Source organism: Macrococcus sp. PK, from assembly GCF_022501545.1.
GTDB classification, from domain to species: domain Bacteria; phylum Bacillota; class Bacilli; order Staphylococcales; family Staphylococcaceae; genus Macrococcoides; species Macrococcoides epidermidis.
Window position 1 is genome coordinate 1 of the sequence record NZ_JAEPRF010000004.1, and the last position, 57,671, is coordinate 57,671.

General features: G+C 33.6%; 59 protein-coding genes and 2 pseudogenes (1 of these 61 running past the window's edge). 11 read left to right on the forward strand and 50 right to left on the reverse strand.

The annotated features are described in order from the left end of the window. The 6 genes from JJJ02_RS03290 to JJJ02_RS03315 form a co-directional block, all read right to left on the reverse strand. The coding region (locus JJJ02_RS03290; RefSeq protein ID WP_240837340.1) for an inorganic phosphate transporter at positions 1-561 on the reverse strand (561 nt) is incomplete at its 3' end. 11 nt (positions 562-572) lie between these two features. Further along, positions 573-1,190 (reverse strand): DUF47 domain-containing protein, encoded by a 618-nt coding sequence (locus JJJ02_RS03295; protein ID WP_111714190.1) that lies wholly within the window; start codon positions 1,188-1,190, stop codon positions 573-575. Positions 1,191-1,414: 224 nt separating this feature from the next. Beyond that, the gene (locus JJJ02_RS03300) at positions 1,415-2,332 is read right to left on the reverse strand and encodes an NAD-dependent epimerase/dehydratase family protein (RefSeq protein ID WP_239242406.1); all 918 of its coding nucleotides are present in this window, start codon (positions 2,330-2,332) and stop codon (positions 1,415-1,417) included. 66 nt (positions 2,333-2,398) lie between these two features. Next, a complete protein-coding gene (locus JJJ02_RS03305) occupies positions 2,399-3,382 on the reverse strand; it encodes an alpha/beta hydrolase (protein ID WP_443673992.1) in 984 nt (327 codons plus the stop codon). A 134-nt stretch (positions 3,383-3,516) separates the two neighbouring features. Then, complete coding sequence (locus JJJ02_RS03310) at positions 3,517-4,617, reverse strand: YkvI family membrane protein (protein ID WP_239242408.1); 1,101 nt, start codon at positions 4,615-4,617, stop codon at positions 3,517-3,519. An 83-nt stretch (positions 4,618-4,700) separates the two neighbouring features. After that, positions 4,701-6,140: a DHA2 family efflux MFS transporter permease subunit gene (locus JJJ02_RS03315; protein ID WP_239242409.1), complete on the reverse strand. Its 1,440-nt coding sequence runs from the start codon at positions 6,138-6,140 to the stop codon at positions 4,701-4,703. Between the two features lie 228 nt (positions 6,141-6,368). On the opposite strand from JJJ02_RS03315, the gene JJJ02_RS03320 reads away from it, so the two are divergent. Beyond that, on the forward strand, positions 6,369-6,746 hold the full coding sequence (locus JJJ02_RS03320; protein WP_239242410.1) for a hypothetical protein: 378 nt from the start codon (positions 6,369-6,371) through the stop codon (positions 6,744-6,746). Positions 6,747-6,891: 145 nt separating this feature from the next. Here JJJ02_RS03320 and JJJ02_RS03325 read toward each other — a convergent pair whose 3' ends face one another. The 11 genes from JJJ02_RS03325 to JJJ02_RS03375 form a co-directional block, all read right to left on the reverse strand. Beyond that, positions 6,892-7,395: a hypothetical protein gene (locus JJJ02_RS03325; RefSeq protein WP_099581194.1), complete on the reverse strand. Its 504-nt coding sequence runs from the start codon at positions 7,393-7,395 to the stop codon at positions 6,892-6,894. A gap of 90 nt (positions 7,396-7,485) precedes the next feature. Beyond that, positions 7,486-8,628, reverse strand: a complete 1,143-nt coding sequence (locus JJJ02_RS03330) for a DUF418 domain-containing protein (protein WP_239242411.1) — start codon at positions 8,626-8,628, stop codon at positions 7,486-7,488. Continuing rightward, positions 8,621-8,965, reverse strand: a complete 345-nt coding sequence (locus tag JJJ02_RS03335) for a zinc ribbon domain-containing protein YjdM (RefSeq protein WP_146608854.1) — start codon at positions 8,963-8,965, stop codon at positions 8,621-8,623. The genes JJJ02_RS03330 and JJJ02_RS03335 overlap by 8 nt, the downstream gene beginning before the upstream one ends. Positions 8,966-8,976: 11 nt before the next feature. Beyond that, positions 8,977-9,492 (reverse strand): methylated-DNA--[protein]-cysteine S-methyltransferase, encoded by a 516-nt coding sequence (locus tag JJJ02_RS03340; RefSeq protein WP_111714184.1) that lies wholly within the window; start codon positions 9,490-9,492, stop codon positions 8,977-8,979. 1 nt (position 9,493) lies between these two features. Then, a complete protein-coding gene (locus JJJ02_RS03345) occupies positions 9,494-9,955 on the reverse strand; it encodes a GNAT family N-acetyltransferase (RefSeq protein WP_239242412.1) in 462 nt (153 codons plus the stop codon). A 352-nt stretch (positions 9,956-10,307) separates the two neighbouring features. Next, positions 10,308-10,730, reverse strand: coding sequence for a hypothetical protein (locus tag JJJ02_RS03350; protein ID WP_240837342.1), 423 nt, complete (start codon positions 10,728-10,730; stop codon positions 10,308-10,310). Positions 10,731-10,747: 17 nt separating this feature from the next. Continuing rightward, positions 10,748-11,173 (reverse strand): hypothetical protein, encoded by a 426-nt coding sequence (locus JJJ02_RS03355; protein WP_239242414.1) that lies wholly within the window; start codon positions 11,171-11,173, stop codon positions 10,748-10,750. Position 11,174: 1 nt separating this feature from the next. Beyond that, on the reverse strand, positions 11,175-11,384 hold the full coding sequence (locus tag JJJ02_RS03360) for a helix-turn-helix transcriptional regulator (protein WP_232508185.1): 210 nt from the start codon (positions 11,382-11,384) through the stop codon (positions 11,175-11,177). A 100-nt stretch (positions 11,385-11,484) separates the two neighbouring features. Next, positions 11,485-12,129, reverse strand: coding sequence for a C40 family peptidase (locus JJJ02_RS03365; RefSeq protein WP_239242415.1), 645 nt, complete (start codon positions 12,127-12,129; stop codon positions 11,485-11,487). Positions 12,130-12,540: 411 nt separating this feature from the next. Then, positions 12,541-13,044 carry a GNAT family N-acetyltransferase gene (locus tag JJJ02_RS03370; RefSeq protein WP_239242416.1) on the reverse strand — a complete coding sequence of 168 codons (504 nt, stop codon included), beginning with the start codon at positions 13,042-13,044 and terminating at the stop codon, positions 12,541-12,543. Between the two features lie 363 nt (positions 13,045-13,407). Further along, on the reverse strand, positions 13,408-13,863 hold the full coding sequence (locus JJJ02_RS03375) for a C40 family peptidase (protein WP_239242417.1): 456 nt from the start codon (positions 13,861-13,863) through the stop codon (positions 13,408-13,410). 382 nt (positions 13,864-14,245) lie between these two features. Between JJJ02_RS03375 and JJJ02_RS03380 the strand changes: the two genes are divergently transcribed. Next, positions 14,246-15,724 carry an aldehyde dehydrogenase family protein gene (locus JJJ02_RS03380; protein WP_239242418.1) on the forward strand — a complete coding sequence of 493 codons (1,479 nt, stop codon included), beginning with the start codon at positions 14,246-14,248 and terminating at the stop codon, positions 15,722-15,724. A 55-nt stretch (positions 15,725-15,779) separates the two neighbouring features. On the opposite strand, the gene JJJ02_RS03385 is transcribed toward JJJ02_RS03380, so the two are convergent. The 3 genes and pseudogenes from JJJ02_RS03385 to adhP form a co-directional block, all read right to left on the reverse strand. Further along, positions 15,780-16,337, reverse strand: coding sequence for a CAP domain-containing protein (locus JJJ02_RS03385; protein WP_240837344.1), 558 nt, complete (start codon positions 16,335-16,337; stop codon positions 15,780-15,782). A gap of 474 nt (positions 16,338-16,811) precedes the next feature. Further along, on the reverse strand, positions 16,812-17,714 hold the full coding sequence (locus tag JJJ02_RS03390) for a nuclease-related domain-containing protein (RefSeq protein ID WP_240837346.1): 903 nt from the start codon (positions 17,712-17,714) through the stop codon (positions 16,812-16,814). A 171-nt stretch (positions 17,715-17,885) separates the two neighbouring features. Next, positions 17,886-18,053, reverse strand: a pseudogene (gene adhP, locus JJJ02_RS13410) (alcohol dehydrogenase AdhP); the annotation flags it as partial. Positions 18,054-18,205: 152 nt separating this feature from the next. Between adhP and JJJ02_RS03395 the strand changes: the two are divergent. Further along, positions 18,206-18,670 (forward strand): GNAT family N-acetyltransferase, encoded by a 465-nt coding sequence (locus tag JJJ02_RS03395; RefSeq protein WP_111714173.1) that lies wholly within the window; start codon positions 18,206-18,208, stop codon positions 18,668-18,670. Here the strand turns inward: JJJ02_RS03395 and JJJ02_RS03400 are convergent. The 3 genes from JJJ02_RS03400 to JJJ02_RS03410 form a co-directional block, all read right to left on the reverse strand. Next, a complete protein-coding gene (locus JJJ02_RS03400) occupies positions 18,656-19,603 on the reverse strand; it encodes a bile acid:sodium symporter family protein (protein ID WP_240837348.1) in 948 nt (315 codons plus the stop codon). The two genes, JJJ02_RS03395 and JJJ02_RS03400, sit on opposite strands and share 15 nt — an antisense overlap. 376 nt (positions 19,604-19,979) lie before the next feature. Next, positions 19,980-21,470, reverse strand: a complete 1,491-nt coding sequence (mqo, locus tag JJJ02_RS03405) for a malate dehydrogenase (quinone) (RefSeq protein WP_240837357.1) — start codon at positions 21,468-21,470, stop codon at positions 19,980-19,982. 180 nt (positions 21,471-21,650) lie between these two features. Beyond that, positions 21,651-23,030 (reverse strand): MFS transporter, encoded by a 1,380-nt coding sequence (locus tag JJJ02_RS03410; protein ID WP_240837359.1) that lies wholly within the window; start codon positions 23,028-23,030, stop codon positions 21,651-21,653. A gap of 223 nt (positions 23,031-23,253) precedes the next feature. Here JJJ02_RS03410 and JJJ02_RS03415 point away from each other — a divergent pair, with 223 nt between their 5' ends. Further along, positions 23,254-23,670: a 6-pyruvoyl trahydropterin synthase family protein gene (locus tag JJJ02_RS03415; RefSeq protein ID WP_240837361.1), complete on the forward strand. Its 417-nt coding sequence runs from the start codon at positions 23,254-23,256 to the stop codon at positions 23,668-23,670. Between the two features lie 16 nt (positions 23,671-23,686). On the opposite strand, the gene JJJ02_RS03420 is transcribed toward JJJ02_RS03415, so the two are convergent. From JJJ02_RS03420 to JJJ02_RS03435, 4 genes and pseudogenes are all read right to left on the reverse strand, one after another. Further along, complete coding sequence (locus tag JJJ02_RS03420) at positions 23,687-24,148, reverse strand: DUF805 domain-containing protein (protein ID WP_111714168.1); 462 nt, start codon at positions 24,146-24,148, stop codon at positions 23,687-23,689. 650 nt (positions 24,149-24,798) lie between these two features. Continuing rightward, positions 24,799-25,614: a Cof-type HAD-IIB family hydrolase gene (locus JJJ02_RS03425; protein ID WP_240837364.1), complete on the reverse strand. Its 816-nt coding sequence runs from the start codon at positions 25,612-25,614 to the stop codon at positions 24,799-24,801. A 62-nt stretch (positions 25,615-25,676) separates the two neighbouring features. After that, the gene (locus JJJ02_RS03430; protein WP_240837366.1) at positions 25,677-27,116 is read right to left on the reverse strand and encodes a 6-phospho-beta-glucosidase; all 1,440 of its coding nucleotides are present in this window, start codon (positions 27,114-27,116) and stop codon (positions 25,677-25,679) included. A gap of 12 nt (positions 27,117-27,128) precedes the next feature. Further along, a pseudogene (locus JJJ02_RS03435) lies at positions 27,129-29,033 on the reverse strand (beta-glucoside-specific PTS transporter subunit IIABC). A 133-nt stretch (positions 29,034-29,166) separates the two neighbouring features. Here JJJ02_RS03435 and JJJ02_RS03440 point away from each other — a divergent pair. The 3 genes from JJJ02_RS03440 to JJJ02_RS03450 all read left to right on the forward strand — a co-directional run bounded on the left by JJJ02_RS03440 (position 29,167) and on the right by JJJ02_RS03450 (position 30,459). Then, entirely contained in the window at positions 29,167-29,871 is a 705-nt protein-coding gene (locus JJJ02_RS03440; protein ID WP_240837368.1) for a GntR family transcriptional regulator, read from the forward strand. Positions 29,872-29,921: 50 nt separating this feature from the next. Further along, a complete protein-coding gene (locus JJJ02_RS03445; protein ID WP_240837370.1) occupies positions 29,922-30,101 on the forward strand; it encodes a hypothetical protein in 180 nt (59 codons plus the stop codon). A gap of 169 nt (positions 30,102-30,270) precedes the next feature. Next, positions 30,271-30,459, forward strand: a complete 189-nt coding sequence (locus tag JJJ02_RS03450; protein ID WP_111714162.1) for a hypothetical protein — start codon at positions 30,271-30,273, stop codon at positions 30,457-30,459. 34 nt (positions 30,460-30,493) lie between these two features. Here JJJ02_RS03450 and JJJ02_RS03455 read toward each other — a convergent pair whose 3' ends face one another. The 3 genes from JJJ02_RS03455 to JJJ02_RS03465 form a co-directional block, all read right to left on the reverse strand. Further along, positions 30,494-31,375: an Ig-like domain-containing protein gene (locus JJJ02_RS03455; RefSeq protein ID WP_240837373.1), complete on the reverse strand. Its 882-nt coding sequence runs from the start codon at positions 31,373-31,375 to the stop codon at positions 30,494-30,496. A gap of 113 nt (positions 31,376-31,488) precedes the next feature. Beyond that, positions 31,489-31,968, reverse strand: a complete 480-nt coding sequence (locus JJJ02_RS03460; protein ID WP_240837375.1) for a DUF805 domain-containing protein — start codon at positions 31,966-31,968, stop codon at positions 31,489-31,491. Positions 31,969-32,109: 141 nt separating this feature from the next. Continuing rightward, entirely contained in the window at positions 32,110-32,502 is a 393-nt protein-coding gene (locus tag JJJ02_RS03465) for a hypothetical protein (protein ID WP_240837377.1), read from the reverse strand. A 179-nt stretch (positions 32,503-32,681) separates the two neighbouring features. Between JJJ02_RS03465 and isaB the strand changes: the two genes are divergently transcribed. Continuing rightward, a complete protein-coding gene (gene isaB / locus JJJ02_RS03470; protein WP_239242430.1) occupies positions 32,682-33,272 on the forward strand; it encodes an immunodominant staphylococcal antigen IsaB family protein in 591 nt (196 codons plus the stop codon). Positions 33,273-33,542: 270 nt separating this feature from the next. Here the strand turns inward: isaB and JJJ02_RS03475 are convergent, their stop codons facing one another. The 4 genes from JJJ02_RS03475 to JJJ02_RS03490 all read right to left on the reverse strand — a co-directional run bounded on the left by JJJ02_RS03475 (position 33,543) and on the right by JJJ02_RS03490 (position 37,774). After that, positions 33,543-34,109 (reverse strand): hypothetical protein, encoded by a 567-nt coding sequence (locus JJJ02_RS03475; protein WP_240837379.1) that lies wholly within the window; start codon positions 34,107-34,109, stop codon positions 33,543-33,545. Positions 34,110-34,215: 106 nt separating this feature from the next. Continuing rightward, complete coding sequence (locus tag JJJ02_RS03480; RefSeq protein WP_240837381.1) at positions 34,216-35,850, reverse strand: hypothetical protein; 1,635 nt, start codon at positions 35,848-35,850, stop codon at positions 34,216-34,218. A gap of 265 nt (positions 35,851-36,115) precedes the next feature. After that, the gene (locus JJJ02_RS03485; RefSeq protein WP_240837383.1) at positions 36,116-36,778 is read right to left on the reverse strand and encodes a hypothetical protein; all 663 of its coding nucleotides are present in this window, start codon (positions 36,776-36,778) and stop codon (positions 36,116-36,118) included. Positions 36,779-36,979: 201 nt separating this feature from the next. Next, complete coding sequence (locus JJJ02_RS03490) at positions 36,980-37,774, reverse strand: GNAT family N-acetyltransferase (protein ID WP_240837385.1); 795 nt, start codon at positions 37,772-37,774, stop codon at positions 36,980-36,982. 294 nt (positions 37,775-38,068) lie between these two features. Here JJJ02_RS03490 and JJJ02_RS03495 point away from each other — a divergent pair, with 294 nt between their 5' ends. Next, positions 38,069-38,497 (forward strand): hypothetical protein, encoded by a 429-nt coding sequence (locus JJJ02_RS03495; RefSeq protein ID WP_239242434.1) that lies wholly within the window; start codon positions 38,069-38,071, stop codon positions 38,495-38,497. A gap of 12 nt (positions 38,498-38,509) precedes the next feature. Here the strand turns inward: JJJ02_RS03495 and JJJ02_RS03500 are convergent, their stop codons facing one another. Together JJJ02_RS03500 and JJJ02_RS03505 are read right to left on the reverse strand one after the other, a co-directional pair. Next, entirely contained in the window at positions 38,510-39,451 is a 942-nt protein-coding gene (locus JJJ02_RS03500) for a hypothetical protein (RefSeq protein ID WP_240837388.1), read from the reverse strand. A 98-nt stretch (positions 39,452-39,549) separates the two neighbouring features. After that, complete coding sequence (locus JJJ02_RS03505) at positions 39,550-39,699, reverse strand: hypothetical protein (RefSeq protein ID WP_239242436.1); 150 nt, start codon at positions 39,697-39,699, stop codon at positions 39,550-39,552. A 220-nt stretch (positions 39,700-39,919) separates the two neighbouring features. Between JJJ02_RS03505 and JJJ02_RS03510 the strand changes: the two genes are divergently transcribed. Beyond that, positions 39,920-40,606 (forward strand): hypothetical protein, encoded by a 687-nt coding sequence (locus JJJ02_RS03510; protein ID WP_239242437.1) that lies wholly within the window; start codon positions 39,920-39,922, stop codon positions 40,604-40,606. A gap of 82 nt (positions 40,607-40,688) precedes the next feature. After that, the gene (locus tag JJJ02_RS03515; RefSeq protein WP_239242438.1) at positions 40,689-42,758 is read left to right on the forward strand and encodes a RecQ family ATP-dependent DNA helicase; all 2,070 of its coding nucleotides are present in this window, start codon (positions 40,689-40,691) and stop codon (positions 42,756-42,758) included. 615 nt (positions 42,759-43,373) lie between these two features. Here JJJ02_RS03515 and JJJ02_RS03520 read toward each other — a convergent pair. The 14 genes from JJJ02_RS03520 to JJJ02_RS03585 form a co-directional block, all read right to left on the reverse strand. Continuing rightward, the gene (locus JJJ02_RS03520; RefSeq protein WP_239242439.1) at positions 43,374-44,525 is read right to left on the reverse strand and encodes a M20 metallopeptidase family protein; all 1,152 of its coding nucleotides are present in this window, start codon (positions 44,523-44,525) and stop codon (positions 43,374-43,376) included. 1 nt (position 44,526) lies between these two features. Continuing rightward, positions 44,527-46,059, reverse strand: coding sequence for an AbgT family transporter (locus JJJ02_RS03525; protein WP_239242440.1), 1,533 nt, complete (start codon positions 46,057-46,059; stop codon positions 44,527-44,529). 172 nt (positions 46,060-46,231) lie between these two features. Next, the gene (locus JJJ02_RS03530; RefSeq protein ID WP_239242441.1) at positions 46,232-47,266 is read right to left on the reverse strand and encodes an ABC transporter ATP-binding protein; all 1,035 of its coding nucleotides are present in this window, start codon (positions 47,264-47,266) and stop codon (positions 46,232-46,234) included. Next, entirely contained in the window at positions 47,266-47,982 is a 717-nt protein-coding gene (locus tag JJJ02_RS03535) for an HAD family hydrolase (RefSeq protein ID WP_111714146.1), read from the reverse strand. Before JJJ02_RS03535 ends, JJJ02_RS03530 begins: the two co-directional genes overlap by 1 nt. Next, positions 47,972-49,294: a CehA/McbA family metallohydrolase gene (locus tag JJJ02_RS03540; RefSeq protein ID WP_239242442.1), complete on the reverse strand. Its 1,323-nt coding sequence runs from the start codon at positions 49,292-49,294 to the stop codon at positions 47,972-47,974. The genes JJJ02_RS03535 and JJJ02_RS03540 overlap by 11 nt, the downstream gene beginning before the upstream one ends. A 15-nt stretch (positions 49,295-49,309) precedes the next feature. Beyond that, positions 49,310-50,632 (reverse strand): ABC transporter substrate-binding protein, encoded by a 1,323-nt coding sequence (locus JJJ02_RS03545; RefSeq protein WP_239242443.1) that lies wholly within the window; start codon positions 50,630-50,632, stop codon positions 49,310-49,312. A 33-nt stretch (positions 50,633-50,665) separates the two neighbouring features. Continuing rightward, a complete protein-coding gene (locus tag JJJ02_RS03550; RefSeq protein ID WP_239242444.1) occupies positions 50,666-51,490 on the reverse strand; it encodes a carbohydrate ABC transporter permease in 825 nt (274 codons plus the stop codon). Further along, positions 51,487-52,377 carry a carbohydrate ABC transporter permease gene (locus JJJ02_RS03555; protein WP_111714142.1) on the reverse strand — a complete coding sequence of 297 codons (891 nt, stop codon included), beginning with the start codon at positions 52,375-52,377 and terminating at the stop codon, positions 51,487-51,489. Before JJJ02_RS03555 ends, JJJ02_RS03550 begins: the two co-directional genes overlap by 4 nt. Positions 52,378-52,496: 119 nt before the next feature. Then, complete coding sequence (locus JJJ02_RS03560; RefSeq protein ID WP_240837390.1) at positions 52,497-53,255, reverse strand: DeoR/GlpR family DNA-binding transcription regulator; 759 nt, start codon at positions 53,253-53,255, stop codon at positions 52,497-52,499. 172 nt (positions 53,256-53,427) lie between these two features. Next, positions 53,428-54,417 carry a histidinol phosphate phosphatase domain-containing protein gene (locus JJJ02_RS03565; RefSeq protein ID WP_239242447.1) on the reverse strand — a complete coding sequence of 330 codons (990 nt, stop codon included), beginning with the start codon at positions 54,415-54,417 and terminating at the stop codon, positions 53,428-53,430. Positions 54,418-54,421: 4 nt separating this feature from the next. Then, positions 54,422-55,192 (reverse strand): DeoR/GlpR family DNA-binding transcription regulator, encoded by a 771-nt coding sequence (locus JJJ02_RS03570; protein WP_239242448.1) that lies wholly within the window; start codon positions 55,190-55,192, stop codon positions 54,422-54,424. Positions 55,193-55,194: 2 nt separating this feature from the next. Next, the gene (locus tag JJJ02_RS03575; RefSeq protein WP_239242449.1) at positions 55,195-56,517 is read right to left on the reverse strand and encodes an MATE family efflux transporter; all 1,323 of its coding nucleotides are present in this window, start codon (positions 56,515-56,517) and stop codon (positions 55,195-55,197) included. Further along, positions 56,498-57,352: a metallophosphoesterase family protein gene (locus JJJ02_RS03580; protein WP_239242450.1), complete on the reverse strand. Its 855-nt coding sequence runs from the start codon at positions 57,350-57,352 to the stop codon at positions 56,498-56,500. Before JJJ02_RS03580 ends, JJJ02_RS03575 begins: the two co-directional genes overlap by 20 nt. Before the next feature lie 11 nt (positions 57,353-57,363). Then, positions 57,364-57,671, reverse strand: the end of a protein-coding gene (locus JJJ02_RS03585) for a carbohydrate ABC transporter permease (protein ID WP_239242451.1). It continues 589 nt past the right edge of the window; 308 of the gene's 897 nt are visible here — the last part of the coding sequence; its start codon lies beyond the right edge, outside the window — the gene reads right to left on this strand; its stop codon occupies positions 57,364-57,366.

Consider the following 57,671-nt stretch of genomic DNA (forward strand, 5'->3'; position numbering starts at 1 on the left):
GAAGGCTTGGGCTGCTGCTGTAAAGATTTGTACAACTCTGAAACTACGATTTGTTTTAGTCAGATTCGCATTTTTAAATAATGTTTTAATAATCGTATACATAATATATCCGACGATAAATGCAAGTAGTGGTGAAATAATTAATCCGAAAACAATTTTCGTAAATCCAGCATATTCTAATATGCCAAATCCACCAGAGGCAACTGCAGCACCTGCAATTGATCCGATTAATGTATGAGATGATGAACTTGGAATTCCATAATACCAAGTAAGTAAGTTCCAAGTGATTGCACTAATTAATGCCGCTAATATTACTACTTGACCATTTTGTAACGTAAACGGGTCAACGATATCTTTTGTTACTGTCTTAGCGACACCGTGGAAGAGAATCGCTCCGATGAAGTTCAGTACAGCTGCCATTAGAATTGCATGACGAGGCTTTAACGCCTTAGTAGAAACTGCTGTTGCTATTGCATTCGCTGTATCATGGAAACCATTGATAAAGTCAAAGGCTAACGCGAAGAACACAATCGCAAACGTAAAAATAATAATCGGTTCCATAAAAATGCTCCTTAACTATTTTTCATAATGATTGATTCAAGTATATTTGCTACTGCCTGACATTTATCAGCGATATCTTCTAAAGACTGATAGATGTCTTTAACTTTCATCACAGTTAAAGGATCTGTTTCTACAGATAAGATATGTTTAATTGATTGTCTTAAAATACCATCACAGTTTGTTTCATGCTCTTTAATATTAATAGAGTGTACACGCACGTGAGATAACTTCTTCTCAGCAACAAGTGTCACTGCTGTCTTAATTTCCTTTGTACAACCTTGAATGTTCTGAACAAATTCAGCCATATACTCATCTGAATATTCGATAGAATACATTTCAAACATCGCTGACGTCTCTTCCATGCCATCCATAACATCATCAATAGCATTGGATAAAGCAAGAATATCTTCACGTTCAATCGGTGTAATAAATGTTTGATTTAAGTCAGAAATCATCTGATGCATTAACTCATCACCATTTGTTTCGTATGCTTTAATATTGTCTGCATATTTTTTCAGATCAAACGCATTATGAAACGTCATCTCACCAAATGCAATCGCTGCACGATCCAGATTTTCTGCCATCGCTTCTAATTGCACTGCAAACTTATCTTTCTTTCTGTTAAACATCGTAAATCCTCCCATTAATAAAAAACATATTTTATGACTACAACGATATTCTATAGGAAAAAACAGTGAAAGCATAGTGTTTTGTAAAAATAAAGTAAACTATTTATAGTAAACGTTTACTATATTACATTATTGTAAATTTAGTGTTTCAGTATTGTAAACTTGTCTGAAAAGTAAAAAAACAGACACCCTGATGCATAGTACATCAGGATGCCATTTTGCCTTTATTTTGTATATTTCTTCTCAATACCTTTTTCCTTTTCTTCCTGGAAACGTTCGATACGCATCTCCACATCAAATATCTTCATCGTTAAATGATGAATGGGTGCCTGCGTAAGCATATAAACAAGCCATGGTAACGTCGGCTCATAATCATGTAGCGCAATGATTAACGTATCCGTACCTTTTAGTCGTCTGAATTCCATACGTGCCCTACTATCAACGTGTGCATGATGTAATACACCGCCTGTTATATTATAGACAATGCGATTGTCATCAGATTTCTCATCATCTTTTTCAAGCGTTAAGATATGCTTCTTAACACCATATATTTCAAAGCGACCGTCATTTTCTTTTACGTCTACAAAGTCCAGTGCCATGTCACTTAACCATGCAAAGTAATGTTTACTCACACGTTCAACCGTCCAGCTGGAAGGCATTAATGTACGCTGAATGCTACGGACATCATTCGATTTAGAGTTTTGGGTTTGCGCAACGATACCTTTTCGTTTAACGGGTGTCTTTGTGATTTGAACTGGTGTTTTATAGCTTTTCAGGATATTAATCGTTTCTTCATCCTCACCTGTACCGCTCACGTAAATGATCGCCTTTAAGTTTGTCGCTTCTGCCGCACGTGCAAAGTTATCAGCACTGATTGCATTAATATCCTGAAACGTCGCATCATTCAGCTTGTTAGAGCGTTTTGTCGGGTCTAAAAAATATACACCAAAGTCCACTTGACCGAGTGCATCTATACAGTCATTCAATGAGAACATATCTCCTGTGACCCAATGCATATCTGCTTTGCTGTCTTCAGCAGGATATTTACTCATTGCATAAATTTCAAAATCATCTTTTAAATACTCATATAAGTTTTTACCGATATAACCTGTCGCACCTGTTAGTAATAAACGTGGTTTCATCTTTTGACCTCCATACGGTTATTTCTTATATTGTACCCAATTTCTTATCTGCATAAAAATGATTTATTAATTTTTGTTCTGCTTCACCTTAATTTCAGGCATCTTCTCTTTTACAGTATTTGATGAATAAGGTGACTGACTTGTATGATTACCGAGAAACATCATGAGTTTACGATATGTCAGACGAGATTCTTTCAGCTCCATATGAAACTGATATTGATGGCGTAATCCATGCGTGTCATCAAAAAATGAATAGGCGTATGGTACATTGTTTGCTTTTAGCACTTTCACCAGTTCATGCGCCTGAGAATCAAATGGATCAGCATCGCCAACCGTTAGAAAGGTCGGTGGATATCGCTTCGTAATATTTGCTGTCGTACTGAGCTGCTCAATCGGTTTGAATTGCTTCTCCCAATGCTTTTCACCGGTATAGCTCTCCATAAACAGTTCTATACGTGGGAACTTTGTCGCACGCACAGTCTGCATATTATATAGCCCTCCAAACAATACTACTGCTTTCAGTTGATTGGCTTTAAACACAGGCTTTTGCTGCATATCATGCATCAGTTTATTATTCGTATGCATCGCTGCAAACTGACTTGCAATTTGAGCACCAGCAGAATCACCACCGATGATAATCTGAGTAAAATCAATCGGTAATTGATGATCATTTTTCTTTAAGAATTTTGCCGCTGCTAATTCCTGCAGAATAGGTGTTGGATATTGGTTTCCCGGTGCCAATGCATAATTGATATTCGCTACAATAAATCCCTTCTCTGCAATCTGTGCAAGATACGGATTTTTATGGCGTTTATCTCCAGCAATAAATCCACCACCGTGTGTCCACATAATAAGCGGTAATTTATCACCTTTTTTGATGTTTTTCGGCATAATGATATCCATCTGTGATAACGGGGCAATATCGCTATATGTAACGTTTCTTAGCATCTTTACATTTGATGCTTCTATCGCACGCTCATTCAGTAAAGCATTTTCTGATAATCTCGCATCATCACTAATATGCCATCCCATCATCACACTGATTCCCATCGTTATCAACGCAATTAAAATTATGTAAATTAAATATCTTTTCTTCAATGCAACCGCCCTTTCTCGTAGGTCATTATTATAGCATAACACCTAAAATGATAAAAAAATAAAATGGGGCAATCCCCATTTTATCTTTATGCGATATGATTTTTACCTTTTTTCTTTCGATCAAAGTATTTCTTTGCAATACCGATACATAAAATAATACCGACATAGCCTAATAATGGATAAGCAGTTTGAACTAATTTAGAAAATCCTACAAAACTTAATAAGTATGATAGTCCCATTAAACTAAATAGCATTATTTTATATTTTTTAGAATATGGTTCAGAAAATCTTGCAATAAATGAGTACATTAATCCTGCAATCGTATTATATATTACCATCAACATAATTATACTTAAAGCAATTCCAAGAATTGGATGAATCGCTTTACCTAATATTAATGTTGGTATTGCAGAATTATTAATCTTATCTAATTCACTTAATAATCCTGAGTTCACCATCAATAATAGTATTAATAACGTAATTCCACCAATTGTTGCACCTTTTCCTGCAACTTTCATACGACTAGCGTCTCCACCTATCGCTGCGAGTATACTAAATCCACTTGCAAAAGCAAGACCTCCATAATTAAGTCCTGACCACCACCACAATGAACTTTCTGGTAAGAATGAAAGTTTAAATGGTTGTTTATCAGTATTAATATGACTTTGAATCTCTCCAAATGATATCGAACCTTTAAAGAAATAATATACAGCAATCGTAGTTACTGCAATTATTAAAAAAGGTGTTACTATACCTAACGCACCAATTATTTTACTAAAATCTAATAATAAAGTAATAATAATCGCTATTACCATAATTAGTGATCCTAACCATATAGGTAGACCAAAACTTTCATGTGCTGCACTACCTGCACCAGCAACCATGATTGTAGCTAAACCATATAAGAAAAATACTAAAAGATAGTCAATCACTTTTCCAAATTTTTTACCAAATAGGTATTGAATCGTAGATTCATGATTCTCTGCATCTAAACCATAACCTAACTTTACAGTTTGGCGTCCAAAGAAAGTGAGCATCAAGCCAGCGATTAATATAGCTAGGTAACTATATATACCATAGTTCGTAAAAAATGTTAAAACTTCTTGACCTGTAGAAAAACCTGCACCTACAATAACACCTACATACGCGAAGCCAATTTTTATTGCTTCTATATTATTTTTACTCATAAAAACGCTCCTTTATCGAATTTAAAAAACATGCCTGTTAAGACAGACATGTTTGTTTACCCTGCTATTATATTAATAAAACATTATTTTGAATGTTCTTCCGGAAGTCCGAACGTTTCACCCTCAGGTGCCACAGATTTCGTAATAAATAATGCTGTGATTAGACCGATAACTGTTAAGGCAATCGCAAACCAATATGCATGATGCACCCCTGTCGTTAATGCTTCATTAACTTGGGTCATCGATGGGTTTGAAATCCCTTCTAGCGCTTTCTTTTGACCATGTGTCATAATACTTACGAACACTGAAATACCCATCGCACCAGCAATTGGCTGAATCATATTACCGATTGCCGTACCATGTGGGTATAGTTTCTTCGGTAACTGATTGATTGCATTCGTGTGACTCGGCATCATAATCATTGAAATACTCACCATTAATACCATATAGACAACGATGAAGACATAAACGCTGATACCAGGATGAATGGTTGAATAGAATAGCATGACAAGTGCCAGTACAAACATTCCAGGAATAATCATTTTTCTTGGCCCTAGTTTATCAAAGATACGTCCCATAACAGGACTCATCGCACCATTTAATAATGCCCCGGGTAATAAAATCATGCCTGCCACTTTTGCACTAAATGCCATCGGACCTTGTAAATACATCGGCATCACGATTTCTGAAGCAAACATAGCCATTACAACGACAACAAAGATGAACATCCCACGCGCATAGTTTGCATATTTAAATACAGAAAGATCAAGTAATGGATCAGCAAGTTTACGTTGTCTTAATGCAAACAATACCATCGCTACAATTCCGACAATAATAAATGTAAGAATCATCGGATTACCAAATCCACCTTTAGCTGTACTTACTGAACTGAACCCATAAATGATACCAGCTACACCAATAGTCGATAACACGACAGATAAAATATCAATCTTCGGTTTCGTTACTTCACCGACATTTTCCAGGTAACGCATAGCAAATATAATTGAGAAGATGACAAATGGCACAACCGAGAAGAATAACCAGCGCCAGCCTAAAGTATCAACGATAACGCCGGATAACGTCGGACCAATCGCTGGAGCGAACATCATCACAAGACCAAAATTCCCCATTACTTTACCACGCTCATGCGGCGGAAATAAATTCAGCATCGCATTCATGATCGTTGGAATAAGTAGTCCCGTACCTGCAGCCTGTATCATACGACCTGCAAGAATCATCGGAAAGTTGACAGCAAAACCTGCAATCAATGTTCCGATTAAAAATAAAGACATTAAACCGATAAATAACTGCCTCGTTGTAAACCATTGTATAAGTGATGCAGATAACGGCATCAATACGCCCATCACCAGCATAAATCCAGTAGCCAGCCACTGAACGGTAGGTGCATCTACATTAAATACGCGCATTATTTCCGTTAATGCGATATTCAGTAACGTTTCATTTAAGAACGTAAAGAATGCACCAATTAAAAAAGTAATCATTATAATTGTTGATTTTTTCATGTTTCCTCCAAAAAAATAATGAGCTAGCGCTCAATACTCTCCTTTTATTTGTCTATACATCTTACAACATTAAATAATACGAATCAATAACAATACATCATGTTAGTATAAAATTACATTATCACCACTAAATTTTACAAACTAAATAATAATTATACAATCAATAACTTTGTGAATCAGTAAAATAATATTATAATGAAGATAACTTATATTAAGGGAGCGATTAGAGTGGAATTAAATAAACAAGTCGTACACATGTTTTTGAAAGAAGCACATGTGAGAGATTTTGATGATATGTCAGCTGAACCGACAACAATGCACCGATTAGATTATGTACAAAGTGAACAAGATCCAAGTCTATATGAATTTAAATTAACATTTATGTTTGGACACTTTGGTACTCAAGTTGATGGCGTTATCGAAGCAGCAATCCTGATCCAAAGTGAAGATGGCAGTGAAGTTGATGTTATTTCAGAAATTAAGAAGGAAGAAGGCATGTTTGCAATTCCTTTATATGCGAAAGCGTCATCAATTATTACAAAACTATCTGAAGACCGTGGACAATTCCCGATTATCGTCCCGATTGAGTTATGGTTAGAAGAATAAAATAGGCGTTAGACAATGCGTTCAGCCTCGAGGTTGCTTTGTAGTCGCCGTAAATAGGCGTTAGACAAAGCGTTCAGCCTCGAGGTTGCTTTGTAGTCGCCGTAAATAGGCGTAAGACAAAGCAAAAGCGTAATGGCATCGGTCATTACGCTTTCTTTGATATTTGATTGAAATCAACGACCACTTTATCTAACTTTTTAGCAGCTTGCTTTAACATATTTCTTGCAACCTGATTTTTAGGATCAAGCTTTAATATTTGTTTCGCTGTATCAAATGCTTCTTTATCCGTAATCACCGGCTCTGGCACAGCATATAAAAATAAGAGTTGTAACAAACTTTTCACTTCATTGCTATCGGTCATTTCAACAGAACGCATTGCATGATAATATGCACTATTAAATGCGCCGTTTACTTCACTTAAAGGATAAACTAACAGTAAGAATGCTAAATCGTGTAGTTCCACTGTTTCTGTATCTTTCATACATTCTAATATAAACGTATAATACATCACAGATTCACTATCATGACAGGCACTTACAAATGCTTCTTCAAACATCATAAAGTCAGTCGATTGCATCAATGCTTTAGCAGATTCAAAATCTCCACTTAACACGTAATATTCTATTTTTTCCTGTAATTCTACGCGCATTTGATGCACCTCCTCATGATTGAATAGCCATGTTATTGTAACATAGAAACGCGTAAATTCCTATTTAAAAAATTAATTGCAATAATGACATTATTTCAAATAGGTAATCTTGCGCCAAATCCATTCGAGAGGGCCCTGTTTAAACTTTTTGAAATAAATACTTGTAAAAATCATCTGGAACAACACGATTGCAAGTGCAACAAGATATACTTGTGCAATTGATAATTGACCATATTGTCTAAATACATAAAATACGATGAACATTAATAAACTCTGCATAATATATAATGTAAAGCTCATCTTCCCCATACGTTGAAATGGCTCAAATAATTTCTTTACTGCTGGATAATCGCACAGTAACGTGACCCATATAATGTAGCTTATAGATAACAATACCCCACCATAATAAATAAAATCATAAGAAGCCATCACATTGATTTCGTAAGCAATCATTAAATATTTCAAAGTAATGCCTACAAATGCAAAGACAAATGAAATCACGAACATCGTCACTTTATGTTCTGTTATTTCCTTCAATAGATTCGCACGTTTCACATACATCCCTAATAATATAAAAGGCATGATCGTTAAGAAATAACTCAGCGTTGTACCTGGATTAATGATTGCAAACCCCTGATAGAAGAAATCACTATTATATTGAACAATATTGCTTAAGTTACCGCTCGACATCACTTTAATCCATTCATTTTGTGAAGTTTCAAAACTTACGAGTTCTTTACCGAAGAAATCCGGCTGCATAAATATCGCAAACATACTCGGTAATGCTCTCATCATATTCAATACAATTAATATTATCGCTGTGATGAGCGTAATAATATTTGGAAACAGTAAAAATATTATTGCAGCAAGTCCTATGACAGCATAGACATTTAAAATATCGCCATAGAACAAGAAGAAACCATGTAAAAGTCCAAATACGAGTAATGCTGCCATCCTTCTATATAACACTGGAATAAAGTTACCACCACGACCTTTAATATTTTCGGCCATTATGGCTAAACCGAAGCCAAATAAAAACGCGAATATCGGATAAAATGAATTATGAATAAAAATAATATTTAACTTATATAACCACTGATCAAGCGGCGATTTAAAATACACTAAAGGATCCGTATAAACTTCATTCATATGGAAGCCCACGATATTCATAAATAATATCCCGATAATACTCATACCTCGAAGTATATCAATGCTATCTATACGCTTATTCATTTAACTTTTTCACAACTTCACTTTTTAAGTTTAACTGACCAAAGCCATCCACTTTACCATCAATGTCATGACCATTTTCCGGTTCGATAATACGGATACTTTTTACTTTCGTACCTTTCTTAATGACGGATGAAGTCCCTTTAACCTTTAAATCTTTTATAATAGTAGCACTATCTCCATCATTTAAAATATTTCCTACACTATCCTTAATAACCGCTGTCTCTTCAACTTCAGGATTGATCGGCCATTCATGTGCGCACATTGGGCATACATAATTTAAGCCATCCTCGTATGTATATTCTGAACCACATTTCGGACAATTTGGTAAACTCATTATTTTTCCTCCTATTAATTAACGTATGGTATACCTTCTATAACTAATAATTCTATCTTCATATCTAAACCACCACTGAAACCAGTGAGCTTACCGCTCTTTCCGATTACACGATGGCATGGTACTACAATCATAACAGGATTTGCACCAATTGCACCACCGACAGCACGAATCGCTTTCGGGTTATCAATCATCTCACTGATATCACTGTAACTTCTTGATTCACCGAAAGGTATATTTAAAAGTGCTTCCCAGATTGATTTCTGAAATTCAGTACCATGCAGATCAAGCGGCCAGTTAAAGTGCTTTAACTCACCTTGAAAATAACGTTCGATATCTCTTATATACTCATTATTTTTCTCATCAGCAGGGTAACCTGTTACACGCTCTGCATCAGGAATAAATCGCTTGATATGATGATCAACATATTCTGTCGTGTCATCATTTGCAAAGAAGATAACACCTAAGTCGCTTGATGCTAATACGTAACCGCGTTCATTAATATCAAACTGACTAATATAAATATTCATATTACGCTCCTTTTAACGGTGAATTCGAACCAAAAGCAGGACGCTCCATATCAACATGTGGAATTAAATCGACAAAGTAGACGTCAGATACTGTGTGAAATCCGAAACTACCGTAAAATCTTTCTAAATGTGCCTGCCCTTGGAGATGTAAATTTAAATAATGATGATGTGTATCAATATATTGTAACGCCTGATCCATCAATTCTTTAGCAAGACCCGTACCACGGAAATCAGGATGCACGATAACACGACCAATATGCACCGTATCCGCTTCAGGAATAATTCGCGCATACGCAGCAATTACACTATCAACTTCTTTATACATATGCACGCATGATAAATCCTTCTCATCGATTTCTTCATAATAGCACTGCTGCTCTACGATAAAAGTATCTACCCTAAGTTTATATATCTTGTAAATCTCCAAAGGTTTAAGCTCTTCAAATAATTTATAATGCCACATATCCCTCAACCCCTTTATATGTTTATTTGATTGTATTATAAGGATAGAAAATAATAAAGTTTAAATAGAAAAAGTCCGATAATTTGAGCATATCGGACTTGTTTTTTGAATTTATGTGATTATGATGAGTGTCTTGTCCGATTTAAGCGATATATCGGACTTGTTTTTTGATTTTACGCGATTATGATGAGTGTCTTGTCCGATTTAAGCGATATATCGGACTTGTTTTTTGATTTTACGCGATTATGAGGTGCGTCTTGTCCGATTTAAGTCGTATATCGGACTTGTTTTTTGATTTTACGCGATTATGAGGTGCGTCTTGTCCGATTTAAGTCGTATATCGGACTTGTTTTTATTCTGTTCTCTCACTTACGAATACATATCTACTTGTTACATAGATTAGCATCATAATCGGAATGATCCAGGCTATAACAGAGAGATTTATTGAATCAATTCTTAACCATTTTAGAATAAAATAGCTCGCCATTACTGTTGCAGTGATGAACAATAAAAATCGATGATCAAATTCATATTTTAACTTTATCGTAAATTCGTCTTCTATAATTACTTCTCCATTTTCGTTCATATTTTCTTTATGTTTTTTGTATCTATTCCATGTTCCTAGGCATACACCACCTAAATAAAAAATCAAAAAATCATAATGAATCTTTTCATTAAGAATAATATGATCTAACAATTCTAATATAATTAATAATGAAAATACTATCATTAAATTTTTATAGTAAGTTTTCTTTGTCGCTTTTTTTACGTACATTTTTAACACGCTCCAATTTAAGACTTTACGTTCTTATATAATAAAAAACCTATCCCATAAATGAAAAATACCAAACATAAAACGATTGAAAATGACATGACAGAAAACTTTTCTATCTTCATTGCGATAGCGTATAAAATAAATGCGATTGGTACATAAAATAATAATATAGGAAGCATTAACGAGTTATATTGATTTGCAATTAATTCGTCTCTCTCATCAGTAATCTTAGTGTCTAGACCACCAGGGTTCTTCTTATACTGAATATAAAACATGACACCCCATCCAATTATAGCTCCTAAAAGTGATGGCCAATATTGTTCTATATTATATAATTGATCTGGTCTTTTGAAATAGTTGATGAACATCGTTGTAAGTACCAATATTACAAGATACAAAAGAAAATAATGAATCTGTTTACGAAGTGTCATTCCTTTTTTCATTTTAATCCTCCTCCAGTTTAAATAGCGCATCAATTGGTACATCGAAGTACTGCATAAGCTTTAAAGCAAGTTCTAAACTTGGATTATATTTATGATTTTCTATTGCGTTAATCGTTTGGCGTGTAATATCTAGATCCTTGGCCATTTGAACCTGAGAAATATTACGTGACGTCCGATGTTCTTTAATATAATTGATAACGATGGTGATCACCTACTTAGTGTAAAGATATCTTTACACTAATTTTTCCCCAAAAAAATATCCCTCACTAATATTCAAGTGAGAGATAATTGAAATTAATATTAAGTTCTAATTAGAATCTGTAGTATCCATCAACTGATCCTGAGATGTATGATACTGCACGTTGACCGATTCCTGCTGATGGGTTTAAAGCATCAACCATTTGTCCACCACCGATATAAACTCCTACGTGGCTGTAGTTGTTGAAGAATACTAAGTCACCTGGTTGTGGATTTGATACTTGTGTACCAGCTGCTGCTTGAGCATAAGTTGTACGTGGAATTGATTTACCCATTGCTGCTAATACTTGTTGTGCAAATGATGAACAGTCAACTGCTGATGCAGAGTTTGCACCATATACATATGATTTTCCTGCTGCAATTGATAATGCTACTGAAGCTACATCATTATTTACAGCTACTGAAGTTGGTGCTTTTTGTACTACACGTGTGCTTTCAGTTACTGCGTTAGTAGAAATGTTTGAAATTGTATTATTTGTGTTATTAGTATTAAAAGTATTATTTACTGTTGATGTTTGTGTAACTGGTGCATGGTAAGTATTTGTAGGTGCAGAGTATGTTGATGTTTGAACTGGTGCTGAATATGTAGAAGTTGTAGAGACATCAGTTCTTAGTTCTGCTGCTGCATCTGCTGAATTCGTCGGTGCTAATGTTGCTACTGTCGCTGCTGTCGTTAATGTTAATAAAGTTTTCTTCATAATGTTTAATTCCTCCAAGAATTGTTTATATATTAGTATAGTATTTAATTAAATGATTTAATTCGTGATTTTGTCGAACTTGATACAAAATTTCAACTCGTCGTAATCACATGTCCAACTATAACATGGATAAACATGAAAAAGTGCGATGTAAATGTTTTGTTAACGAAGTGATATAATTTTTCAAACCTTGTAATATTATTAACTTTGTCGAAAATCCCATACCTATAGTATAGAAAGAAGCTATTCAAATATAGAATTTGTAAACTTTATCCAAGAATATTACGAAACTTTAATTCAAAAAAGCGCACTGTAACATTGTTGTTACAGTGCGCTTTTACACGTTTTTTGTATCATTACTTATTATTTTAATATTTTTTATTAAAATTTATTGATCGGATTTTCTTATATTTACTGAAATGCTTCCGGATAAATGACAGTTCCTTGTATACGTTTTTCTTTAACTTCTTCTGATGCACGAATCATAAATACGTCATCAGGCACTTCAAATGGGGCTTTAATATTATATGTTGATGCTTTTACAAATCCAAATTTAGTGTAATAACTTGGATGACCTAATATTACAACAGGAACTGATAATTGGATCATTGACAAGGTATAATGCATTAACGCGGTACCTATCCCTTGTTTTTGATAATCGGGATGCACAGATAATGGTGCCATCGCAAAACCATCATATCCATCTATTTTTATTTTTGAATACATAATATGTCCTACAATCTTATTATCCATTGTTGCTACTAATGTTAATTCTGGAATATAACTATCTGATCGCATTAATTCTTCTACCAATGTATGTTCCTGATTATCACTCGTCGGTTCATTTTCAAAGGCAAGTTCTGTTGTGCACATGATTTCTTTTAAATCTTGCAAAGTAGCCTGTCTAATATGCATATGATTACTTCCTATACTTTTTATTTAGTACAACTAATATAATAATCATTGTGAAGGGCATAATAAATTCATATTGTGGTGCTGTCATACGGGTAATACATGAAATGACTGCAAATATTATAAATGTATATCCCATATATAAATATAATTTTCTATAATTCTCTTTTTTGTATTTCGTATTTACATTTGCATTAACAATTTGTTTACTGAGATATATCAAATATCCCCCCATTGCTAACATTAATATGTACATTAAATAATTTAAAATCATTATTAAATCTCCTTTCCTTCTATTATAATGCAATAATTTTATATAACAAAAAAAATACACCACATTACGTGATGTATTTTGTATATAAGTTATTAGAATCTGTAATATCCAGTAACTGTACCGTAAAAGTATTTAATTGAACGCTCACCAACACCAGCTCTTGGGTTTAAAGCATCTACCATACGTCCGTTACCAATATAAACACCTACGTGGCTTCCACCGTTGAAGTATACTAAATCACCAGGTCTCGGATTGTAAACACGTTTACCTGCTGCCATTTGTGCATAAGTTGTACGAGGGATTGATTTCCCCATAGCACGCATAACTTGTTGTGCAAATGCTGAACAATCTACTGCGTAACGATTGTTTGCTCCGTATACGTATACTCTGTTTGCTGCGATAGAACGTGCTACTGATGCTACATTATATGAATTGTATTTTTTGTATTTTTTATAAGTTGTCTTTTTAGTTGCTGCGTCTGCGTCATGCGTTGGTACCGATGTGAATACTACTGCTGATGTAACTGCTGCTAATAATAATTTTTTCATTATATATATTTCCTCCAGAATTTTCTTTTATAAGTTTGATTGTCTGTGCGACTTCTTGAGATAATCATAACACCGAAAAATATCGAAATGTGCATTGTAATAGACTTGTTACATAACATATACGTTTTATGACACATTGTTACAAAATTGCATTAGACTTTGTAACATTCGTAAAAGACTGATATGACAAGCTTTAAAGGCATTTACGCATTAATATTGATTCATTTTCTGAGATTAAATATTACAAAATGTAATATAAATATGATGTTTATTTAGATTGATTTCAATGTCCAAACTGATTTTTTGCAATATTTAATTACTATCGTTTATAATTATGTAAGCACTATCATTAAAATAACTGTTAAATATAGGAGGAAAAAACATGAGTAACATATTAAAAGAACAATATGGTTTATTTATTAACGGAGAATTTGTTGATGCAGAAAACAAAGAAACGTTAGAGGTTAAGAGTCCTGCAACAGGTGAAGTTTTAGCGCATATTGCAAAAGCGACTACAGGAGATGTAGATAAAGCTGTTAAAGCTGCTGGTGAAGCTTTTAAAACATGGAGACATACAACAAGCACAGAGCGTGCTGCCTTATTAAATAAGATTGCAGATATTATGTATGAAAATAAAGATGATTTAGCGATGATTGAATCTATGAACTCTGGTAAAGCGATTCGTGAGTCAGCAAATATTGATATTCCAATGGCTGCCGATCACTTCCGTTACTTTGCTGGTGTAATTTTAGCAGATGAAGGTACAAATAAAGACTTAGCTGAAAATACTTTAAGTATTATTCGTCATGAACCTATCGGTGTAGTTGGGGCAGTTGTAGCATGGAACTTCCCAATGTTACTTGCTGCATGGAAACTTGCACCTGCATTAGCTGCTGGTAACGCTGTTGTTATTCAGCCATCTTCATCTACACCACTTTCTTTATTACATTTAGCAGAGTTAATCAAAGATGTATTACCTAAAGGTGTATTAAATGTATTAAGTGGTAAAGGGTCAGAATCTGGAGATGCAATCTTCAATCATGAAGACGTTGCAAAAGTTTCATTCACTGGATCTACTGAAGTTGGTTACGGTGTAGCCAAAGCTGCAGCTGAACGTTTAGTACCTGCTACTTTAGAGTTAGGTGGTAAATCAGCGAACATTATCTTTGATGACGCTAATATTGAGCAAGCCATCGAAGGTGCACAATTAGGTATTTTATTTAACCAAGGTGAAGTATGTTCAGCTGGTTCAAGACTTTATGTTCAAGAAGGCATCTATGATGAATTTGTTGGTAAATTAAAAGATGCTTTCGAAAAAATCAATGTCGGTGATCCATTAGATACAAACAATCATTACGGTTCTCAAACTGGACAAGCCCAAATCGATAAAATCGAAGAATACATTGAAATTGCGAAGCAAGAAGGATTAAACATCGTTACTGGTGGAGAACGTTTAATGGATAATGGACGAGATAAAGGATTCTTCTTCCCTCCAACAATTATTGAATTCGATGACAACAAATCACGTTTAGTTCAAGAAGAAATTTTTGGACCAGTAGTTGTTGTTTCTAAATTCAAAACACAAGAAGAAGTAATTGAGAAAGCGAATGATTCAATCTACGGTTTAGCTGGTGGTATCTTTACTTCTAACATTAATCGTGCATTACAAGTTGCAAATCAAATGGATACTGGTCGTATCTGGATTAACACTTATAATCAAATTCAAGCTGGTTCACCATTCGGTGGTTACAAAAAATCAGGTATCGGTCGTGAAACGTATAAAGAAACTTTACGTCACTATCAACAAGTTAAAAACTTATACATCGATTATTCTGATGCAGCAAAAGGTATCTATAAATAAGTTAGTTTAAAATGAAATGTCCCGCTACAAATTTGTAGCAGGACATTTTTTCATTTTATTTAGTAGTAAAGATTTGTACAGCGTAATAGTAGTTACGTTGTTTGTTAGTGTCATATGCAACTTTCATTGCAATAGAACTTCTTTTGAAATTTGGACGCAACATATTTGCTCTATGATCTTTAGATTGTTTCCATTGATTAAACATTAATTGCGCTAAATATTTTTCATCCGTTGATGGCGTTTCAGTACTTTTAATGCTACGTTTCATAACATTCTCACCTTTAATGATCGGTTGAACAGATTTAGGAAACGCTGTTTTAAAAAGTGTACCATCTGGACGGTAATGAGAGAATACTTTTGTTACTTCTTCTGCTCTTTTATTCGTACCAGTTTTAATCTTTTTATCGCTGATGTATTTAATAGACGCAACACCGTTTGCTTTTCTTTCTTTATTAATAAGCTTTAATAACTCAACATTCAAACGGTAGTTACTTAATTTGTTACTCGTATTAAATTCTGAATTTGTTGCAGCATCTGCTGATTTTGGAGCAACGTAAGATACACCTGAGAATAGAATTGCACTTGTAAGTGAAACTGATAATAATTTTTTCATTATAAATCTCCTCTTTTGATATGTATGACCGAATACATATTATATTCATGAGAATAATATTACTTTAATTAGAGTAAATGTACAATGACAAAGTATATAATTTAAAAATTTATAAAAAAATATCATACAATATTAAATAACGAAAATAATATAGATTAATATATTAGATTATTTTTCATCTTTTCCGGATTCTCCAACTATCCGGAAATGTTGGACTAGATTTTATGTTTATTCCCTTCATCTTTTCCGGATTCTCCAACTATCCGGAAATGTTGGACTAGATTTTATGTTTATTCCCTTCATCTTTTCCGGATTCTCCTAGTATCCGGAAATGTTGGATCATATTTAATGCTTATACCCTTCATCTTTTCCGGATTCTCCAACTATCCGGAAATGTTGGATCATATTTAATGYTTATGCACTTCATCTTTTCCGGATTCTCCAACTATCCGGAAAAGATGAAACGTTAAAATCCTAAAAATCATATTCGATATAACAAGTTGATCTTGCTTCACCGACTTTTTGATAGTGCTTCGATAAAAAATATCGTATCGTTCTTTCATTTAAACCTGTCCATTTGGCAATTTCAGTCGTTTTAGCCCTTCCTTTCTTTATCGCTGCAATGGCATCAAATGTTCTTATCATCACTTCTTTATTCTTCTCTTTATGACCACAGCTACAAATAAAATATTGTTTCTTAAACTTATGACTCATCCCTAGTTTTCCACACTTACTACATTTTATCCCGACTTTCATTCGTTCAAAATCATAGTAATTTATCTCCTCATGTTCAGAATCATTTTTATGCTGTTCGACCAATATATTTCCAAAACGCTGCATCTCTGAATTAATATGCTGATAACGTTTAAGATGATTCACTATTTTATGTACATCAAAATGAAAATTTATATCTTTACTTCCCGGAAAGTTCCTTAAGTCCAATGTCTCATTGATAAATATGATTTTACTAATTACATTAAAGTGAAAACTATTCTCCTTAACGATTTGTTTCAATTTCTTATGTCCCTTTATTATTGAAGACACAAGATCTTTTTCCACATATCCATTCTCACTCGTAAATATGCCATCTTCATAATCATATCGACCACTAAAGTTCTTCACATCAAAATGAAATACAGTATCTTCAGTTATAACGATAAAGTCATATTGTATTTCACCAGGCATTTCTATTCTGATGTCCCATAAGATAATAATATTTTCTATATCGCTTATTAGATGAAGAAACTTTTCTTCACCTTCTAATCCTTTCCTATAATGTGATAATGCCAGGTAGTCTCTTTTCTTAAAGAATAAGCGCTGATCAACTTCTAATAAATATGATATATATCGCGATGGATGATGTGACTTGAGTAACATTTTAAGCCCTCCTTTCGCTCATCATATAAAGGAAAGAAATTGTGTGCAAATTGTAGCAATTCAATAATTGTGCATCTTTCAACGCAGAAAATGAATTTTGGAACAAATTAAAAAAGAAACTGCAGCATTTTCGTTGCAGTTTCTTAAAATTAGCATTTCATTCAAATTTTTTTAATGGCTACATTGTTTATGCATGTCAATAACCATACGACCTTGTATTTTACCGTCATGCATTTCTTTAAATACATCGTTCACTTCATGTAGACAACGTGTTTCAACAATCGGTACAACTATACCTTCTGCACCGAATTCAAATGCTTCACGTAAATCTTCATTTGAATATAATTGATTGTGATTTATTGAACAATAAGTGAAAGTATATAAACAATATTAAAGGTAAATTACATACAAACAAAATAAAAATTTTAAATAAATTACTTTCTTCTAAAATCATTTCGAGTATGGTACTTTGATGAAAAGGGAGTGAAAATATGTTTATTATTCAACCAATGACACTTACAGATGCTAAAGAAATATTAACATGGCAATATGATTCACCTTATGATTTCTACAATATCAATAATACTGATAAAAACCCTGCAGAAATACTGAATGATACAATTCGTACTAATCATTTCTATAGTGTATATCAGCAAGAACTTATCGGACTTATAGAATTACATCACAATAAAAATACCTGTACACTCGGGCTTGGACTTAAGCCAGAATATACAGGTAAAGGTTATGGTGAAACTTTCGTCAGAGAGGCGATCACTTTCATTCGAACGACATATCCAGAAACTACAATTATCGAGCTTGCAGTTGCTACTTTCAATGAACGTGCGATTAAAGTGTATGAACGATGTGGTTTCGAAGCACTCGACTATGAACTAATGGCAGCTCACGGTGTATTACATGAATTTCTGAAGATGCGAAAAATATTAAATAACATCTAAATGATGTTCTTTGATCGGTCTTTTCTTCTCAAGCTGGGTACTCACAATACTTGCTAAAAGTTGCTGAAAGAGCATGCCAAAAGCAACTGGTAAGGCAACTTTAGGCGGAAAATAAGTTGTCGCGACAATAACTCCGGTCGAAATATTTCGCATGCCACATAAAAATGTAATACTGACATGACGTGCATAACTACATTGCATAAAGTGACTCATCACACTGCTAATCACATAACCGCTCACTACAACAACGAATACAACCGCAATGATAATAACTAATTCTATCGAGAAATCTTTCATATACGGTGCAATCGCCCCACCATTGACAAAGATAATACCAAACAATGCAAGTCTACTGAAAGGATTTAGTCTGTTACCTATCTTGTCAGGTATTTTTCCATGACTCGCTTCATTGATGACAATGGCAACTATTGTTGGAACGACAATCATCAATATGAGATCCATGATTAAGTCACTCGTATTAATCTTCACAGTTTCACCTGAAACAATATGCATCGTCAGTGGAATGATCACTGGTGCTAAAAATGTATCAAGTAATACAACAGCTAAACCTAATGGTAAGTCTCCTCGACCAACATTTATCCAGATGATGCTCGTAACACCCGTTGGTATACACATCAACATCACAAAACCAATCACAAGTAAATGATCATCAAAAATTAGATTGGCAATGAGATAACTTAACACCGGCATAATCAAATGCAGAACAATCATACAAAACAATATGTCTCTCGGTGCTTTGTAGAAAATATTCAAATCACTAAACTTCATCTTCATACTGCCGGAAAACGTTATAAATGCGAACAAATACGGCACTATAATTAAAAAATGATGTCCAAATTCATCGAAAATGACACCTAAAGATAAACTAATTAATGTAAGCAAAGCGATATTTTTCTGTAAAAATTTATTCATTAAATCAATCAACGATTTTCTCCTAAAATAATAATTATTATCTATCATTTATTATAAAAATCTGGGTATGTTAAAAGTGTAGCACAATATATAAATGATGTGATTAAAATGACAACATTCGAAACCCTTCTCTATATTGTTATATTCAAACTTGGCATCATAATACTGGTTAATTTCTCTAAAAAAAATTATTATATTTATCAATGAAAAACAAACACATTCAAATGATACAATATTTGATGGTTCTACTAGTACTTCAATCTGGCACTGTAGATAAAGACTGCAATGATTCATCTTTCTTCGACACTGGTGGTGGCGACTAAAATCATCAAAATTAGTATAAGGCAATGCCAAATCTGGCATTGCCTTATCTTTATTATTTCTCTTTTAAACCTAAAGTTTTAGCAGTATTTGCATTGATTTCTTCAAATAGATCTTTGTGCTCTGCTAACTTCAAGCCATATGATGGAATCATCTTCTTAATATGAGGTTCCCATTCAGGCATTCTATCTTTAAAGCATTTATCGATAACTTGTAACATAACATATACAGCAGTAGAAGCACCAGGAGAAGCACCGAGTAAGGCTGCAACACTGCCATCTTCAGCAGTAATCACTTCAGTACCAAATTGTAGTGTACCTTTACCACCATCTTCAGTTTCTTTAATGACTTGCACACGTTGACCAGCAACAACGATTTCCCAATCTTTCGATTCTGCATTTGGAACAAATTCATGTAACTCTTCCATACGTTGTTCATGTGTTTGTAATACTTGAGAGATTAAGTATTGTGTTAATTTCATCTCTTTACCACCAGCTGACAACATGTTTGTTACGTTTCCTGGATTTACTGATGCTAATAAATCTGTATATTTACCCGTCTTTAAGAACTTTGGACTAAATCCAGCGAATGGTCCAAATAATAACCCGCGTTCACCATCGATATAACGCGTATCTAAATGAGGTACTGACATCGGTGGCGCACCAACTTTAGCTTTACCGTATACTTTGGCTAAATGTTGTTCTACGACTTCCTGATTCTTACACACTAAGAATAAACCACTTACCGGGAATCCACCAACGCCACGAGCTTCAGGAATCTTTGTCTTTTGCAATAATGGTAATGAATAACCACCTGCACCGATAAAGACAAATTTAGCATTGTGGATTTCTGTTTGTTTACTATTTTGATCATATACTTTAACATTCCAGCTGCCATCTTCAGCACGCTTAATGTCTTTTACTGTATGTTCGTAGTGTGTCACTGCACCATCAAATGATTTCATCACATCAAATAAGTCTTGTGTTAATGCACCGAAGTTTACATCACTTCCAGCTGCCATACGTGTGATAGCAATTCGCTCATTCGGGTCGCGACCTTCCATCATTAATGGCACCCATTCACGCATCTTATCATGATCTTCAGTTAACTCCATACCTTGGAATAATGGATTATCTTTAAAAGCTGCTAAACGATTCTTTAAGAAACGAATATCGTCTTCACCTTCAACAAAACTTAAATGCGGTACCGGCATGATAAAGTCCTGAGGCTGCTTCAATTTGCCTTCATTCACTAAATAAGACCAGAATTGTTTAGATAATTGAAACTGCTCATTAACATTCACAGCTTTATCGATATTGATATTCTTATCTTTATCTTCAGTCGTATAGTTTAATTCACATAATGCAGAGTGACCCGTTCCTGCGTTATTCCATACGTTTGAACTTTCCAGACCAGGTGCTGAAAGTTTTTCAAATACTTTAATATTTATTGCCGGATCAAGTTCTTTAAGTAATACACCTAAAGTCGCGCTCATTATCCCGCCACCGATTAATATTACGTCAGTTTGTTTAAATACTTTTTTCATTTTATATCCCCCAACACATCTATAATATATTTCCATTATAGACCTTTTTTCATCATTTGTAATACTAGTATAATGAAAATCCAAAAATATTGTAACCGTATTCATTATTTTATTATTATTTCTTCAAATAATAGCTGATTGAAGCCTAAAAAAGACCTCAATCAATGAGGTCTTCAAAAATTATATCTTCTTTCTTAAATCGTCTTTAGGAACTGTAATTTGAATGGCAACAAAAGAAATGATAGACATCACAGCATTCGCAAGTATTCCAATCATCGCACTTTTCTCTAATCCAAATTTCATACAAAAACTATAGATTGCCATACTGATTGCAATACCAAATGCGCCACCTAAAGCTGAAGCCATCTTATAAATACCTGAAGCAACTCCCGCTTTCTCTACCGGTGCTGTTGCAACTGCAGTATCAGTAGATGGTGTGGCATATAGACCAAGTCCTAATCCAAATAAACCAAAGCCTAGCACACAGCTTATGATATAAATATTCTCCGGTAAGAATGTCAGTGAAATCATCACAATACCTGCGAATACTATCGCAGAACCAAGTAACATCGGTTTTTTAGCTCCCATCTTCTGCAATAACTTTTCACCAACGATAATCATTGATAAAACCATTACGACATATAAGATAGAAAGCATACCGGTCTTACTTGAAGAAAAGCCTAAACCTTCCTGAATATATGTATTCGCTACAATCAATGTACCAGCCACTGCATTTAATAAAAAGTTTGAAATTACAGCGCCTAAATATGGTTTATTCTGGAATAGATGAAAATCGATCAACGGATTGATTTGACGTTTCTCTATCATAATAAAAGCAATGAAGCTCACAATACTTAATATAATCAGTCCAATAAATATTGGAGACGTAACACCAAGTGTACCACCCTGCGTAATCACGATATTTAAACTTAGCAACAGAACGATCAACGTAATTAAACCAATTAAATCAAACTTCATATCGTTTGGTTCATCAGATTTTGTTTCCGGTGTGCCGTGAATTAATATCATCGCAAGACCTGAGAAAATAATTGAAATAATAAATATCCATTCCCATCCAAAATTCTTAGCAATCATCCCCCCAAATAAAGAACATAAACCAGAACCACCCCAAGAACCAAATGACCAATAACTTAACGCTCTCTGACGATCTTTATCATCATAATATGCTTTAATAATTGATAACGTAGCTGGCATGATACATGCTGCAGAAATACCTTGAATGATACGACCAATTAATAAAAAAGCAGTCATATGTGTAGCGATCATTGTAAATGAACCGATGATACTTAATATTAAACCGATCTGCGTCATCTTTACACGACCGACTTTATCCGCTAAACCACCAGCACCAACGACAAGCATTCCTGAAAATAATGCCGTTAAACTGACAGCGATATTGATGACATCAAGGCTACTGTTAAAATGATGCTTCAAATCTAGTACAACAATAACAAGCGACTGAGCAAATAACCAATATGTTAATATACCAAGCACAATACCTAGAACTAATTTTCTACCACCCTTATAAGGTGTATCCATGCGAAAGACTCCCTTTTTTACTTTTTATACAGTTAATCTATACCCACATTTTTATTATTTTAGCATAACAACAAGTAAGTTTTTTCTGAAAATTTAGTTTAAAAACTAATGAAATATTATAAAACTTTTATCTCCACAATATAAATTTGTATATATGAAAAAAATACCTTACGATTAAAATATCGTAGAATAACGATGCATCAAACTCTGAAAGGAGCATAAAATGAGCCTATTAGAACATATTCAACAACCCAAAAAAACAGCTTATTACGAAAAAGATATCTTACTGAACCTGACCTTCACATTTACAACGAACAACCGTATCTTCTTTCCAAACGGCAAACATAAAGATTTATTCAATCATAACTACAAATTTGATATTAGCATCAAAAGTCCAGTTGATACATATGGCCTCGCTATAGACTTCTATCAAATAGAACGTGACTATAATGAAAAAATTGCACCACTATTAAATGCACCCATCCTCAACGAATCACTACCAGAAATGAATACAACTGTTGAGAATATCGCTTATTTCATATGGGAACAGTTTGAGCATCTAATTGACCACGCATCTTCTATTCAAACTCTAACATTATATGAAACAAAGAATCACAGCGTAACTATAAATAAAAATTAAAAAAGTACTACGGATATCAAATACTATCCGTAGTACTTTTAAATTTATTTGTTGGTAACGCACAATAATATAACAAAAATATAAATCTTAGACCAAAAAATAAAAAAATGATAGGTAATATTATTTCATCTTTAAATAATTTAATGTCAGAAAAAAAATATAGTAATCCATAAATCATAAAAATCACTCCAAAAAACATATAAAAAATATTGAAGTATTTATATATTTTTGAGTCTTTTCCTACATCAAGCATCCTTCTTTGAAAAGCACTATATATTGGTATTAATACTACCGGCATTACTATCATAACAAACAGCAATCTTCCAAGTATGTTTTCCCCTTCTTCTGCCTTTATTAAAGGCAACAAGATTACAATACAAATAAACATCTGTATTAAAAATGGAAGCCAAAATTGTTGTCTCGAATCTTTAGAATCAAAATCAAATGCATGTTTAATAAATCTCAGATAGGATTGCATCACATTTCACCTCTATATTAATTAATAAATAATAATATTATTTATTTAATTCTTTCAATGAATTATAACCGTTATATCGATTACTAGGCAGTGTGCAATACCACAATATAAAAATGATATAGCTCGAAAATACCATCATCATATAAGTATTGAAATGACCTATCCCTAATAGTTGAATATTAAAAAATATTTTTAATAAATAAATTAAAGCCCCACCTAATAATAATATAGAATATAAAAATCTCATACTCTTAAACAAAGACGAGTTAATCCCAACATCATTCACTCTTCGCATTGCCGCACTTGCAGTTGGCCAGATAATGACCATAAAACCAATTAAAAATACAAGCAACCAGACAAAAGAAAGTAGGAAACAATTTGTAAATAAAAATGTAAAGATTCCGGTAAATAATAATAATAGGATGAACTGAATCAACATGGAAGACCAAAATTGAAATCGTGTGTCTCGCTCGTCATTTACAAATGTAAGATTCCAGAACCTTCTAAATGCTCCTCCCATTTAACCCACCTCTTTTTGTTGTATTAACAATATTATACAATGCCTTAAAAAAAAGTGAATATTATTGTCAGAAAATACAGAAAAAAACTAATAAAAAAGACGCACTTTCGTACGGCCTTCATCACAGAAACTATAAATCAAGTATCTCTTTGAGTACTTTTGCGATACCATCATTATTATTATCATCCGTTACAATATCAGCAACCTGCTTTAAATCTGGATGCGCATTTCCCATGGCAACACCGATGCCTGCATCTCGAACCATTTCCATATCATTTAGTTGATCGCCAAATGCAATGACATTGTCTTTAGCAATATTTAATCCTTCGCAAATATGGTCGAGTGCACTGTATTTATTTACACCTTTAGCAGTAATCTCTAAATAAAATGGTGTTGACCGTATTGCACCAAAGGTATCCCCACAGATCGATAATATCTCTTCATCAATTTCATCTATACGGTCAGGATCTGCTGTAAGTAAAATCTTCATCGGATCAAAATCAAGTCTTTCATGTAAATCATGTGTGAGATTAAAATTAAGTCCATGATCACGATATTCATGAATGACATATTGATTATCTGCATCGTTTGCATATAAATCTGTACCGTTATCAACGATGTGGATAATGTTTAAATGCGCAATCGCTTTTAAGAAATCTTTAGCGTCCTGATTCGTTAATGACTGTTTATATTTCACTTCATTCGTTTCAATATCTATGACCATACCACCATTGTAAGCGCCGATTATTCCATGATGTTTATCAAGCGCTAACTGTTCTATCTCAAACTTAAATCCTGTTCTCGGACGTCCTGATACAAGTGCTACCTTAATTCCTTTTTCCTGCGCTTTCATCAGCACTTTTTTCGTTCTTTCAGTAATTGTTCTATCGTCAGCTATTAAAGTTCCATCACAATCTAAAGCAATTAATTTAATTTCTTTAGCCATAAATACACACTCCTATTTGAAAATAAGGACTTTGACAATTGTCAAAATCCTTATTGTTTTAATTATAGTTCTTCACCATTTGTAGCAATAACGTTTTTGTACCAGTCGAATGATTTCTTCTTACTACGTTTCATTGATCCATTTCCTTCATTGTCACGATCCACATGAATCATACCATATCGTTTCTTCATTTCACCTGTCGTAAATGATACAACATCGATAATACCCCAAGGTGTGTATCCTAGTAAGTCTACACCATCTTCTAATATAGCATCTTTAACCGCTTCAATATGTGAACGGAAGTACTCGATACGCGTATCATCATTGATTGAACCATCTGCTTCAACCGCATCAATGGCACCAAATCCATTTTCAACGATAAATAATGGAATTTGATATCTGTTATAAAGTGTGTTTAATACATATCGTAATCCAACAGGATCAATTGCCCACCCCCAGTCAGATGACTTAATATGTGGATTTTCTACACCATTCGATAATCCCCCATTAACAATATCACCGGTATTATCATTGTGAACATCGTGCTTAACCGTTGTAGACATATAATAACTGAATGCTAAATAGTCCACTGTACCCTTAGCTAAGATTTCTTCATCACCAGGTTCAATCGGTAGCGAAACACCTAATCGTTCTAGTTCTTTTAATGCATAGGCTGGATACTTACCTCTTACATGCACATCCGGGAAGAAGAATCTTTCACGGTTAGCAATTTCAGCAGCCATAATATCTTTCGGGTGACATGAGTATGGATAAACAGGTACATGCGAAACCATTGCGCCAATTTTAAAATCAGGGTTGATTTTCTTTCCGATAATCACTGCTTTTGCACTTGCTAATAATTGGTGATGTGCTGATTGATACATCACTGCACGTGCATCTTCTCCTGGTTGTACTTGAATCCCAGCATTCGTCCATAAGAAAAGTGGGTTATTAACGTCCATCTGGTTATTGATTTCGTTAAATGTCATCCAGTACTCAACTTTATCTTTGTATCGATTAAACACAACTTCCGCAAATCGCGCAAAGAAGTCTACTACTTCACGACTTCTGAATCCACCATATTCTTTCGCTAGGTGTAAAGGTATTTCAAAATGACTTAATGTAATAACCGGTTTAATATTATGCTTTAATAATTCATCAAAAACGTCATCATAGAATTGAAGCCCTTCTTCATTCGGCTCTAATTCGTCGCCTTTAGGAAAGATACGTGTCCATCCAATTGAAGTACGTAATACTTTTAGTCCCATTTCAGCAAACATTGCAATATCTTCTTTATAATTTGAATAGAAATCAATCGCCTCATGGTTCGGATAAAATTCATTATCTTCAACTTTATCTGTGATTCTACGTGGTACACCATGTGCACCTGCTGTTAATACATCAACAACCGATGGACCTTTGCCACCTTTGTTCCAGCCACCTTCAAATTGATGTGCGGCAAGTGCGCCACCCCATAAAAAGTCTTTGCTTAGTTTCGTCATTTTAAAATCCTCCTATTTAATAATTGTTATCATTCTATTTGAATTTGAAACCGACGTATTTGTATTGTCAATAATGACATCATTGTAGTTCATTGTATTTGTCACAACAACTGGAGTTACAGTTGAATAACCTTTTGATTCAATTGCTTTTTTATCAAAATGAATTAATGGTTGTCCAATTGAAACTTTATCACCTTCGTTTACTAAAAGATCAAAATGTTCACCTTTTAATTCAACAGTATCTAAACCAACATGTATTAAAACTTCAACACCATCATTACTCTTTATACCTATTGCATGTTTTGACGGTGTTGTCATAACAATCGAACCTTCAACTGGCGAAGATACAATACCTTCTGAAGGGTCTATCGCAAAACCTTTACCCATTGCACCACTATTAAATACCGGGTCTTTAACTTCATTCAATAGAATAAACTTACCTGATAACGGAGAAACAACCACTTGTTCTAATGACTCAGTAGTGATAATGTTATCCTCATCCTCAATATCTTCTGGTGTATCTAATTTCGTATCAACAGCTTTAGCTGTATCTTCACCATAACCAAACATCATAATTAATACAATCGGTAAAATAATTGCAATTGCAACGCCAATACATATTCCGATAAACGATGATGGGTTATCTTTACTGATACCATTTACAATTGTTAACGGTCCAGGCAATCCAGCATAAACGTAATAGTATGGATTAAAGAAACTTGCTACTACCGCACCAACAGCTCCTGATATACAACCTATAATAAAAGGTTTTTTAAATCTCAAGTTAATACCATAAATAGAAGGTTCAGTGATACCAAAAATACCAGTAATACCTGCTGATAATGCAACTGATTTTGTTTCCTGAACTTTTGATTTTAAGAATACACCCAATACAGCACCAACTTGTGCTATAACAGCGATTGTTTGATAAGCTTGGAAAGAGTCACGACCATAGTTATCGAAGTTAGCAAGGACAACAGGTGTAATACCCCAGTGAACACCAAAGATAACAAACACCTGCCAAAATGCACCAATAATAATTGCAGCTACTATTGGTAAATTCTCTGCTAAATAGTTATAGCCATCAGCTACACCATTTGCAAATAATGTTGATAATGGCCCGATTAATAATATTGTTAAAGGAACCATAATTACCATACACATTAACGGAACAAATAAAGATCTTACAACCTCTGGGAAAACTTTATTAAAGAACCTTTCAACATAAGATAAAATCCAAACTAAGAATAATGGAGGTAATACTGAAGAAGTATACACTGTTTGTGAAAGTGCAATCCCCATAAATGTTATCTTTTCTCCTTCAGCAATACGTCCTGCAATTTCAGCCCAAGTAGGACTTACTAAAGCCATCGCACAAACAACAGCAATATAAGTGTTGACTTTAAAATGTTTAGAAGCAGTTAAAGCAATGAAAATTGGTAAGAATGTGAATGGTGACCATGAAATGAAGCTAAATACTTCATAAGTTCCCGTCTTCGCAAAAGCTGGCCATGCTAAGTTAATTAATATTAAGATACCTTATAAAATCCCCGCTGCTGCTAAGATATAGATGAAAGGTGCAAATACTGCAGACATTGTAGCAATGACTCTGTTAAGAATCGATCCTTTTTGCATGTTTTCCTCTGTATTATCTTCTACATTTGTAATGTTAGTAAATGCATCATATACTTCACCAACATGTTGTCCGATTACGATTTGAAATTGTCCGCCGTTCTCAACTACCGTTATAACTCCAGGCATTTCTGACACTTTCTTTTTAAATTCAGGATTCGAACGTTTTAATACCAATCTTAAACGTGTAGCACATCTTGCTACATTAACAATGTTTTCTTCTCCACCCACTGCCCCTAAAATATCATGAGCGAGTTGTTCATAGTTTCTCACTTGTTTTGCCATAATATCATCTCCATTGATTACGTTCTAATTTATTATACATTTTTATTTTAATTGAACCGGTTCAATTAAACAAGTGCGAAATAATATAAATAATGTATAATTAGTGACAAGTAGATATTTAGGAGTGTTAAATTTGAACAAATATGAAATTATCGCAGAAACTATTCAACAAAGTATATATGACCAGAAATTAGAACAGGGGACTAAATTACCAAACGTTGAATCACTCATGAAACAGCATAACGTTTCAAAAAGCACCATCACGAAAGCGCTCGATACACTTGAGAAACGTGGTGCAATATTTCAGCAGCGCGGAAGCGGGATATTTGTGAGACGTCAACGTCGTGAAGGATATGTCAGTTTGCTGACGAATAGAGGATTTACTGCAGATTTAAAGGAATTCAATATCACATCTGAAGTTCTGAAATTAGAAAGAATGAACGCAGATGACGAAGTAAAGATGAATCTGCATCTGGAAGAGAATGAAGAAGTTTATTACGTAGAACGTTTGCGAAGAATTGATAACGATATTTTATGTATTGAAGTATCTTACTTTCCGGTTAAACTTGTACCATATTTGAACAATGAAATTGCTGAAGGATCCATCTTTAATTACTTAACAGATGCTTTAAAGTTTAATATTAGTTTTGCTGATATTTATATGCATATTGATGAACTCAATGACGTTGATGCTAAGAAACTAGATCTGAAACAAGGTAATCCTGCCCTATTTCTAGAACAAGTTGTCTACCTTGCAACAGGTGAGCCATTTGATTTCTCAAAGATTACGTACCACTATAAACATTCGAAGTTTTTTGTACAGGCTACAAACTATTAAATATACATTTTATGTTATAATGGAATAAAAATGTAGAAGGTGGTAATGTTATGGCTTGGTTTGAAGCATTGGTATCCATCGTAATTAGTCTTGCTCCTATTCTCATAGTCTTTCTTATCCTAATGGATGGTTACAGAACGAAATTAAATTCAGAGAAGATTATTGCACAAAACGAAGAAATCATCGCTTTGTTGAAGCAAAATAATAAAGGTGGAGGACAAAAATTATGATGAGTATAACAGGATTAGTCTTTTCCTTGTTAACAATTCTTCTCTCTATAGTATGTATTATCCTAATTGTGAAGTATATCTATAAAAATTATCAGAATACATCACAGTTAATTAAACAAAACGAAGAAATCATCGCTCTATTGAAGCAAAACAGAAAGGATGATTTCTAATGGAGTGGATTGGAGTATCTGTAATGTCCATCCTATACATCCTTATGTATTTGTTGCCTGCGCTTATCATCGGCTTCGTATTATCACATATTTACAACACACGCCAGAATACGAAATATATCATCAGACAAAATCAAGAAATGATTGAACTGCTTAAAGACATCAAAAATCAATCAAATATAAAATAAACACGCACAACCATCATGGTTGTGCGTGTCTTTATTATTGATATTTTTTCATAATTGCTTTCAGTTTAGCTTGTGCTGCTTTATCTTTTGAAACTATCATATTGTAACCTTTACCTGGTGTGAATGTTCCGCCATATCCGTTATCATTATATTCACCAAAACCAGCTGAGAAACTCATATGTTCACGTTTTTTCTTCAGTTCATAAACTACGCCGTTATCACCCAGTACATATTTTGTAACATAAGTCTTAGGTTTAGCAATGTTAAAATAGCCCTCAGCTGTATACGTGTTATATCCGTCTTTAGAGTAACCATACTGATTATCTTTAGGACTATAGAAAGCTACACCTCCGATAGCGTGTAACCCAAATGCATAATAGCCTGGATTATTAAAATCCTGCACCTGCATATGACCATGAGGTGTTCCAGCATACCAATCTCCTTTTCCTGCAGCTCCGTGATCAAAGAATTTAGTTGTCACAGCTTTATGTTCTTTCTTTGCCTTCACCGATGCCCATTTCACGAAGTCATTAGTAATTGCGTAACGTTCTGCTAAAGTAAATTTCTTCACTGCTAATTGCTTTTTCTTTTTATAGTTACCCGTTACAGTTACTTTTGTTTCGGGACTTTTTGTACCTTTAGCTGTCTTATAGAATACGCGTAGCACAGTACCTTTTTTCTGAGGTTGAATCGAAACATTAGCACTACCATATTTACCAGCTTTTGCTTTACCTAAAGATTTACCACCTTTATAAATATAAACCGTACTATTCTTTGCTGCATCTACATCCACAAAACCAGCAGTATTACTTACTTTCCAAACTGTTACCGGCTTCTTTAAAGCTGCATTTGCTTCTCCACCAATTAAGGATGACACTAGCGTTGCACCAAGCACTACAGGTAATAATTTTTTCATGGTCTAAACCTCCAAAGTTAATTTTGTATTCGGTTTCATTATACACAAATTATTTCTTTATTACGCTCAGTCCAAAGGCTTATTTACATAATATTTACAATTAATAAAAACTACTATTTACTACCTGTCTTCAATGAAAAAATAAATAACATATAGACTAAATAAATAAATGGCAGCAGTATAATAACGTAAAATATTATTTCTACCCATATCACATCCCCAGGTAAACCTTGCCCCATAATCGCAAATAATAAAATATAGAATGTATAACATACTGGAAAAAATCCAATTAGCATCGCATGAATACCCTCAATCTTTAAATCATTACATCTACGCATCATTAATGAGATGAGCGGAATTAAAAATACGACTACAATCAAAAGATGATATAACTGCCAGTTTAAATCGAATAACATCTCAAACAAAGGTGTCTTCAAATTAAATCCTAATTTCGGTAATCCAAGCATCGGACCAATCGTAAATACTAAGATGATACATAAGATGTGTGGCCAGAACCCCATATTAAATTCTGTTCTGTTTGAACGACCTTTGAAGTTAAATGCATTTTTCCAGAAGTTGATATAAGCATCCACATTATCACTCCTTTTATATTATTCTAGCATTGAAAAGAAGCAGTGAACCTTAAATTTACCTTAAAAAACCTCTACCGTATTTGATAGAGGTAATATCAATCATTAATTTTGTTAATAGCATTCAGATTCAATAAATAAACTTTATTTTTCTTGTTGAATAAGCTTTATATATGTCTTCTCTTTATTTTCTTTCTTGCTTTCAGAATAAATCTCAAATTCAGCTACTAAGCCCTTTTCATTTCCTTTAATATCTTTTAGTTTCATCACACCGTCTTTGTAAACCGGATTATCAGCAAGTTTAATAGTCATCTCTTGCTCATCATAAGTCACAGTGCCTGTGCGTGTCACTTTACTTTCATCGGATGAAAAGATTACTTTATCACCTCTGAATGTCATATATCCCATTGTAATGAGATTATCTTTTGCACCGACCTTTGCAATATATCGATTCCCATCTAGTTCCTGCGCTAACCCGCCACATGCTGCAAACAAGATGGTTAGCATGACCAATAACATTATTAATACTTTCTTCATCTTTTTTTCCTCAAATCCTAAAACTTTATTTAGATTTATTTACCCTTGCTGACGTATTACAAACAGTTTAAATGTCATCCTATAAAACCTTAAATTTACCTTAAATTTCAAATGATTCTCTATATTTTTACAGTTTTTCGTCTTATACTAAAAGAAAAAAAAGGAAGAGGGAATATTTTATGAAAAATTTATTAAAAGTCGGAATTGCTTCAACACTTCTACTTGGTCTAACACCTGCTGTCGCTGATGCTAAGACACCTGTGAAGTCATCAACGAAGACTGTTGCACCTTATTACAAATGGAATGGTTACACAGGTTACAGCCACAAATTCGTACTGGATAAAGATTTCAAACGTGCGTTACTGAACTCAAACGTAACGGTAAATGGTATGAAAGTAACTAAGAGTGTCACTGCTAAACAAGCTGATCCTGCGCTGATGGCATTAGCAAAATACAATGAACATAAAAAGTTCAACAGCAAATTATTAACTAAGAAATATGACACACTTGGTCTTAAAGCTGGTAAAGAGTATTTCGTTATTCAGATGCCAGTACAAAAAGGAAAAGTTTCATTAGCACAAATTAAGAAATTGTATGGAAAATATGAAATTGAAGAAGGTCAACTAAAAGATAGTAAGACTAAAAAATTCTATACTGAATCTTATGTTATCAGAACAAAATCTGGTTCAGCAGAATTCCATTTCGATAAAAATGAAAAATTAAATAAAGTATATATCCTTTCTACAACTACGATTACTTTTGGATATTAATTTTTTAACAGCTGCTATTTACATAGAAAGTTACTATGGTTTACAGTGCTCACTGCTTCATTTGTGTTAGGAATTTTTCTTTATCAACTTGAACATTATTATGGCTTTGGACAAGTTACACATGCTTTCGTTGCAATCATTTTAGCTCTTATTAATATCTATGAAATAATTAAATTTTTCAAAGCACAGCACCGATATAGTTAAAAACGCCTATCCTTCTGGATAAGCGTTTTTAATTTATATTCTAGTTATACGGTGAAGCAAAATTTTTTATTTTTTTTTTAATGCTTTCTCTATCTCAATAATCTTATCAATCATCAGCTGTGCCGCTTCTGTATCACTGATATGATTTGGAATGATGGTTATCTTATCTTTCGGGATTTCACTTTCGTAACCCTGAACATATTGCTCCCCTATAAAACAATGAGACATAAGCTGCAATGCTTCCTTACTAATAAATAATTTATTGATATATAATACACTTTTACAATCATAATTATTGCCGAAGCTTGCCATACTCTCAATCGTGTCATCTCCCACATTTGAGAAGAATACTAAAGTATCCGTATCATAGGCATCATAAATGTAATCAAGGTCCCAGTCATCTAACGTATATGTATCATAGTCATCAAATTGATTGAAAAAGATATCTTTTTCTGCCAGATAATCTTTAATATCCTGCAAATCCTCGCTATCTTTAAAACGAGTACCTAAGTGAATACGATATCCTTTGTCATTTAAAGGTAACGCAAGCGCAAGTGGCATCGTATTTAAAATTTCAGACATACTGTCGGATGCTAATTTTTCTTTAAATACCTCTCCAATTACGAAAATCATACCATCACTCCTTCTTATGATAATCTTAGCTAAAAATAATTATATTTACACGTTATATACAGAGAAATAATAAAAAAGAAGCCCACTATAAATAGTGAGCTCAATATTAATTAAAATATTGTCCTTCTGGCCTATTGATAAAAATCGGAACTGTCCCACCTGCATTTCCAATCACTATCTGGAAACCATTATTTTTATTCGTATTATATATTTTCACTGGTCCCAATAAGTCATCATTTACAATTTCAGTTGGTTCACCAAAAACTTTGTTAAATTCAGCATCAGTCATTTCTACACCTGGGGTTATGTAGATTGCACCGACTCTATCATCTTGACCCATCGCTAAAGATATATCACCAACTCTATCTAGCCCACCTTGATGCATATCATAACCTTGGTTCTTTTCAACCGGACCATATAATGCCTCTACTTCTTCTCGAGTCATACCAACCTTTATTCCTGCAAAATCTTCAGTATGCGCTTCATGGAAGAAATACTGTTTAAATGCAGGGTCTTTAATATCAATTTTCCCGTTTTCATCTATAAAGCTGTACTGACTTTTTGTTTTTGTATTGTTTTCTTTACTTTTTGAAGTAGGTTTAGACACTGATTTACCTGCTAATACTTCTGAAGCAATCTTCTTAATTTCAGGATCAGTTGTTTCTTTAAATTCTGGCATCATATCAGATTCAAATCCCCATGATTCAGTGTATAGCGCAAAATATCCTAATCCTTTATTCCCTTTGAAGTGATATTCGTATACTTTACCGTTATTCGCTAATAAATAAATGGTTGTATCAGAATCAGAAGTCATCATACCAGTGATACCTTCAGCTGTAACTGTATCATATGATGCGTCATGTTCCCCTATCGTGCCATCTTTGGCATCGTACATGACAACTCCTGCATCTGCAATAATATCGTGTACATCGGCACCTGGATTAAGCATCGTTTGTAATAAGATTAACCCATCCTCAGTATTGGTGAATATATCTGTCGAGATTCCTCCACCATGGTTTAAGTATCTGCCGGTAACAGCTTTACCTTTATCTTCTGCATAATTAATCATTGCAGACTTAAATTTTTCATATATTGATTTATCAGTTGCAGTATCATCACTTGATTCTAGCATACCTTTACCATCATTAATTTGAGCTAGACCTACTAAATAGTCGTTGTCATCAAAAGCTGCTCGAATTTTGAAACCGTTATTATCGTTATCATTGTATTCTAAAGTATTAAATGGATATACTGGCTCGTCACTAGGATTCGCATATACTCTTAAGAATTCACTTTTTGTAATTTTCTTATTAGGATTAATGACAATCTGACGTACTTTATTTTGATTATCATAGTTTACTGCATATACGTCATATAATGCACTCGTCTTTAATCCATAAAGATCATTACCTTTACCAAGTGACGGACCGTAAATCGCTTCAACTTCATCTTTAGTCATACCGAATTTGATTTTGTCCACGGAAAATCTATGATCATTTCGCATATACATTGAATGAAAAGACGATGTCATAATATCAGTTTTACCTGTTTTCTTTGCTGAAGACTTTGTGACAATCTTCTTTTCAGATGAATTTTTAGTTTCACTGTTCTTCGTATTCGTAGTATCGTTAGATGCATTACTACTTTCTATTTTTGTCGCACCTTTATCCTGAGTTTTTTCTTCTCCACATGCAGCTAATAATGTCGTTAAAGATAAAGCAATGATTAATGATTTTTTCATACATATCCTCCAGAACGATTTAATTACTTTTATTTTACAATTATTGAGCTATAATATGTAAAAATATCCAGAATTAATATACATGTTTGAACTATTCTTGATTAGTTTTTACAATTGATAATATTTAAGGAAGATTAATGGCCGATATTTTCGTTTTATCGGCCATCATTTTATGAAATTAGCTAAAAATCAAAATTCATGGCCGATAAATTCAATTTATCGGCCATAGTTATTAAATATAAAATTTTTGATGTTAACTTTAATATCAATTAGAAGAATAATTTCCTTTCTTATCTTTAATTATCATCATTTTTACATAATCATAATTAAAGGAGTTATTTTTTATATCTCTTAATAAATATTTTTTCCACTTCTTTTTTTTGATTAATGACTTATTATCCATTAAAATAGCAATTGTTAATCTTGGATTTTTGTATTCACCACCAACAACTGTATACACAAAAGTTACATTATCATAAATATCTATATATTCAATTCCAAAACCTTTTTTAACATTAGAAAGAGTGTAGCCTTTTTTAGGTAAACCATATTTTTTTATAATGGAGTTACGAGTATAATCCTTATCGCCAAATGCATTTTGGTCTACAATTCTATTAATTGTAGCAAATTTAGCTTTAGTTTGTTTCTGAAAGTCACCATAAGCATAATCATCATAACCATTTACATAAATTTTCTTAACAGTATGATTAACTACTGTATGGGAGTCATCATATATTTTAAATTTATCAAACTTATCTCCCAATCTCATACCATGTAAAGGCATCTTTCCTTCTTTAACTTTCTTAATTGTTTGAGCATCTTTTAAATAATCGATTGATTTTATATACGACTTTGCCTCAACATTCGTAGTTAAAATTGTTGAAAATAGTAATGTACTAAAAGCTACTGTATTTATTAATTTTTTCATTTTAACCTCCTAAAAGATAAATTATTACAACTAAATTGTAAATCATATACATATTTACCTCAATAAGATTATCTATTTAACAATATTTTATATATTAGTTTCGTTAATTTTGCTTTTCTTTTAAACCTCAATACATTTATCATAACTCTGCATTTTCTTTAAATATCATAAAATAATAAATTTATATTAGAAAAGTGAATATCAATTATCCGCTGATGGCACACGCAACAATTCATAACGTTCACTCACTAACTCGTACCCTTGTCTTTGATACATTTCTCTTGGTGAGTCATTACCGTCAGCAATTAAGATAACTCTCTTACCAACTTGTTCTGCATAATGCCATATTGCTTGTTGTAATGCTGTTCCAACGCCCTGCTTACGCATTGCATCCAACACGTAGAAGTCATCTAATTCCACATACTGCGCACTTTCCACCGCTTCAACTTTACCAGCTGGAAATCCATGCTGATACCCAACAAACTGCAGGATTTGCGGGTTCAATAAATCACGTCGATGCGTGCGCTCTTTCAGATCAGCAAATTCCTCACCATACTCTAAGTCCCCTTCACGACATATTTGAAGAAAGTCTAGGAATACATCATCATCGTTTAATACTTGAACAACTTCAATCTCTGAATCCTTTGATTTCGGCATCTCTTTCAATAAATAAAGCTCCATCTTTTCAACAATAAATCCTAAAGCCTTTGCTTTCTCCTGCAACGCATCATTCAGCACTTCATTCTCAGGAAATATAAACAGGGCATGTTTTTGTCCGCGTTGTTCATGAAATGTCTTTTGCGTTTCATAGTCTGTCATAAAAGTATCAACATCCGGCGTCACTTTATATTGAAAGTAATTGGCATAATATTTAACGAGCTGGCTCGGTGTGTGGTAATGAATATATCTTTCGTTTTCTTCAAATACGTCAGCGTCATTATGCGTATTTGCAAAACTAGGTTGAATGACTGCTTTGTTTATATTTTGATCTCCCATGTTATTCTCCCCTTATCATTTTATATTTATCATACTAAAATGTACTAAAAAAGACCCGTATCATCTGCGATAAGGATCATTTTGTTGATAAGGATTGTAGTATTTATCTTGCCTTATTGCTTTCGGATTTGGTACCCATTTGTTTGTTCCAGGTTCAAAATCTTGAGCACACCACACGATGCACCATATAGTGAGTACTAGATTTACAACAAATGCAATAAGTTGAAAACTATCACTCTTCCTTTTATAACCATTTCAAGATATAATATACATAAAAAGTAAACGAGGTGCGTTATGACTAAGAAGATTTCTTTTAAAATCCTCATGTTCACATTATTCTATCTCGTCTTAATGATATGGATGATTAATATCGGAATATATAAAGATCTCATATTACTTTCATTTATGATTCTTTATTACTTTACTTCAGTAAGACAATTAATTGCTGAGTATAAAACTAAAATGATAGATCCTGCCAACAAAATAGCAATTCATAAAGCAAATATAGTTAACTTTCGAAACAATGTCGTTGAGAGTTTAATAATTTTCATCATTTATGGCACAATCATTTATTTCAAACACTTACCTGATTTATTTGCTACTCCATATTATATGCTTATTTTCCTGCCTGCCGGAGGTGTATTCGGATATGGTGTGCGCTACTTTATGGAGAAAGAAGAACTTCAAATTGCACTGAACAAAAGAAAAACCACTTCACATTAGAAGTGGTTCACTTTATTTCACAGCGATAATGATATTATCGCTGACTTTTTTATGTTTAAACTTGTCTGCATGTTCGAAATCATCATTGAAAATAATATGATATTCATTACCTTTTACAGCATATTTGAACTCGTAATCGATAATCGATTCATTAAATCCTGCAAGCGTAAATTTATGATAAATACCTGCTGTATTATCCTTTAAAACAGGAATCACCGTATATTCATCTACAGGACCATATTTATTTCTGTAAAAGAAGAAGGTTGCTTCACCATTATTCAACTTTGCAACAAGTTGACCCGTTGTTGACACTTGCTTCAATACCGCATTTGCTGCAGTTTGTGGATCATTATACTTTCTTAAAGATGCGTCAGTACCGATACGATTATTCTCACTATCCAGCCATTCACCGTTATTTCCGATCAACGTCACATCTTTTTTCAGTGTTTTATCCATTAGTACCCCGCGCTTACCATCATCACTCTCTATAAAGAGATTAACTGAATCATCACTTCTATCAATAGCACCAGATTGATAATCAAGTTTACCTGCAGGTGTATTAATCGACCAGGTATTATCAATAAATTTGTTATCTTTCATATATTGATGACTGATAATTTTCGGAAACGCCACCTTTGTCTTTCCAGTCTTATCAAATGTTAAGTAACTATTCATAATGTAACCAACTTTGTTCCCCATATATGTTCTTAAATTAAAGTAGTTACCATCTTTAAGTTTAAAGAATTCATTACGCACTGATAAATCATCCAATTGTTCCATTGCAAGCTCATCAACATGTAATTTAGCTTCATCGTAATATTGATAAGAATCTTTAATCTTTTTAATATCTTTTGTTGCGATAATAGATTGCTCTTTCTGCATATTATGAACTACAAAAAATGCTGCAATCGATAATAAAAGTATCACAGCTAAACTGATTAACACGCGTTTCATTTCATCACTCATCTCTCATATAATTCCATCATTATACATTAAATTGATAATTATGTATATTGACTCCAAAAAGAAAACGCCCTATAAAGGACGTCTACTTATTTATCTTGATCTTCTTTACTTACCTTCTTCTCACCAGGCTGTAACTCAAGCTGGTCTTTAACTTTCTCGTTCATCTCACCATCAATAACTGATTCCGGCATAAGTTCACGTCTATTACTTGTAGTATCTTTATCAACGTTTGTCATCTTCATCGCCTCCATAAATATTATATTTTTATATACCCTTGCTGTATTATAATAGTCGTATTAAGTATAAAAACTTTTTTTCTTTAAACTAGAATTATAACTATTATATTTTAGGTTATTTTTAGTTACTTTTTTTGTTTATATTTTATTTTTACATTATTGTTATTTAAAAGAAATGCCTATAAAATATATTTATTAAATATATTTTAAGGAGAATTTCATGAAAAAATTATCTATCACTTTACTAACAAGTTCATTATTATTTTCAACTGTTAATTTGGAAGCTCATGCTGGTGAATATGTAAAATCTATTAATTATATTGAAAGTAAGGAAACAATTCAAAAAGTTAAAGATGGAAATATAGCTCTTCATGGTATGAAAATAGGAGACTACTTATCAAAATTTACAACAAAAAAATATAAAGATTCACACCGTATTGTAGATGATTTTTATACTGAAGCTGGTGCTTGGGTTATAAGAACTGGTGTTGGAGCTGACAAAGGATTTACAGATTTCCAACAAAATAAACCCTTCAATAAATTAAAAATTACACGATTAAATGATGATTATAATAGCTCACCTTACCGTCTATATAAAGATGATATAAGAAAACATTATGGAAAACCTAGCAAAGATAATACCTTAAGAATAGGTAATCCAAATTCTGGTTATAAACAAGTCGATGTTTATAAAAATGTCACTTTTATTTATACTGAAACTAAAATTACTAAATCAAACCCAAAACTTACTTATGTAGTAATAATGAAAAATAATACAAAAACTAAATTAAACAATTGGAAAAATTATTTAAAAAATAATAAATTTAATCGTATAAATAAAAACTTTGAAAAGAACACTATTATGTATGATTCATATGGAAAATATACAAAAGGAAGAAGTAAATAATTGATTGACAGCTTAAAAGCTGTCTTTTTTTGTCTACTTTTTTATGTTCTTATATAATGAAAGAAATAAGGAGGTCAACCAAATGGATTTTAAACAGCGCGCGGTAGAGATGTTACATGAAACATACGGAGCTGAAGCTAACTTTCGAGAAGGTCAACTGGAAGCGATATTAGCTGTAGTAAATAAACAGAAGACGCTGGTGATTCAAAAGACTGGCTGGGGGAAATCGATTGTATACTTCATCGCTACTAAGTTATTAAGAGAAAATGGTAGCGGTCCTGCTGTTATCATCAGTCCTTTACTTGCATTAATGCACAATCAAATTGATGCTGCTGCTAAACTTGGTTTAGATGTCGTAACGATCAATAGCAATAACAAAGATGAATGGGATGATATTTATGCACGGCTTAGTGCGGTTGATGCCATTATTGTTTCTCCTGAGAAATTATCTGATGCAAGATTTATTGAAGCATTATCACAAGTGAATGATATCGAGCTTATTGTAGTAGACGAAGCACACTCTATTTCAGACTGGGGTCATGACTTCAGACCTGATTATCAGCGTATCGTGAACCTCGTTAAAGATTTACCGGATTCAATCGCAATTCTTGGCACAACTGCAACAGCAAACGATCGTGTCATTGAAGATATTAAATCGCAACTCGGAAATCTCCAGGTATTTCGTGGTAATTTAATCCGTTCAAATATTTCGATTCAAGTGAACCCAGCACAATCGAAGGCAGAACGACTTGCTTTCTTAGCGGCATCTCTCACAGAGCATCCTTTTTTGAACAAAGAACAAGGTATCATCTATTGTCTTACGAAGAAAGAATGTGTTTCTGTAGCACATTTCTTAATTGAACAAGGTATCTCGGCCGCACCTTATTATTCAGGTATGCAGAACGAATATGGCGAAGATACTAGCGTAACTACGCTTGAAGCATTTCATAACGCGGAAGTACGTGTAATTGTTGCAACAGTGAAGCTTGGTATGGGGTACGATAAATCAAATATCGGTTTCGTTATTCATTTCCAGCTGCCACAAAACTTAATTTCATATTATCAGCAAATTGGACGTGCAGGACGTAACGGTAAACCAGCGCTTGCAATGCTACTTCATGGTGATGAAGATGAAGCGATCATCAACGCATTTATAGAAAGTGCGAATAAAGACCCGAAATTATTATCAGAAATATTAACGCGCATTAGCCAGCATCCTGAAGGTATGACCAGAAACGATATTCTGCCTCACTTCAATATGAATGTCACAAAGCTTGGGTCGGTACTTAAATACTTATTCGTCCATGAATACATATTAATGGATAAGCGAAAGTACGTCATCAATCCAGATAAACCCTTTAATGCTGAAGAGAATGCTCAATTACAGCAGCAATTAAACGTAACGCGTTTACAGGAACTCGAGCATTTAAAGCGATTTATCAATTACGACAGTTGTTATATGAAATATATCGCTGACGAACTTGATGCACCAGATAAACAGGAAAAGTGTGGTATTTGTGCACATTGTAGAAATCGTGAATTCATAACGATAGATAAAAATCATCCAATGCTATCTATCGCAAGCCAGTATAAGAATAAATTACACGGGGAAATCTCACCGCGTAAACGCTGGTCGAATAATAAAAAGATTGATGAATCATTACAATTTAAGACAGGATGGACGTATACAACAGATGCCTATTCACCTGTCGGCCGTAAATTTATGTATGAACGCGACAATCATCATTTCTCAGAACAGACGACTTTACAGATCAGCCAATTCCTTAATGACATGATACAAGAACATCAGATTGACGCTATCGTAGCAGTTCCAAGTCTTAGACGACCTAAGCTCACTAACAAACTTGCACAAGCTGTAGCTGAGTATAACCATATCGAATATATCGATGCAGTCGTAAAAATAAAGCCTGGTTACAAACAAAGCGAGATGCATAACTCAATCATGCAGGAAAGAAATATCCAGGAAACCATTGCTATTCAAAACGAAGATTTAATAGAAGACAAACACATACTACTCATTGACGATACCGTCAATTCCCGCTGGACAATGACAGTCGTCGCATCAAAACTTTTAGTTCATGCAAAAGCGGTATATCCATTCGCACTTGTGAATACGGGTGCCGGAGAATAAAAAAACTGTCTTTTTTAATACATTATATTAGTATTATTATATAAAATTCAGCAATATATTTAACAAATATATCCTATTTTGATTTAACCTCCAAAATTAAACAGTTATAATATAGAAAAATTATAAGGGGATAGATAGTATGATTCATTGGTATATAAAATATAATAGAAAATTTTTCATACTTAAAAGTTTAGTGTTTGTGTTTACACTAATTATGCTATTTATTTTGTATTATCCGAAACATATTTTATTTGGTACATACTGTCTACTACTTATTCCCTTATTCGTATATGTGGATACAATTACTCAAATTAAACGTCGCTTCGAAAATGTGAATGCCCAAAAGCAGCTCATCAGTGAATGGTTATTATAAGATGCAGCAACATATTCAGGCTTTATTATCTTTGTCGTTATTACTGGGTACTTTGTCATTCACTTCTCGCCATATCACATCCCAGGATTAAATATATTAATCGGCTTACTTATTGCATATATTCTTATCGCAATCGGAAAGTGGTTGAGATGTTTAGAAGATTATTTAGATAGAAAGCGTGGCAATCTTCAATGAAGAAACAGTGCGCTGAATGTTTCAGCGCACTGTTTCTTCAGTTTCTTTTATTTATAGTTTAATGCGATATTGACAAACATTTCAAATGCTACTTTAAAGCTTGATTCATCTATTCCAAATTTAGGGTGGTGATGCGGATAATCAAATCCTTCACTGCCGCTTCCTATAAAGATATATACGCATGGCGCTACTTGTTGATACGCACTGAAATCTTCGCCTCCCATCATCGTTGGCTCAGAGACAACTTTTCCCGGGTAATTACTTTCTGCAATTTCTCTTACCCATTGTGTATGTGCTTCATCATTATAAACTGCATCATATCCTATCGTATAATCTATTTTATGGGTTGCACCATTTGCCAGACATAGATGTTCTATTGTCTTTTCAATTTGTGATTTACATATTTCTCTATTTTCAGCTGTTGTTGTCCTCACTGACCCTGCCAATGTAACTTTATCCGGAATAACATTAGCACCATTAACATTGCCTGCTAAAAATACTGTATTCGATACGACTACGGGTTCAAATGGTTCTACTTTTCTTGATACAATGCTTTGAATTTCATTGACGAAGTGACTACCTATCAGCAGCGGATCTATCGTTTTATTCGGCTGACTGGCATGTCCACCTCTACCTTGAATTTCAATTTGGTATAAGTCTGAATTGGCGCTTGCAGGACCTGATTTTATATCAATATACCCAAGTGGCAATGTTGCCCAAATATGATGTCCATATATAAAGTCAAATCCTTCAAAATAGCCTGTTTCAACTAATTCACGTGCACCACCAGGAATTAATTCCTCAGCATGCTGAAAGATACAATGTATCTCATTTGTCAGTTCATGTGCATGATCATTAAAGTAATGTGCAGCGCCGAGTAAGACTGCTGTATGCACGTCATGTCCACATGCATGCATAAGGCCATCATGTTGTGACATAAAGTCTAAATCAGTACGTTCCTCCTGTATCGGAAGTGCATCAATGTCTGCACGCAGACTAATTTTTTTATTACCACCTTTATTAAAAACACCGATAGTACCTGTTTCAGTTAATTCAATTACTTCACAGTGTTCTAAACTACGAAGCACATCCCTTATATATTTTGTCGTTTCATATTCTTTAAATGACGGTTCTGGATTCTGGTGTAAATGTCTGCGATATTGTATTACTTTATCTTCGTATTTCTGATAATCTATCATATTAATTTCCTCCTAAATGAATCGGTCCACCTGGTCCCACTGGAATGCCTAAGTAAAACCATACAAGTAATAGAATCGTCCAGAAGATACCGAATGCAACAGAATACGGCATTAATGCTGCAATCATCGTTCCTAAGCCGATATCCTTTTGATACTTCTGAGCATACGATAATAGCAATGGTAAATAAGGCATCATCGGTGTAATCGGATTTGTTATCGAATCCCCTACTCGGTAAATAACTTGTGTAAATGCTGGATGTATACCTAAAAGCATCAGCATCGGAACTAAAATTGGTGCGAGTATTGCCCATTTCGCTGAGGCACTACCTATCAACATGTTTATAAATCCAGATAAAATTAGTATACCTAGTATTAATACGATACCATTCTGCCCTTTTAGTAATTCAGCACCTTTAATTGCGATAATTGTTCCTAAATTACTCCACGTAAAGAATGCCAGCATCTGTGCAGCAAAGAATACGATCACAATAAAGCCACCCATCGAGCTCATTGATTCTGCAAGCATTTCAGAGAACTTACGTGTTGAACGCATCGTTCCAGCAACAATTCCATAAACCAATCCTGGAACTAAGAATAGAACTGTAATAATTGGTACAATCCCATTCATTAACGGTGAATCATCAATTAATGAACCTGTCTTTGCATTGCGTAATAAACCACTTTCAGGTATCGCCAAAAGTGCTACAACTGCCATTGCAACAAGTACACTAATATTGGCAAATAACATCGCTTTACGTTCTCTATCTGATACGTGATTCTCTTCGGCACCTTCCTCAATATGTCCTGTGTACTTACCAAACCTCGGAATAACTATCTTTGACGTTACAAACCATGCTACAAATAATAACAAGACTGTTGATGCACATAAGAAATAATAATTCATTGCAGCATTCACTTTCACACTGCCATCTATAAGTTTTGTTGCAGGTTCTGTAAATGACACAGCTAGTGCATCAGTCATACCTATTACTAAACTTGCAGAGAATCCACCAAGCGCAGCTGCATATGCCATTACAAGTCCCGCAATTGGGTGATAACCAAGCTTTATAAACACTAATGCCGCAATAGGCGGTAAGACGATTGTCGCTGCATCTCCTGCAGCATTTCCCATAATACCTACAAATATAATGATCGGAATTATAATTTTGCGTGGTGTCTTCTCAATCGTATATTTCATTAACGTTTCAAAGTATCCTGTCTTCTCAGCAATACCAACACCTATCATCACAACAAGTACTAATCCTAAAGGTGGAAAGGCAGCGAAATTCGGGACCGCTTCTGAAATAATTTTCGCAATACCATCAGGCGTTAATAAGTTAACTGCTTTCACTACTTTTCCATCGGTAGGATTCTTTGCTGATAAACCAAAGAAACTCGCTATTGATGATGCCACTAAGATAATGGCACAAAGACTAATAAAGATAACAACTGGATCAGGTAATCTATTACCGGCTTTTTCAATCATGTCTAAAAACTTGTCCATCATACTTTTCTTTTTTACATTCTCACTCATTACATCTCCTCCATTTAATTATTAGAAAATTCAGTTAAGGATAACTTAATTACTATAATATCGATAATATTTAGTGATTTCAAATCATTTAATACGATATCGTATTAAAGAGTATTAAATAATCGCTGTCACTTAAGTTAAAAAAACCGAACAAAATATCTTTGTCCGGTAGTTATGCGATGACTGTACCTTGTTCTGCATCAAAGTATTTAATTTTATCTTGTTTAATACGAACATGAATGACATCTCCAATATTCAATGGTAATTGCTCATTGAATTTGGCGATACATTTCTCATCGCTAATATTAAAGTTCACAATTGTCGTATCTCCTAATATTTCACATGCGGTAACTGTTACTGCAGTTCCATTTTGATCAATGTACACATCTTCAGGTCTAAACCCTACATCAATCGTTTGATGATTAATCGTTGCAGGGAGACTGAAATCACCAAACTTAATCGCGTTATCAATTAAATGTCCTCTAACAATATTCATTGCTGGACTTCCCATAAAGTTTGCTACAAATTTATTGGCGGGATTATTGTATATTTCTAACGGTGTACCGATTTGTTGAATGTGACCGTCATTTAAGACCATAATGCGATCGCTCATCGTCATTGCTTCGACTTGATCATGTGTAACATAAATCATCGTCATCCCCAGTCGTTGCTGTAACTGACGTAGTTCTACACGCATTTGACCTCGCAGCTTTGCATCTAAGTTAGATAATGGTTCATCCATCAGACATATCTTAGATTCACTTACAATTGCACGAGCAAGTGCTACACGTTGACGTTGTCCTCCTGACAGTTCACCTGGCTTCTTCTTTAAATATCTTTCTAATCCTACAAGCTTTGCCGCTTCCATCATCTTTTGCTGACGGTCATTTTTAGGCACTTTTCTATTTTCCAGGGTAAATAATATATTCTTCTCTACCGTCATATGAGGATAAAGCGCATAGTTTTGAAATACCATCGATAGACTTCTATCTTTCGGATGTAAATGATTTGCTAACGTATCATTTATAAATAACTTACCTTCAGTAATATCTTCTAATCCTGCAATCATCTTAAGCAGAGTACTTTTCCCGCAACCACTAGGTCCTACAAGTACAAAGAACTCACCAGCAGCTACTTCAAAGTTAATATCTTTTAAAACCCATTGCTCTTTGTGATATCTTTTATTTATATTTTCTACTTTCAGCATTAAAATCCCTCTTCCCAAATCAATTGGTCGTCTTTAATTAATTCTGTCACATCATTTAATATAATATCTGCCTCGTGCAAATGTTCATGCTTACTCGTCCCACTTAATACGCCTATCGTAAGTCCAATATTGCCATTCTTACCTAACTGCATATCGATAGGTGTATCACCAACCATAATCATTTCATTCGTCTTAATTTGATATTTTGCTATAAGTGAATCCAGTATTAAATGATTAGGTTTTTGCACAGGGACTCTGTCACTTGTGATAATTTCATTAAAGTAATGGCGAATATCAAACTTTGTTAAGAAATTATCGGTACTAATATAATCATCCGCTGTAATAACTGCTAACAGGTAACCTTTTTCCTGTAATTTTTTCAGTACAACGTCCGTGCCTTTAATCATTTCAAGCTGATGTTCATATTGATTGGCGAGTGCGTCCATATTTTTGCGCGTCCATGTTTCAACTCTTGCATCATTAGTGTAACCTTTAAACACCTTGATAATGTCGTTTGTTGTGCCACTTGATAATATGCCAGCAGGTTCGATGTAATCTGCACCTAAGCCTAATGCTTGTAATATATCTTCTTTATCAACTTGAACATCATACGAATTTATAAAGCTGTCTACAATATTATGACCAATTTTTACCCATACTGATTCGAATCTAAGCAGGGTACCATCTTTATCAAATATGACTAACTTATACTTCATACATCAATGCCTTCACTTCTTTATACGTTGTTGTTGTACGTTCGATGACACCTTGATAAACCGGGTTCGTAAATGCTAACAGTGCTTCGTTTCTAAGTTCAAATCTAAAGAAATCATTAGGCTCAACTTCAATATTAAATGTAGCAACATTATTTTCTAAAGCAGCAACATAGCGTTTATCTTTCGTAAATAGCGTTACTTCTGCCGTTATAGGTTCTCCTTTAACTTCAAATGACACTAGTAAGTTACCACTTGTATTCATTGTCTCACCAAACATTACTGCTTTATCATTTACAGTAACGTTGAATGCTTCAACATCCATAAATCTCGTTACGAATACATGGCCATTACGGATACTTTGGAGTAAATTGTCTTTATTTAGTCCATCACAATATACATGTGTTGTCGGATCATTTAATGCATTTGTTCTATTGTTATCTTTCACATCAATTAGATGATGGAAATCACTACCTCCAACTGCTGTAATGCGATGCCCCGTTACAAGTGATGCGTGCCAGAACTTTAAAGCATCTTCTGTTGCCTGAGGATTATCCTTATAACTTGGATCATTCCATAATTCAAGACTATCAATCTTTGTTAAATCCAGTTCATCATGTAACCATGACCAAATTGTCAAGAATGGATGGTTAATACTCACTAACGTACCTTTATCACGCATGCTATCCATCAAACGATGCGTGCCTTCAATAGATTCAATATTATAGTCATCTGAATACATATCGATGGTATCCTGAAGGTTTAATGCATTCCAATGCCCAGTATTACCTGTAAACTCAACACCTGGAAGTACTAACAGCTCACTCTCTGGCCATATTGTATGGTAAAAGTTATGATCTGTAATAAAGAAGAAATCTAAGCCCACTTCCTTTGCATGTGCAACCAATTCACCTGGTGTTAAACTACCATCCGTAAGGTTCGTATGGGCATGCAAGTCGCCTTTATAAAAACGTTTGTCTGTTATACTTTTATCTGTCATACTCTGAATAACCTGATGGTTCTCACGCATATTAGCAGCCTTGCTATTGGATACTTCAACATTAACAATCGGCATCGTAAACTTCTGCACGTCCATTACGACGTAAGTAAGATCGCTATCATCAAATAATTGTGATTGCCCATAAGATACATCTGCTAAATCAACCACTAACTCAGCATCTCTACCGATATATTGATACACTAATGTATCACCCTGATACAAACGGACATAAGTCCAGAATTCACATTGTATATTAAAAGTAATAAGAGGATATTGGAATCCTCTTATTGAAATTGTACCTATAGCTTTGTTCATTTGACTGGCCCCTTACTATTTAGCACTATTATCTAAAGCTGCTTGTGCTTCTTTTTGTGCCTCATCTAATACTTCTTTCGCTGGCTTCCCTTCAATTTCCATTTTGTCAGCTGCTTTTTTGATTGCATCTTGTATCTTACCGCCAGTTGGATCGATAAATAAGCTTGAAGCATGTTCTGCCTGCTCAATAGGCTTTAAGATTTGTGGATGTTTCTTAGCGTAAGCTTTAAATTTCGCATCTTCTTTTGCTGAACTTCTCACTGCGATATAACCAGTATTCATTGACCAGTCTGCAGTATTTTCTGCTTTCTCAAAGAATTTGATAAATTCAAATGCCGCTGCTTTTTGTTTCGCTTCAGCTTTAGATGGAATCGCTAACTGTTGACTTGATGCAACCGGTGCACCTTTCTTACCATTAAATCCAGGTTGTTCAGCTGCTGCTAATTGTTTAAAGTCAAGATCTCCCTGGTCACCTGATGAACCGATATAACCCGCTGATTTCCCTTGCATTACTTCATCAATCGTTTTATACCAATATTCCCAACCTTGGCCGCCAGAGTTGATTTTCATCGTCTTATCTTTATTAATCCCGCGATCAATAATTGACCATGCTTCAACCCACTCTTTTGAGTTGATCATTACTTTCTTACCTGATTCGTCAATTACTTGACCACCGTTAGAGAAAGCGATATCCATTAAGTTATCAGCACCCCACATCGGCGACCAGCCGTAACGCTCAACTTTATTACCAGACTTCTTAGTTAATTTCTTTGCTGCTGCTTCAAATTTCGTCCAGTCTTTAAAGATATCTTCAGTTAATCCCGCTTCCTTTAATGCATCTTTACGGTAATACATTAATTGTGTTGTCCCGTATGCTGGTAACGTGAATTGCTTATCTTCAAACTGTCCATCCTTTAAGAATGTCTCAATAATATCTTTCGTTTCATAATCATCTTTAACATCAATATATGGCGTTAACTCTGTTAAAATCTTTTTCTTTGCCATAATCTTACCAGTGTCCGTTGTTGTTAAAATTAAAGCTGGTGTCTTACCACTTGCGACAGCAGCTTGTAATTTCTTATAAGTTTCATCATAATCTGCTTGCTGAACACCTTTTACTACAACTTTATCTTGTGATTTATTAAATGCATCGATTTTCTCCTTCATTTGATCGCCTAATTTACCACCTAGACCATACCAGAACTCGATTTCTACCTTGTCACCTTTTTTTAACTCTACAACCTTACCATTAGATCCACCATTTGAAGTACCACCGCAACCCGCTAATGTTGTTGCTAATACAATAGAAGATAAACCTGCATAAATAAACTTTTTCATTTTTTCATTCTCCCTTAGTTTATGATTAATAATTTATTTAATACCATTGTCTGAAATACCATTTACAAATACCTTTTGAATCGCAAAGAACAAGATGAGTAACGGTAAGATAGTGAACGTTGAAGCTGCCATTACTTCCGGCCACTTCACACCGTATGCTCCACCTTCAATAAAGAATTGTCTTAAACCATTCGTTATCAACATCTTATCTTGAGATTGCAAGATTAACGAAGGCCATAAATAACTGTTATAATTCTGTACAAAGCTGATCAACATAAACGTAACAAATGTCGGTTTCGTTAACGGGAACATAATTCTAAATAAAATCTTAAAGTGACTCGCACCATCAATCAGTGCAGCTTGTATCACCTCTTTAGAAATCTGTTTGAATGCCTGTCTGAATAAAAACACGCCGTAAACACTCGCTGCACTCGAAATAATTAATCCGATATGGCTGTCAATTAAATTTAATTTACTCAAAATAATATAGCTCGGTACGTAAGTTGCCGCAGCAGGTAACATATACGTTCCCATGACAATCGAAAACAACGTATGTTTACCTTTCCATTGCATTTGAGTCAGTGCATAAGCAAATAATGCTGAAGTCACTGTTTGAATTAATACAATCGCAATAGACGTGTACGTACTATTCCATATGTATGTTGCAAACGGTGCTGAATGAAAAGCTTCATTAAATGTCTGCCATTTCGGTGATGCAGGAAACAATTTAAATGGCACCTGGAATATCTCATCTTTCGTCTTTAACGCGCTGAGAATCATCCATAGAAACGGAAAGAACATCAGGAAACTTGCAAGCGCTAATATTACATGTCTAATCGTTAAATTGAATTTCCTCATTGATAATGCACCCACTTCTTAGAAACATAGAACTGTATTGCTGAAAGTATCGCTGTAATTACGATTAATATCGTTGCAAGTGCTGTCGCACGACCCATATTGTATTCTTCAAAAGCCATCTGATAATACATGTACAGTATCGTTCTAGTAGAACCTGCCGGACCACCTTGCGTTAATATCTGGAACTGGTCATAAGCTTGCAGGGCATCAATTGCCAGAATAATTACTAAGAAAAATGTCGTAGGTGAGATCATCGGTAATGTAATCTTCATTAGCTGTCTAAATGGTGGTGTACCATCAATTGATGCAGCCTGATAAAGTTCTTTCGGCACTTTCTTTAAAGCATCTAAATAAAAAATCATCGCCCAGCCAATACCTTTCCAAACTGTGACAATAATAACGGCAACCATCGCCCACTGTGATGATTGCAACCATCCAGGTTGCCCTAAATGAAGCATCCCTAACACTTGATTGAGAATACCTATTTTTGGTTCAAAGATCCATGACCAGACGATTGACACAGCAACCATTGGCGTAATCCACGGCGAGAATAATAATGTTCTGTATATGCCACCGAGATGAATCTTCTTCACAACAAGCAACGCGAAACATAACCCCAATACTAAAGTAGGAATTGTCGTTCCAACGACAAAGTAAAATGTATTCCATAGTACTTTGTAAAATTGCTCATCAGTTAAAATACTTTGATAATTACCTAATGCAACCATATTGTATTCTTCACTCATAAAATCCCAATCTGTAAAGCTGATATAAAAGCTATAGAACATCGGAAAAATCCAGAATGCTGTTAATGGAATTAAACAAGGCAGAATAAAACATAATAAAGTCAGCCAATTGCTTTTTAATAACTTCTTATTCTTGTTCATGTTGATCTCCTTTCAATGCTAATATACAAGGTAATTATGTATTCAATGTTAATAATATGTAAATTATGTGTAAACACATAAAAAACACACAAATTAATTTGTGTGTTTAATCCATCCATCTATATAATTTTATATTTACTCGCATATTTCTCTTTTATATTTTCAGCCAATCGCTCATCACTAATTATTACATCACATAATTGATCATCTCCCAGATGTATAAGGGATACATTATCAAACTTACTATGATCGGCAACAGCCACTACAGTTTGTGCACGTGCATGAAATGCCTTTTTTATTTTCACTTCTTCCATACCATAATCGGTAAAACCTTTGTCTAAATCAATACCACTTAAACTCATGAAGAATAAATCAATATTGTATTTACTAATATGCTCAATCGCAACATCCCCAATAATACATCGTTTCTGATTATATAACACGCCACCTGGTACAATAACTGTGAAAGTTGTTATTTTAGCAACAATCTCTATGATGGGAAGACTGTTGGTAATAATGGTTAAGCGGTTAAACTTTCTGGCAAGACGTCTCGCAATCGCTGTATTTGTCGTACTCACATCTAATGCAATGGACATTCCCTCTTTTACAAACTGCGTTGCCTTTCTGGCAATCTCTCTCTTCTCTTCTGCATATAAATTCTCACGCTCTATGAAATTCTTCTCCACATCCGACTTCGGTTCAATATATTCAGCACCACCATGAACTCGCTTTAACTTCCCTTGCAATTCTAATGCTTCAAAATCACGGCGTATCGTTTCGAAAGACACATTCAATAAATGCGCAGTTTCTTTAGAGCGAAGTTTCTTATGCTTTAACAATAAATTTAAAATTTCATTATATCTCTCATCAACAGTCACAATACACACTCCTTTTTGTGCATTTACACAGTAATACTTATACATTCCCACAAATCCAAATATTATGCAATAATATTAAATTTTAATGTAGATGGGGATAGGTGCTGAATGTAATTCGATTCGATTAATTAGAATACTAGTAAAGACCCTAGAGCTATCTCTAAGGTCTTTATTAAATATCCATCTTTTCTCTTTTCATTTTATTAAATGACACAATATGATTTACGTCTTTTCTTTTAAGTAAAGCTCTTATTTCTTCGTTATAAATTCCGATATCATGTGGGAAGTGGCTATCAGAACTTGTAGTGAAATGTACATTATGTTTACTCAATACATTAATAAATTTTTCACTCGGACATTGTTCTTTCACTGGATAGCGATATTTTAATCCGACGTTTACTTCAGTGGCAACGTTGTTTTCTACTAATGCTTTTGCTACCTTTTTATAAAAAGGTATTAATAATTCTTCGTCAGGTCGGAAATTAAATACTTTCAAATTATCTAAATGTGCAATAAAACTAAAGATGCCACTTTCAGCTGCTTTTATTACAGTATTAAAATGGTCTTCATATAGTTCAACTAAATCATATTCTTCAAATTTACTTGCAAGTTCAGGATTATCAAATCCCCATCCCTGATTAAAATGTACAGATCCAATGATATAATCAAACTCATAAGGTTTTAGTAAAGATTTTAATGTTTCCTCGCCACCAACAAAATAATCCGCTTCAATTCCAAGCTTTAATTCGACTCCGGCATTAGCCCATTTCTCTTTTTGATTATTGATAAAGTTAACAAAATCACTCATCTTATGTGTCATAACTTGTTTTAACCATTGCCTTTGTCTGTTACCTAAGTCAGTATCCGATACATCCATATGCGTTAGAAAATAATCTTCAGTTTCTACAAAGCGATATAAGTGGTCTACAATACCAACTTGTTTCAGTCCTTTTTGAAGTGCTCTATCTAAATATAGATCCAACCACCATTCTGAATAATCACCTTCTGAGAGTCGCTTTCTAAATAAATACTCTTTTCTCTCAATATCTTTAAGTGTTCCATCTGAAGTTGTATTATTTACTGTGTCTATTGATGTAATCGTCTTGTTAAAAAAATTATTTGTATATGGTCCTTCTTCTAAATGAATATGTAAATCTATCAAATTTTCACCTCTTTATATTTACCCATTCCAATTGTGGATTTCCACTTATTGAATCTGGTTTATCAAAATTTGTAACCACACATTGAATAGAGTGGTAATCCGATATTTTATATAATGGTTTTTTGCTATATTTAGATGCGTCCGTGATTAAAAAATTATACTGGCTGTGGTTTATCATTGTCTTTGAGCAAATTGCTTCATTCATATCAAAATCATAAATAAAAGATTCATTAAACGATCCACACGAAATAAATGCTTTATCAAAAGTAAAATCTGAAATTTGTTGAACAGTCATTGCACCACTTAAAGCACGTTGTTCAGGATTAGATACTCCCCCAAGCATAATAATCTCTCCTGAAATACGACATTCTTCTAATGCACGATTAAAGAATTCACATGCAATTAGAGAGTTCGTTACAACAGTTAAATTCGTAATATCTTCAAGATAATCAGCGATATAGCAGGTTGTAGTACCGACATCAACGATTATTGTATCTCCAGAATGGATAAATTCTGCTGCTTTTTTTGCGATTTTACGCTTTACACCTGAATTAATATCCATACGCTTTTGTAGTGCCATCTCTTTATTAGAAAACTTATATTTCACTGCTCCACCATGTACACGAGACAGTAACTTATTATCTTCCAGTAGAGATAAATCTTTACGTATTGTTTCAGGCGTTACTTCAAGATAAATAGCTAATTCATTTACTTTAACAAATTTGTGCTGCTTAACATGGTTAACAATATAATCATGTCTCTCTTTGATATCCATAACTATACACCTATCTTCTGTATAGATTTCTTCCATTCATTTCTATTGAAGCGTCCTAACATTAAAAATGCACGTATCAATTCATCAAAAATCATTAAAATAAATACAACAAAAATGCCTAACCCGAAGAATTTGATACCAATAAATGCACCTGGTATTAGCAAAAACCAAGTAACAATAATATTAATCTTTACAGGATAAATTACATCACCTATTACATTAAGTATAAATACTAAAAATACATTGATAGCTCTTATAGGCTCAAGTATTAATGATAGAAATAATAAGTTCAAAATAACTTTCCATGATTCTTGTTCAAAATAGTTGTGACCTAAATAAAAAAATACAATTGTTATCATTAGCACAATAGACAAGCTTATTAAGCAGGTTAGTTTTAAATGCTTGTGAACTAAAGTGCGCAATATATTATATTTATACTTTGCAATAAATCTACCTAAAAAAATTTGATTGGCAATCGCAAAACTTAATGCAAAGGTAAATGCAAATCCTGTCATCGTTTGAGTAACAATTTTTGAAGACACAGCAAGTGTACCTATACTAGCGATTAACGCTGTTAATATAAGCTGAGAAAAATTATATGATATATTCTCTCCTGCACTAGGCAATCCTAATCCAATGATTTTCTTAAAGAAACTTATATTAAATTGTTTTATTTTTATCGATATTAAATACTTTTTAATTAACCAGATTAATAATATACACCCTGCAATTCTACTAATATTAGTTGCCCAAGCTACCATTAATACTGGCTCATCATATTTATCACCAGAGCCATAAAGAATATATGCATTCAATATAATATTAATACTACTCATCAAGATAGAAACTATCGTCACATATTTAGCATATTCAAGTACTCGTAGTACCGTCCCCATTAACATATTGGTTGTATGGACAAAATTCATTAAAAGCAAGGCAAGTGCAAACGACTTTGTAACTTGATAAACATCTTTAGGGATATTAAGTACATTCAATATAGGATCAATAAATAACATAGCAAAAATAGATAATATGACTGTTACTACTATATTGAAAATTAACCCCATCGTTATATCCGTCTTCATTAATTGCTTGTCTTTTTCTTTACTATGAATTAATCGAATTGAAATTCCGACATGTATTATAGTGATAAGAAAAGTTACAATCACCAATACTTGATTCGCTAAACCGACTGCAGCGACAGTAGACAAACCTATACCTGTCAGCATAATTATATCGATTTGACTCATTAGCATAAAAAAGAACTGTTCGATTAATACAGGATAAAAAAGCTTATTAAATCTTTTATTTGAACCTTTTATCATATTCTAATACCTTTGTTGTTACTCGTCCTGATGGTTCAAGTTCAAACATTCTGGCACCGCGATGAACATCTCCATAACAATGAAATCCGCTTACTCTTCCAAAACATAAATTAATACCATTTAAATTAAACTGGAAATCATTATCGTGGTCATGGCCACATGATACATATGACACATCATTATTGTGTAACAATTGAACGAACATGCCACTATTGATATCCGCTGAAGAAACCTGTTCATTGTATATTCCTTTTAATCCATTCTCTTTGTTTGCTAATTTATACTCAGGAAGCGGAATGTGCGTAAATAATATATTGTTATTACCTGTAAAACCAGAATTCACATATCTCTCTCTGGTCTTACGAATCCAGTTGACATGTTCCGGATGAATGTAGTCATAATGACTGATATTCAACTTATCATAATCGCCACTATCTATTACATAAATCACATGTGTTAACTTATTGTCTTGCGTAACTTCTATACAATACGCTTCTTTATCATCAACAATATAAGTATGTTTCTTTTCAGCTAATAAATTGATTTCTGATTCAAGTGCTCTTAAATCAGACCTTGTAAATTGATTTTCTGTATCATGATTGCCATAAGTTATAGCAACAGGAACATTTAAACTATTCAAATGTTGTATTAATTTTTTATATGTCTGATCACTATCGATAATACCTTCTGACCAGATTTGATCACCAGTTAGCATCAATAAATTCGGATGATAGTATAGAACCATTTGAGAGATTAATTCAAATGTTTCCACATCCTCTTTATTGTGATGTGGACTTAAATGTAAATCAGTTAATTGAATAATTTTATAACTCATAAATAACACTCCTATTCTTTCATCGATCCAATATTTACACCTTTAACGAAATGTTTCTGAATAAATGGATAAATGATAAGAACAGGTATAACAACAATGACTATTGTTGCCATTTGCAATGACTCACCTGTAATAGTTATCTTATCCAGCATTTCATATGACCCAGATTTTTGTTTCAATGCGTTAGCAATTGCTTCTTGTGTTGTTAACATTTCTTGCAATACAGTAGCGATAGGTTTGAGATTTGCATCTCGTACGAAAAATGATCCTGTAAACCAATCATTCCACTGTGAAACAATATTGAACAATGCGATTGTAG

Coding starts and splice junctions, on each gene's coding strand:
- JJJ02_RS03295 (WP_111714190.1), bottom strand. CDS start 1,190: ATGTTTAACAGAAAGAAAGATAAGTTTGCAGTGCAATTAGAAGCGATG.
- JJJ02_RS03300 (WP_239242406.1), bottom strand. CDS start 2,332: ATGAAACCACGTTTATTACTAACAGGTGCGACAGGTTATATCGGTAAA.
- JJJ02_RS03305 (WP_443673992.1), bottom strand. CDS start 3,382: ATGGGAATCAGTGTGATGATGGGATGGCATATTAGTGATGATGCGAGA.
- JJJ02_RS03310 (WP_239242408.1), bottom strand. CDS start 4,617: ATGAGTAAAAATAATATAGAAGCAATAAAAATTGGCTTCGCGTATGTA.
- JJJ02_RS03315 (WP_239242409.1), bottom strand. CDS start 6,140: ATGAAAAAATCAACAATTATAATGATTACTTTTTTAATTGGTGCATTC.
- JJJ02_RS03325 (WP_099581194.1), bottom strand. CDS start 7,395: ATGCGCGTAGAATTACAGGAAAAAATAGAATATTACGTGTTAAGTGGA.
- JJJ02_RS03330 (WP_239242411.1), bottom strand. CDS start 8,628: ATGAATAAGCGTATAGATAGCATTGATATACTTCGAGGTATGAGTATT.
- JJJ02_RS03340 (WP_111714184.1), bottom strand. CDS start 9,492: ATGAATATTTATATTAGTCAGTTTGATATTAATGAACGCGGTTACGTA.
- JJJ02_RS03345 (WP_239242412.1), bottom strand. CDS start 9,955: ATGTGGCATTATAAATTATTTGAAGAGCTTAAACCTTTGGAGATTTAC.
- JJJ02_RS03350 (WP_240837342.1), bottom strand. CDS start 10,730: ATGTACGTAAAAAAAGCGACAAAGAAAACTTACTATAAAAATTTAATG.
- JJJ02_RS03355 (WP_239242414.1), bottom strand. CDS start 11,173: ATGAAAAAAGGAATGACACTTCGTAAACAGATTCATTATTTTCTTTTG.
- JJJ02_RS03365 (WP_239242415.1), bottom strand. CDS start 12,129: ATGAAGAAAACTTTATTAACATTAACGACAGCAGCGACAGTAGCAACA.
- JJJ02_RS03370 (WP_239242416.1), bottom strand. CDS start 13,044: ATGCATATTAGACAGGCTACTTTGCAAGATTTAAAAGAAATCATGTGC.
- JJJ02_RS03375 (WP_239242417.1), bottom strand. CDS start 13,863: ATGAAAAAATTATTATTAGCAGCAGTTACATCAGCAGTAGTATTCACA.
- JJJ02_RS03380 (WP_239242418.1), top strand. CDS start 14,246: ATGAGTAACATATTAAAAGAACAATATGGTTTATTTATTAACGGAGAA.
- JJJ02_RS03385 (WP_240837344.1), bottom strand. CDS start 16,337: ATGAAAAAATTATTATCAGTTTCACTTACAAGTGCAATTCTATTCTCA.
- JJJ02_RS03390 (WP_240837346.1), bottom strand. CDS start 17,714: ATGTTACTCAAGTCACATCATCCATCGCGATATATATCATATTTATTA.
- JJJ02_RS03395 (WP_111714173.1), top strand. CDS start 18,206: ATGTTTATTATTCAACCAATGACACTTACAGATGCTAAAGAAATATTA.
- JJJ02_RS03400 (WP_240837348.1), bottom strand. CDS start 19,603: ATGAATAAATTTTTACAGAAAAATATCGCTTTGCTTACATTAATTAGT.
- mqo (WP_240837357.1), bottom strand. CDS start 21,470: ATGAAAAAAGTATTTAAACAAACTGACGTAATATTAATCGGTGGCGGG.
- JJJ02_RS03410 (WP_240837359.1), bottom strand. CDS start 23,030: ATGGATACACCTTATAAGGGTGGTAGAAAATTAGTTCTAGGTATTGTG.
- JJJ02_RS03415 (WP_240837361.1), top strand. CDS start 23,254: ATGAGCCTATTAGAACATATTCAACAACCCAAAAAAACAGCTTATTAC.
- JJJ02_RS03420 (WP_111714168.1), bottom strand. CDS start 24,148: ATGCAATCCTATCTGAGATTTATTAAACATGCATTTGATTTTGATTCT.
- JJJ02_RS03425 (WP_240837364.1), bottom strand. CDS start 25,614: ATGGCTAAAGAAATTAAATTAATTGCTTTAGATTGTGATGGAACTTTA.
- JJJ02_RS03430 (WP_240837366.1), bottom strand. CDS start 27,116: ATGACGAAACTAAGCAAAGACTTTTTATGGGGTGGCGCACTTGCCGCA.
- JJJ02_RS03445 (WP_240837370.1), top strand. CDS start 29,922: ATGGCTTGGTTTGAAGCATTGGTATCCATCGTAATTAGTCTTGCTCCT.
- JJJ02_RS03450 (WP_111714162.1), top strand. CDS start 30,271: ATGGAGTGGATTGGAGTATCTGTAATGTCCATCCTATACATCCTTATG.
- JJJ02_RS03455 (WP_240837373.1), bottom strand. CDS start 31,375: ATGAAAAAATTATTACCTGTAGTGCTTGGTGCAACGCTAGTGTCATCC.
- JJJ02_RS03465 (WP_240837377.1), bottom strand. CDS start 32,502: ATGAAGAAAGTATTAATAATGTTATTGGTCATGCTAACCATCTTGTTT.
- isaB (WP_239242430.1), top strand. CDS start 32,682: ATGAAAAATTTATTAAAAGTCGGAATTGCTTCAACACTTCTACTTGGT.
- JJJ02_RS03475 (WP_240837379.1), bottom strand. CDS start 34,109: ATGATTTTCGTAATTGGAGAGGTATTTAAAGAAAAATTAGCATCCGAC.
- JJJ02_RS03480 (WP_240837381.1), bottom strand. CDS start 35,850: ATGAAAAAATCATTAATCATTGCTTTATCTTTAACGACATTATTAGCT.
- JJJ02_RS03485 (WP_240837383.1), bottom strand. CDS start 36,778: ATGAAAAAATTAATAAATACAGTAGCTTTTAGTACATTACTATTTTCA.
- JJJ02_RS03490 (WP_240837385.1), bottom strand. CDS start 37,774: ATGGGAGATCAAAATATAAACAAAGCAGTCATTCAACCTAGTTTTGCA.
- JJJ02_RS03495 (WP_239242434.1), top strand. CDS start 38,069: ATGACTAAGAAGATTTCTTTTAAAATCCTCATGTTCACATTATTCTAT.
- JJJ02_RS03500 (WP_240837388.1), bottom strand. CDS start 39,451: ATGAAACGCGTGTTAATCAGTTTAGCTGTGATACTTTTATTATCGATT.
- JJJ02_RS03505 (WP_239242436.1), bottom strand. CDS start 39,699: ATGACAAACGTTGATAAAGATACTACAAGTAATAGACGTGAACTTATG.
- JJJ02_RS03510 (WP_239242437.1), top strand. CDS start 39,920: ATGAAAAAATTATCTATCACTTTACTAACAAGTTCATTATTATTTTCA.
- JJJ02_RS03515 (WP_239242438.1), top strand. CDS start 40,689: ATGGATTTTAAACAGCGCGCGGTAGAGATGTTACATGAAACATACGGA.
- JJJ02_RS03520 (WP_239242439.1), bottom strand. CDS start 44,525: ATGATAGATTATCAGAAATACGAAGATAAAGTAATACAATATCGCAGA.
- JJJ02_RS03525 (WP_239242440.1), bottom strand. CDS start 46,059: ATGAGTGAGAATGTAAAAAAGAAAAGTATGATGGACAAGTTTTTAGAC.
- JJJ02_RS03530 (WP_239242441.1), bottom strand. CDS start 47,266: ATGCTGAAAGTAGAAAATATAAATAAAAGATATCACAAAGAGCAATGG.
- JJJ02_RS03535 (WP_111714146.1), bottom strand. CDS start 47,982: ATGAAGTATAAGTTAGTCATATTTGATAAAGATGGTACCCTGCTTAGA.
- JJJ02_RS03540 (WP_239242442.1), bottom strand. CDS start 49,294: ATGAACAAAGCTATAGGTACAATTTCAATAAGAGGATTCCAATATCCT.
- JJJ02_RS03545 (WP_239242443.1), bottom strand. CDS start 50,632: ATGAAAAAGTTTATTTATGCAGGTTTATCTTCTATTGTATTAGCAACA.
- JJJ02_RS03550 (WP_239242444.1), bottom strand. CDS start 51,490: ATGAGGAAATTCAATTTAACGATTAGACATGTAATATTAGCGCTTGCA.
- JJJ02_RS03555 (WP_111714142.1), bottom strand. CDS start 52,377: ATGAACAAGAATAAGAAGTTATTAAAAAGCAATTGGCTGACTTTATTA.
- JJJ02_RS03570 (WP_239242448.1), bottom strand. CDS start 55,192: ATGGATATCAAAGAGAGACATGATTATATTGTTAACCATGTTAAGCAG.
- JJJ02_RS03575 (WP_239242449.1), bottom strand. CDS start 56,517: ATGATAAAAGGTTCAAATAAAAGATTTAATAAGCTTTTTTATCCTGTA.
- JJJ02_RS03580 (WP_239242450.1), bottom strand. CDS start 57,352: ATGAGTTATAAAATTATTCAATTAACTGATTTACATTTAAGTCCACAT.